The organism is Marinobacter azerbaijanicus (assembly GCF_030250645.1).
Lineage (GTDB): Bacteria > Pseudomonadota > Gammaproteobacteria > Pseudomonadales > Oleiphilaceae > Marinobacter > Marinobacter azerbaijanicus.
Genome location: NZ_JASSVS010000008.1, coordinates 1 through 57,671, shown reverse-complemented (window position 1 = coordinate 57,671; position 57,671 = coordinate 1). Strand labels below are relative to the sequence as shown.

Sequence of the window (57,671 nt, the reverse complement as noted above, 5' to 3'; positions counted from 1 at the left end):
AGAGCGGTACCAGACGGGGATCAAGGGCAATGTACTGCTTCAGCTGTTCCATTTCCCCGGAAAAAACAACCCGCAGCTTCAGCTGGTCGTCTTTGGCCTGGGTGGCGCCAGCCTCCACAACCGGGGAAAGCTTCTTGAGAGCGCCGTTCACCCGTGCATAATCCGTCAGGCTGGTCACACCATGCACCACGATGTCCACTTGCGGCGACTCGCCCACATCGCTACCTGCAACCGCATAGCGATCTGCAAACATCTCTGCCCAACGCCCGATAACCCTCGCGGCCAGATCTTCTTTGGTATCGGCGGTTACTGACTGCTCCGTACTGTCCAGCCCCATGCCATCGAACACCCATCCAGCACGCCACTGTGAGCCGGACCGGCTGACCCTCACCAATGAGATCAGATCATGCTCAAGGTCTTCAGAAGCCCTCTGGACACTGGAGGTGAACTGGCCCCAGATATCAGACAACAATTCCCGCTCCTGCTGAAAATCCTCCGGGGGCAGACTCACCGGCAGTCCGCGTCTGACAGCGGCATCCTGAAAAACCTCCCGCCACTCGTCATCCTCGGCAGCACTCTCCCCGTCAGCATGAACCAGGGTACGACGGCCTCTTTCCTCTACCGCAATCCATGCCAGTGTCAGCGGCCGGTTAGCACCCCATACCGGCGCATCAACGGAAGCAAGAGCGCGATTGACGCCCACCGCGCCAAACGACATGCGCAGGCGGTGATTGCCCTCATCCGAACGCAGGAACTGATATGACTGCAACAGGGATTCGGCATCGTCCAGCAATGCCTCAACGCCCTCGTTGCCAAGCACATCGCGGGTGCCCGATACACGGACAAAAACCTGGCTCAGTCCGTCGGCATAGCCCTGCTCCAGATCCGATGGCTGGGAACTCGCCACCGGCACCTCCACAGAATAGAGTCCGGTGACCGTGACAGCGGCCGCCGGCGCAGCCATCAGCGCCAGAAGACCGAATAACCGCACCGACCGACGGATTATTTGCGCTGCCTGCATCGAGATTTTTCCTGAGTCTGGCATGAAACACCCTGCAATTCGTCTGAATGGCGCATAGGATACACCAAGCCCCATGGTGTGAGTAGCTAACCGGGATTGCAGAAAGTCAATACAGCCTGCGAGCGCCCACACAACAGCAAACATGGCAATTGCATTTGGAGCGCCACTCCGCACCTGTTAAAATCCGGCGCCTGACCCACTGTCCAAACCAAACGGTTAAGCACACCATGAGCGAACAGAAGCCCTCCCTCACCTATCGTGACGCCGGCGTTGATATTGACGCAGGAAACGAACTCGTCAACCGAATCAAGAACACGGCTGCTCGCACCCGCCGCCCCGAAGTTCTCGGCGGCCTCGGAGGCTTTGGCGCCATGGTTGCCATACCCCCGGGCTACCATGAACCGGTTCTGGTGTCTGGCACAGACGGCGTGGGCACCAAACTCAGGCTCGCCATGCAGCTCCAGAAACACGACACCATTGGTATCGACCTTGTTGCCATGTGCGTCAACGACCTGGTCGTGGGCGGCGCGGAACCCCTCTTCTTTCTGGACTACTACGCCACCGGCAAACTGAACGTGGATGTGGCGGCCCAGGTGGTTGAGGGTATCGGCAAGGGCTGTGAACAGGCAGGCTGCTCCCTGGTGGGTGGAGAGACTGCCGAAATGCCCGGCATGTATGAAGGCGACGATTACGACCTGGCCGGCTTCTGTGTGGGTGTTGCCGAGCGCAGCGAGATCATCGACGGCAGCCGCGTGCAGGCCGGTGACGCTCTGCTGGCGCTGGGCTCTTCGGGCCCGCATTCCAATGGCTATTCACTGATCCGCAAGATTCTCGAGGTCAGCAATGCCAACCTGAGCCAGACCATCGGTGACATCACCCTTGGCGATGCCCTGATGGCCCCGACCCGCATATACGTGAAAAACCTGCTTCAGCTGGCCCGTGAAGTGGATGTTCATGCGCTTTCCCACATCACTGGCGGCGGCTTGCCAGAGAACATTCCCCGGGTCCTGCCTGACGGCCTGGTCGCCGCTATCGACACCGACAGCTGGAAGTTGCCGCCGATATTCCAGTGGCTGAAGGATGCCGGCGGAGTTGCCAGTGAGGAGATGTACCGCACCTTCAACTGCGGCGTGGGCATGATCGTCTGCGTGCCTCCCAATCAGCGTGAGCTGGCAATGGACACCCTGAACGCTCTGGGTGAAAAGGTCTGGCAGATTGGCGTGATTGAATCCGCAGACGACTCAGCCGCCTCGGCCTCTGTTCGCTATGCACCAGGGCTGTTGTCGGTATGAAGGCAGATTCAGTAACCGCACCCCGTATTCTGGTTCTGGCCTCGGGAAGTGGCACCAATCTCCAGGCCCTCATTGACGCCAGCCGGGAACGCGATTTTCCCGGCCAGATCGTGGCCGTAGGCTGCAACCGGCCCCAGGCTTTTGCCCTGGAGCGGGCTGCCCAGGCGAACATCGACACTTTTACCGTAGATCACACCCGCTACGGGTCCCGTGAGGAGTTCGACGGTGCGTTGATGGCAGAAATTCGCCGCCATAACCCGGACCTGATCGTCCTGGCTGGATTCATGCGAATCCTGACTACGGATTTTGTGCGGGCGCTCCGCGGCACCATGCTGAATGTTCACCCCTCGCTGCTGCCGAAGTATACCGGCCTGAATACCCACCAGCGCGCTCTGGAGGCAGGAGACAAGGTGCATGGCGTGTCCATTCATTTCGTCACCGAGGAACTGGATGGCGGCCCGGTCATTGCCCAGGCCGAAGTCAGCGTGGCACCGGACGATACCCCGGAGTCCCTGGCGGAGAAGGTCCAGCAGAAAGAGCATCTGCTTTACCCCATTGTTGTCCGCTGGTTCTGTGAAGGGCGAATTCAATTGGGCACAGACTATGTGGTTTTCGACGGCCAGCCCCTGAACAGACCTCTGGTGCTTCCTGACGACAGTTCCGCAGTCACCGCCTGAAGTAAACTTATCGTCATCTGTGGAAGCATTCAGGCGCGCTAGACTACCCAGGGACAGGAATCCCTGTATTGCGTAACCGGAGAAACCGTATGCCCATGAAACACAGCTCCTCAGCCCGGCTCGTCATGCTGGCCCTGCTGCTTTCTGGCGCAGCCCTGGCCCAGACTGCCGAGGAGACACAGACTACCGAGGAGACAGAGGAGATTCCCCTCCAACCCATGGAACTCAGCTACAACGCATCCATGGATAAGGGCATCTCGCTTAGCGGCAGCGCCCGCCGCATTCTGGAGCAGCAGGACGACGGCACCTGGCGATTTCGCACCGACGTGGACTCCTTTATTGCCGATATCGATGAATCCCTCATTTTTCGCTGGGAGAACAACCGGGTTATCCCTCTGCGTTACCGTTACAAATTGTCCGGCTTCCTGATCAGGGACAGGAAGGAAGCGATCAACTTTGACTGGGACAACATGGTGGTCAGCGGCCACCATGAGGGCGACAAGTTTTCCATGGAGCTGGAGAAAGGCACCCTTGACCCAATGGGCTACCAGCTTCAACTGAGCCAGGACATCAAGGCAGGCAAACGTGAAATGGAATACCGCGTGGTGGACAAGGGCGACTACGACACCGACCGCTTTGCCGTCGTTGATGAGGAAATCCTGAACGCCAACGGCGAGGAAATAAGAACCCTCAAGGCAGAGAAAGTCCGTGACAGCAGCAGCAAACGGCAATCGCTGATGTGGTTCGCACCGGAAAGGAACCACCTGCTGATCCGCTTCCTGCAAGTGGAGCCGGATGGCAGCGAGTATGAATTGACCATCAACGAGGCCACGATTGGCCATTGACCAGCACGCTTCTACGCCCTGGCAGCAGCCCAGACCGACTTCACTTCATCGGCAATGATGCGCAGCCCCTCGGCAACCCGCTCATCGTCCTGGGAATAGGTCACCCGCAGGCATTCGTGGCGATGACGCCAGTCATCCTCCGGCAGCCCCGGGAAGAAATAGTGACCGGACACCACCAGCACACCTCTCTCCTTCAACCTCTGATAAAGCTCCAAGCTGGAAATGGGCAAATCCGGAAACCACAGCCACAGGAACATGGCGCCCTCCGGCTTGTGGACATACCAGCGACAACTGTCTTCGCCCATGGCGTCACGGAATACGGCAACAGCCCGCTCCATCTTCGCCTTGTAGAAGGGGCAGACCACGTCACGGCTCAAGGACAGGATTTCCCCGGAACGCACCAGCGGTTCGGCAAGCATGGCACCAAAGCTGCCAGTGGCCAGATTCATGATGGCATTGATGCCTGACAACGCCTTGATCACTGGTGCTGCGGCGATAACGATACCAGTACGCACAGCCGGCAAACCGAACTTGGAAAGACTCAGGCACAGAATCACCTGCTCATTCCAGTGGGGCGTGGCGTCCACAAACAGCAGGTTCGGGAAGGGTGTGCCGTAGGCGCCATCCACGATCAGCGGAATATTGTGCTGTCGCGCCATGGCTTCCAGCCGGGCCAGCTCTTCGTCGGTTACAACATTGCCGGTGGGATTGGTGGGACGGGAAACGCAGATCGCGCCGGTCTCTCCAGTAACTTCAACCGCATCGAAGTCGACTCGATACTTGAATTCGTGGGCGTCAGTAAACGATATATCGGGTTGCACAGCGTGAAACAGGCCGGGTTCGATCCCTGCGTCGGCGTAACCGATGTATTCCGGCGCCAGTGGCAAAAGGATGTGCTTATGCACACCGTCACCATAGTCACCGCCGAACATGTTGAAGAGCATGAAAAAGGCAGCCTGACTGCCATTGGTTAGAGCGATGTTCTCCGGCTTCAGGCCCCAGCCATACTCCCGGTTCAGCAGCTCTGTCAGCGAGGCGATAAACTGCTTTTCGCCCTGAGGTGGATCGTAAATACCCACCAACCGGCGGGTGTCACCGTCGCTCCGGGCCATATCCCCCAGGATCTGCTGCACCCGCGCCTGGATCTCCGGAATGTGGCCGGGATTTCCGCCCCCCATCATGATCATGTCATCGCCGGATGCGAGGGCATTACCCAGGTCATCCATTAACGAGGTGATGCCCGCATCTGCGGTAAATTTTCGGCCGAACGAAGAGAGTTTCATGATGCGTGTCTGTATCGGTTAAATCGGGTTGTCATTCCAGTGTAGGACAGAGCCGGCATCGCCGCCGGTCAGTCGTTCAGGGAGATGCCAAGATTGCTCACACCATCATTAGCGGCATCCGCGCGGATGCGCTCGACAAACTGACTTGTGGGCGTACGCTGGCGCTTGAGGGCGAGCACCAGCTCACGCTGGAACACCTTGTCCTCTTTCATCAGCGGATGCTGCTCCAGCAGGCGGACCAGTTCGTCCTCTTCCAGATCTTCCCCTTCCGAGAGCTCAATAAAGTTCACCACCGTAGCCGTGGCCATCTGTGATGCTTCGGTCGCGCGATGCTTGCCCGGATTCAACCGGTTCAGCAACGCCTGCTCCAGCAGCTGGCAGAAATCGAAAGCGGGGTATACACCATAGGCATCGTAGGCATTCACATCCGGGGACAGGGCTTCCAGCTTTGCCAGCAGCTGGGGAATGGCCGCCTCGGAGGCGTCTTTTTGCAACATTTCCCAGCCCAGATCTAGCAGTTGTCGCATTTTTGCACCGGTTTTAAGTTCAACGGCGTCCGCAAAAAGGGCGTAATTGGGGAAGGAGCGCTCCGCCAGGGCCATCAGGAAGGTGAATTCCCGCCAGCCCTGCAGTTGTGATACCGCTTTCAGAAACTGATTGGCATTCACTTTGGATCTCTCCTGAGGGTGTTGCTTGCCGGGACCGTGTCTGTGGCCTGGGCGCTCATGCTCGCGGCAGGGTCACACCTGTCTGGCCCAGGTATTTTCCGCCCCGGTCCTTGTAACTGATGTCGCAGATCTCGTCGGACTCGAAAAAGAGCATCTGGGCAACGCCTTCGTTGGCGTAGATTTTGGCCGGCAGGTTGGTGGTGTTGGAAAACTCCAGGGTCACCTGCCCTTCCCACTCCGGCTCCAGCGGTGTGACGTTAACGATGATACCGCAACGGGCGTAAGTGGATTTGCCAAGGCAGATGGTCAGTACACTGCGGGGAATACGAAAGTATTCCACCGTGCGCGCCAGGGCGAAGGAGTTCGGCGGGATGATGCAGACGTCGCCGGTGTAGTTGACGAAGCTGTTGTCGTCGAAGTTCTTCGGGTCCACGGTGGCCGAGTGAACGTTGGTGAAGATCTTGAATTCGTTGCTGCAACGGACATCGTAGCCGTAGCTGGATGTTCCGTAGGATATTACGCGGCCTTTTTCGGTTTCGCGGACCTGATCATACTCGAAGGGCTCGATCATTCCGTGTTCCCGGGACATCCGGCGAATCCAGTGGTCGGATTTGATGCTCATGGGTGACGTCTCGTATCCATAAAAAAGAGAGGCGGTAGTTTACCTGTTCGATTTTTGTCTGTCGAAGCTTTGGGCTTTTGAATCCCACCTCTAGCTTGGGGGCTGCGGCTGCGAAGAGGGCGGGTTTGAAACACGCCCTCTTCGCAGCCGCGATCTGACAGTTTGCGTGGATCAGCCTGTCTACCGGGATCAGTGTTCGGTTACAGATACACTGGAAATGGAACCGGTGAGATTTCTCTCTCTCGTGGACAGTTCCGCGCCTACCCGCCGGGCGATGTCTTTGTAGCGTCTTGCCACTTCCGAGTCGGGTTCCGCCACGACTGAGGGCGTGCCACCGTCGGTCTGTTCGCGGATGGTCATGTGCAGCGGTAGCTGGCCCAGTAACGTGGTGTCGTATTCTTCAGCGATGCGTTCGCCGCCGCCGTGGCCGAACAGGGGTTCTTCGTGGCCGCAGTTGCTGCAGATGTGAACGCTCATGTTTTCCACGACGCCCAATACAGGGATTTCCACTTTGCGGAACATTTCGATGCCTTTCTTACCGTCCAGCAGGGCGATGTCCTGGGGCGTGGTAACGATGACCGCACCGGTAACCGGGACTTTCTGGGCGATGGTTAGCTGGATATCGCCGGTGCCCGGAGGCATGTCGAGGATAAGGTAGTCCAGTTCGTTCCACAGGGTCTGCTGGAGCAGTTGCATGACGGCGCCGCTGACCATGGGGCCGCGCCATACCATGGGGGTTTTGTCGGTGACGACGAAGGCCATGGAGTTGGCCTGCAGGCCATGGGCTTCCATGGGCACGAAGTATTTGTTTTCCCGGGTGTCCGGGCGCTTGCCTTCGGGCACGCCCAGCATCATGCCGATGCTGGGGCCGTAGATGTCGGCGTCGAGGATGCCCACGCGGGCGCCTTCGGCCTGCAGGGCCAGTGCCAGGTTGACGGCGGTGGTGGATTTGCCCACACCGCCCTTTCCGGAGGCAACCGCAATGATGTTTTTCACCCCGGGAACGGACTGGATATCTTTCTGGCCCTTATGGGAGTGGATGCGCTGTCCCACGTGGACATCGACGCTCTCCACGCCTTCAACGTCGTCTAGGGCGTTGGTGAGCAGTTCCTTCAGGGCGCCGGCGATCCCCTTTGAGGGATATGGCAACTCGATCATGACGGTTACCTTGCCATTGTCGTCCGTCGTCAGGGATTTCACCGCGCCCAGTTCATACAGATCCTTGCCCAGGTATGGGTCGCGGTACTGTTTTACCGCAGTTTCCAGTGCGTGCTGTGAAATCTGTGCCATGGGAGTCTCCGGATATAGCGCTGAAAGCAGGTGTTTCGGGTGAAAAAACTTTGCTTGGAAGGTATCATCTGTGCCCGTTTCTGGCCATAAGGAGTTTTGATCCTGAACAAGGCCTGCAAACGCGAACGCCCAACTCCTGACGAATGAAGGTTCGGACCACAACATGACGCAAGCGAGTTCAAAGCAACAGCGCGATATTCTGGTAACCAGCGCCCTGCCGTACGCCAATGGCCCCATCCATCTGGGCCATCTGCTGGAATACATTCAGACCGACATCTGGGTGCGCTATCAGAAAATGCGAGGCCAGAACTGCTACTACGTCTGTGCCGACGACGCTCACGGTACCGCCATCATGCTGCGGGCCGAGCGGGAAGGCATCTCGTCCGAAAACCTGATTGACCGCATACGACAGGAGCACCAGGAGGATTTCGGCGGCTTCCATATCCGCTTCGACAACTATTACACCACCCATTCCGAAGAAAACCGTCAGTTCTCGGAATACATCTACCGCCAGCTGCAGGAAAACGGCCACATTGCCACCCGCAAGATCACCCAGGCGTACGATCCGGAAAAGAACATGTTCCTGGCGGACCGGTTTATCAAGGGCACCTGCCCCAAATGTAAAACCGAAGACCAGTATGGGGACAATTGCGAGGCCTGCGGCGCCACCTATACCCCGGCAGAGCTGATCAACCCGCGCTCGGCGGTGTCCGGCGCCACGCCCATCGAAAAAGAATCCGAGCACTATTTTTTCCGCCTGCCGGCATTTGCGGATTTTCTCGCCAACTGGACCCGCAGTGGCACCCTGCAGCCCCAGGTAGCCAATAAACTGGCAGAGTGGCTGGATGCCGGCCTCCAGGAATGGGATATCAGCCGCGACGCGCCCTACTTCGGTTTCGAGATTCCGGACGCCCCGGGCAAGTACTTCTATGTCTGGCTCGATGCCCCTATCGGCTACCTGGCCAGCTTCAAAAACCTGTGCAACCGGGAAGGCATTGATTTCGAGCACTTCTGGAAAGCGGATTCCACTGCCGAGGTCTACCACTTCATCGGCAAGGACATCATCAACTTCCACGCCCTGTTCTGGCCATCCATGCTCCACAGCGCCGGTTTCCGTACGCCGAGTGCGGTCTGGGCCCATGGTTTCGTGACGGTGAACGGCAAGAAGATGTCCAAGTCCCGCGGCACCTTCATCATGGCCCGCACCTACCTGGATCATCTGAACCCGGAATACCTGCGCTACTACTTCGCCGCCAAACTTACCGGTAGCGTCGATGACATGGACCTGAACCTGGAAGACTTCGCCGCGCGAGTCAACTCGGACCTGGTCGGCAAGGTGGTGAACATTGCCAGCCGCAGTGCCGGGTTTATTACCAAGCGCTTTGATGGCCAGCTAGGCACCGTAACCGAGCACGACAAGCTGAAAGAGTTCATCGATGCCGGCGATGAAATCGCGGACTTTTACGAAGGCCGGGAATTCGGCCGTGCCATGCGGCGCATCATGGAGCTGGCGGATGTCGCCAACCAGTATGTAAACGATGAGCAACCCTGGGTGATTGCCAAGCAGGAAGGCCAGGATGACAACCTGCAGGCCATCTGCACCAATGCCATCAACATGTTCCATCTTCTGATGACCTACCTGGCACCGGTACTGCCGGAAACCGCGAAAGCCTCGGAGGCGTTCCTGAAGGCGCCGCTGGACTGGAACAAACGGGAAGAGCGGCTGGAGAACCACGGCATCAACAAGTTCAAGCCACTGATGAACCGCGTCGATATGACCCAGATCGAGAAGATGCTTGACGCCTCGAAGGAAGAATTGCCTGCAGCGACGGGACAGAAAGCGCCAGAAGCCAATCTTGAGCCCATCGCCGACGAGATAGAATTCGGGGATTTCGCGAAAGTGGATCTTCGGGTTGTTAAAATAGTCAAAGCTGAGCATGTGGAAGGCGCGGACAAGCTTCTTCGCCTGACCCTTGACGTGGGGCATGGCGAACGCAATGTGTTTGCTGGTATCAAGTCTGCGTACAAGCCAGAGGATCTGGAAGGGCGGCTGACGGTGATGGTTGCCAACCTCAAGCCAAGGAAAATGAAGTTCGGGATGTCCGAAGGTATGGTTCTGGCGGCAGGGCCGGGGGGCAAGGATATCTTTATCCTGTCTCCCGACTCCGGCGCTATCCCCGGCATGCGGATCATGTAACAGGATGGGGTTCCAGCAAGTGACGGAGCAGGGCTGATGACTGAGTATCTGCTGATCCTGGTCAGCACCATACTGGTGAACAATTTTGTGCTGGTGCAGTTCCTGGGGCTCTGCCCCTTCATGGGCGTGTCCGGAAAACTGGAAACCGCCATGGGTATGTCGCTTGCCACCACCTTTGTGCTCACCCTCGCGTCAGTGTGCAGCTATCTGGCTTATACCTATCTGCTGGAACCGCTTGACCTCGCATTTCTGAGAACGATTACCTTTATTCTGGTCATCGCTGTAGTGGTACAGTTCACGGAAATGGTGGTTCGCAAGACCAGCCCCCTGCTCTACCGGGTACTGGGCATCTTCCTGCCACTGATCACTACCAACTGCGCCGTTCTCGGCGTTGCACTGCTCAACATCAACAAAAACAACAACTTCGTGGAGTCTGTCCTTTACGGTTTTGGCGCCGCAGCGGGTTTTTCCCTGGTACTGGTGCTGTTCGCTGCCATGAGGGAACGTATTGCTGTAGCCGATGTGCCGGTTGCCTTCCGGGGCGCCGCCATTGGTATGGTAACGGCTGGGTTGATGTCACTGGCTTTCCTGGGTTTTACCGGCCTGGTCAGCGTCTGACGGAGCGTTTTTGTTATGTGGACGAGCATACTGATTGCCGTACTGGTTCTGCTCGCGCTGGCCGTGGTCTTTGGCGGCCTTCTGGGCTTTGCTGCCGAACGTTTCCGGGTTGAAGGTAATCCTCTGGTAGACCAGATCGATTCCCTGCTACCCCAGACCCAATGCGGTCAATGCGGCTATCCCGGCTGCCGCCCCTACGCTGAGTCCATTGCCAACGGCGGGCCCATCAACAAGTGTCCCCCTGGCGGTGAAACCACCATCAAGGCCCTGGCGGACCTGCTGGATGTGGAGCCCGAACCGCTGGATGCGGAACACGGTGTGGAACAGGCCAAGCGCGTCGCGGTTATCCGTGAAGATGAATGTATCGGATGCACCAAGTGCATCCAGGCGTGTCCGGTGGACGCCATCCTGGGTGCGGCAAAACATATGCACACGGTCATCGAGAGCGAGTGCACCGGTTGTGACCTCTGCGTGGAACCCTGCCCGGTGGATTGCATCGACATGGTAACCGTGGAGCCGGACATCCGCTCGTGGACCTGGACGCCGCCCGGTTCGGGCGTGATCGCCACCGATCGCCAGGGAGCCAGCGCCTGATGACACAGCTCTGGGACTTCTCCGGCGGCATCCATCCGGCCGAAAACAAGCACATTTCCACTGCCAGACCCATCACCAGGGCGGGTATTCCCGAGTTGCTGGTGTTGCCGCTACAGCAACACATCGGCGATCCGGCTGAGGCCTGCGTGGAAGTGGGGGAACGGGTTCTGAAGGGTCAGAAGATTGCCGACGTTACCGGCGGCATGGGTGTTCCCGTCCATGCCCCCACTTCCGGCACCATCGAATCCGTCAGCCTGCAACCGGTTCCTCACCCTTCCGGTATGAGCGACTGGTGCATTACCCTCCGGCCCGACGGCAAGGATGAGTGGACAACTCTCAGCCCTGTCGCCAACTTCCGCGAACTGGAGCGGGAAGCCGTTCTGGACCTGATCCGGGAAGCAGGTATATCAGGCATGGGGGGCGCAGGCTTCCCGACCAGCATCAAGCTGCGTCCGCCGAAAGACCGTAAAGTGAACACGCTGATTCTCAACGGTGCCGAATGCGAGCCCTATATCACCGCCGACGATATGTCGATGCGGGAAAAGGCAGACGAGATCCTCGCCGGCTTACGGATCATGGCATGGCTGCTGCGCCCGGAGCGCTGCGTAATTGCTGTGGAGGACAACAAACCGGAGGCCATTGCAGCGCTCAGGAAAGCCGCCGAGGGCACACAGACTGAAATTGCAGTCATCCCCACCAAGTACCCGTCCGGTGGCGAAAAACAGCTTATTCAGATCCTCACCGGTATGGAAGTGCCCAGCGGTGGCATACCGGCCGATATCGGCGTGATGTGTCAGAACGTGGGTACTGCTATCGCTGTAGGCAGAGCCGTTTTTAACGGTGAGCCTCTGATTTCTCGCGTCACCACCGTTACTGGCCAGGCGGTGGCCGATCCGGGCAATTTCGAGGTGTTGATTGGTACGCCAATTGACTACCTGCTGGCGCAGGCGCGACTGGACGAGAATGCGCTTCACCGTCTGGTATTGGGGGGGCCGATGATGGGCTACACCCTTGAGACTCCGGCCGTTCCGGTGGTGAAAACCAGCAACTGCGTGATTGCAGCCACCGCCGCGGAACTACCTGACCCCGCGCCAGAGCAACCCTGTATCCGTTGTGGGGCATGCGCCGAAGCATGCCCCATGGAGCTGCTGCCCCAGCAGCTGTTCTGGTACTCCAGAGCTGGTGAGCTCGACAAGGCCGAGCATCTGAACCTGTTTGACTGCATTGAGTGTGGCATCTGTTCCTATGTCTGCCCCAGCTCCATTCCCCTGGTGCAGTATTACCGTGCCGCCAAAGGCGAAATCCGGGTACAGCAGGCCGAACAGCTGAAGGCCGACCGCGCCCGTGAACGTTTTGAGGCCCGCCAGGCAAGACTGGAGCGGGAAAAGCAGGAGAAAGAACAGCGCCGAAAGGAGCGGGCAAAGGCAGCCGCCGAAGCTCAGGCGAAGAAACAGGCAGAAGCCGAAAAAGCCGAGTCCCAGGGCCAGCCTGCAGACGAACGCGCCGCCAGAGCAGCTCAGGTTCAGGAAGCCCTGGCCCGCAAAAAGGCCAAAGCACCACAGTCGGCGGAAGCAGACAGCAAGAGCCGTGATGAGACTGAAAGCCAGCCGGCACCGGATATAGAGGCGCTGGAAAAACAGCTCAGCCAGGCCACGGCCAAGCTCAACACCATGCAGAGCATGCTGGATGATGCAAAAGCGGAAAATGCTGACAACGTCGAGAAACTGGAGCGGGCCGTCACCAAGAACCACGACCGGGTGAAAAGGGCAGAAGAGGCTCTGGCCGAAGCCCGGCGATACGCAGAAGCCACCGAAGCCCAAACGACTGACACATGATGAACAGGCCCAAACGTTAATGGCACTTGCTCAACAGTCTTCTCCCCATGCCCGAAATGCCCGCTCCACGTCGCAGGTGATGCTGTGGGTGATACTGGCCGCCCTGCCCGGCCTGCTTGCACAAACCCTGTTCTTTGGCTGGGGCAACCTGATCAACGTGGTGTGGTGTATTGCCGTGGCTCTTGCCGCCGAAGCCGCTATCCTGAAGATTCGTAAGCGCCCAGTGGCCTTCTTCCTGAAAGACAACACTGCGGCGGTCACTGGCCTCCTGCTGGGACTCTCTCTACCGCAGTTCGCCCCCTGGTGGGTATCGGCCGTGGCGGTTATTGCGGCTATTGTCATGGCCAAACAGCTCTACGGCGGCCTGGGCTCCAATCCGTTCAACCCCGCAATGGTAGGCTATGCCCTGGTGCTGATTTCCTTCCCGGTGGCCATGACCACCAACTGGGCCCAGCCTGGCCTGCTGTGGGAAACCGCCCCGGGGTTCGGGGAAACCCTGAGCATGATCGCCTCCAGCCAGCAAACGGTGGTGGACGCTTACACCATGGCCACGCCTCTGGATGAGTACAAACACAAGATTGCTACCCATACCGCGGCAGAAGTGCTTGAGCACCCCACCTTTGGCGAAGGCGTCGCCCGGGGATGGGAATGGGTTAACGCTGCTTTTCTGGCCGGTGGCCTCGTTCTCATCGGCCTGAGGATCATTACCTGGCACATTCCTGTCAGTATGCTTGCTGGCCTGGTCGTCATGAGTCTTGCCTTCGGCAGTAATGCCGATCAATACGCGCCCCTGTCCATCCACCTGCTGGCAGGGGGTACCATGCTGGGGGCGTTTTTCATTGCCACCGACCCGGTATCTTCCGCTTCCAGTCATCAGGGCAAGCTGATCTACGGTGCCGGCATTGGTGTTCTGGTCTACCTGATTCGCACCTGGGGCGCCTACCCGGACGCGGTGGCTTTCAGTGTGCTGCTGATGAACTTTGCCGTGCCGTTTATCGATCACTACACGCCACCGCGCACCTATGGGCACCACAAGCCCCGGCGCGGCATTCCCGGCAAGTCTCAGGGGTAAGTCATGGCAGCACTCGCACAGTCCATCCGTCGCAACGCCATTGGCCTTGGCCTGTTTGCCATCATTACCGGCGGAACCATTGCGGTAACCCAGGTGATGACGGCCGAACGCATAGAGGAACAGGCCGCCCGCGCAGAGGCAAAGGCCCTGTTTGAAATCATTCCGGAGAGTGAGCATGACAACAATCTGCTCACTGACACCGTTGAGCTTCCCGCCAACAAACGGTTGGATTCCGGGGAGCCGGTCACCGCATGGGTCGCGCGCCGCAACGGTCGACCAACGGGCCTGATCATGCCGGTGGTGGCACCTGACGGTTACTCGGGCGACATTCACCTGCTGGTTGGTGTGAATCTGGAGGGCGAAATACTGGGCGTGAGAGTCACCAGTCATCGTGAGACGCCCGGTCTCGGGGACCGCATAGAAACCAAGAAATCCGACTGGATTCATTCGTTCACCGGCCGTTCTCTCGGGAACCCTGAACCAAAACGCTGGAACGTCAAGAAAAATGGCGGTGTGTTCGATCAGTTCACTGGTGCCACCATTTCCCCGAGGGCTGTCGTAAAGGCCGTACAGAAATCCCTAATCTATTTCCGCGAACACCGCAGTGACATTCGCGACATCCTGAACGAGCCGGCGTCACCCCGGAAAAACCCCCTTACCCCGGAAGAGATCGCCGGTCAGACACCAGAACGGGAGCATTCGTAATATGGCGACCAAACCCAGTTCAGAGATCATCCGTGACGGTTTGTGGACCAACAACCCGGCCCTGGTTCAGGTGCTGGGCCTGTGCCCCCTGCTAGCGGTAACCAGTACCGTGGTCAATGCCATTGGTCTCGGGCTCGCCACCCTGCTGGTACTCACAGGCTCAAACCTGGCGGTCTCGCTGATTCGAAACTTTGTCAGTGAGTCGGTACGCCTGCCGGCCTTTGTGATGATCATCGCTTCGTTCGTCACCTGCGCAGAACTGCTGATGCAGGCCTATACCTATGAGCTCTACCAGATATTGGGCATATTCATCCCGCTGATCGTGACCAATTGCGCCATTCTCGGCCGCGCTGACGCCTTTGCCTCCAAGAACCCACCCCTGCCTGCGGCACTGGACGGCGCCATGATGGGTATCGGGTTTCTGGTAGTGCTGGTTCTCCTTGGCGCCATGCGGGAACTGGTTGGTCAGGGCACCCTGTTTGTCGATATGGACTTGCTTCTGGGCCCCATGGCCGAAGACTGGGGCTTCCACCCACTGGAGCAGTATCCGGATGTGCTGTTCATGGTTCTGCCACCCGGTGCATTTGTCGGGCTCGGGCTTCTCATTGCCCTCAAGAACGGCATCGACAATCATATCAAGGCCCGCCGCAAGGCAGCCGAACCCGTGGTGGCCGGCAGCAAGCGAGTACGAGTGACAGGCCATGTTTCCTGATCAGCCCGTGACCACCTTTCAGATAGCGGATTGCCCATGAACAAGGAAAAACGTACCGAAATATTCACCCGTCTCCGGGACGCTAACCCCACACCGACAACCGAGCTGAACTACTCCAGCCCGTTCGAACTGCTGATCGCCGTGATCCTATCAGCCCAGGCAACCGACGTCGGTGTGAACAAGGCAACAGCAAAACTCTTCCCGGTCGCCAACACACCGGAGAAAATCCTTGCGCTGGGAGTGGACGGGCTGAAAGAGTACATCAAGACCATCGGGCTTTTTAACAGCAAGGCTGAGAACGTCATCAAGACCTGTCGGGCGCTGATTGAGAAGCATGGAGGCGAGGTTCCCGATAACCGGGAAGATCTGGAAGCGCTGCCGGGTGTGGGCCGGAAAACCGCCAATGTGGTGCTGAACACTGCCTTTGGGCAACCGGCCATGGCAGTGGATACGCACATTTTCCGAGTGTCCAACCGTACCGGTATTGCCCCGGGCAAGAATGTTCTGGAAGTGGAAAAGCGCCTGATGCGCGTGGTGCCGAAGGAGTTCCTGCTGGACGCCCACCACTGGCTGATCCTGCACGGACGCTATACCTGTACCGCGCGAAAGCCCAGGTGCGGCTCCTGTATTATCGAGGATCTTTGCGAATACAAATACAAAAGAGACTATATGGAGTGAAGCCGGGCCCCACTCATGGGGGCTCCGGCTTCTACCGGGCTGTTATCGCTGGCCCAGCATTTTCTCTTTCAGGTCTTTCTGGGCAGGCTCATCTGAAAGCCAGATACCAAACAGAGCCTTCTTGAATTCCAGGTCACCGATGGTGGCGCGCTCCTCGCCATTTTTCAGCACACGCACGCCCTCACCCGGAAGGTAGACCAGATCAAAGACGTCACCGTCATTGATCTCCTCGGAAAATACGTCGAGAAATGCGTCCACATCATCCTGGATTGCCGACAGGCCACCCCCTGTGGAGTTCTCAAAACCCTCCATGGTGGCAGACTTCATTTTGTCGCTGGTGATCATCCCGGAAATAATGTGAAGGGTAATGGCCTGGGGCTCGTCCGCATTGATAATGGCCTGGCCATCGTCAATGGTCTCCGGCACATACAGACCACCGATGTACAGATCCATAAACCACTTTGAGCGGGTACCCGCGCCGTTTAGTTTCAACTCGGTGTCCATCGCCGAGTAGGTATCCGGCAGGTCCACGCCCTCTATAGTCAGAGCGGAAGCCGGGGCTGACAGGGCTGCGGTCAGCAGCAGTGAGGCAAATCCTGTTGATAGAGCCTTTTTCATCGTCCTTTCCTTATTGATCATTATTATTGAATGTCTCGTGATTATTTGCCGGAGTTCGACACCCTTATCCCACCCCGGCCAGGCAAGTTTAACAGGGAGCAAACCACCCCTTACGCCGGCTGGTTCTCATTTGGCAACGCAAAAAAAAACCGGCGCGCGTAGCGGGCCGGTTTTTTTGCTGGGCAGAACCAGTTATTTGAAAAGCATGGTTCCGGACAGTCCTTCTTTCTCCAGAATTTCCCGCAGGCGGCGGAGCGCCTCCACCTGGATCTGGCGAACCCGCTCACGGGTCAGGCCAATCTCCTGCCCCACTTCTTCAAGAGTACTGATGGGGTAACCTCTCAGACCAAAACGACGGGAGAGCACTTCCTGTTGCTTGTCACTGAGCTGGTCAATCCACTTCTCAACACAGGAACACATGTTGTTATCCTGCAGAAGATCGGCCGGGTCTGATGCGCCTTCATCCGCAACGGTATCCAGCAGTGACTTCTCTCCGCCGCTACCGATAGGGGTGTCCATGGAGGCAACACGCTCATTCAAACCGAGCATCCGCTTCACATCAGAGACCGGCTTATCCACCATGGTTGCGATTTCTTCTGCCGAAGGCTCATGGTCCAGTTTCTGGGTGAGTTCTCTGGCCGCCCGCAGGTAGAGATTGAGCTCCTTGACCACATGAATGGGAAGACGAATGGTGCGGGTCTGATTCATGATGGCCCGCTCAATGGTCTGGCGAATCCACCAGGTGGCGTAAGTGGAAAAGCGGAATCCGCGTTCGGGATCAAACTTTTCCACGGCCCGGATCAGCCCCAGATTTCCTTCTTCGATTAGATCCAGCAACGTTAAACCACGGTTCACATAACGACGGGCAATCTTGACGACCAGACGAAGGTTACTCTCGATCATGCGTTTGCGACCGGACTCTTCGCCCTTGCGGGCAAGCCGCGCAAAATAGACTTCTTCTTCCGGTGTAAGTAGTGGAGAAAACCCGATTTCATTGAGATAGAGCTGGGTGGCATCCAGCTGTTTCTGGCTGGTGAAATAACGGCCCTGGGCCGGAATTCCGTCTTCTGTTTCGACCGCCTCGGTTTCGGCAGCTTCTTTTTCTACTTTGTCTTCTGCTAACAGTGGATCGTCGGCATCCTCGACGTCGGATACACGATCGATGATGAGTTCTTCATGTTCTGCTGACATAACTCTTGCCCCGCCTTTCAATCATCCTGGATATTCGCTCACGTATTCTTGTTATTGCGAGCGCCTGCTGTTTATTCGTTTTCTTGTTCAGGACATCTATTGCTAGCTGTGGCGATTATCACACCACCAATTCTTGTTTTGGTGTTGAGTGTCTATGATGCCGGCTTCAGGTTTTGTGTCGCAAGTCCGTCTCATCGGGATGGGAGGTAGTGCATGGGGTCGACAGGATTGCCATTTTTCCGGATTTCAAAATGCAACCTTGGCCGATCCGTGCCGCTGGTTCCCAGTTCAGCGATGACCTGTCCGGCTTTTACATCCTCCCCTTCCTGCACCAGAATCTTCCGGTTATGTGCGTAAGCACTCAAATAGTGCTCGTTGTGGTTCACTATAATCAGATTGCCGTAGCCAAGTAACCCGCTTCCGGCATAGACGACGTTACCACTTGCCGCCGCTCTTACAGAGTCTCCTTCTTTTCCAGCAATATCAATACCTTTATTGACTTTCCCGGATGTCGAATAACCTGCAATTACGGTGCCAACGTGTGGCCAGCGCCAGGCGATACTGGCAACTGTCTGCGTCTGTCCGGTTATCGGCGAAGACCTGTCCGGTGCCTTCGAAACCGACGGTCTGGATTCCGATTGCGGCTCCTGCTGACGGGAGACACTGGGGGCAGAACGCTGGGGCGACGAAGAGGCTGCTTTCCTGTTGCTGCTCCGATTGTCTCCGGATGATGTTACATTTCCGCGAACATCAAGCCTTAGCACCTGTCCCGCCTTCAGGTTATAGGGAGATGTCATGTTGTTCGCATCACCAAGTTCACGGTAATCCCGGCCATACCGCCAGGCGATGCTATAGAGGGTTTCGCCTGGCTTGACCACATGACGCCCCCAGTACACAGGCGGGTTATAGCGGTCGTCCTGGTAAATGGCCTGGGTATTACAGCCAGTCAGCAGTACTGGCATCAACAACAGGCAGGACAGAATAAAGGGGAAGGCAAGGTAGCGTGCGCGCTTTTTCGAGCACGAAAGGACAGGGGCACCGGAGGGGAGCCGCGGGAGGGCTGCCTTTGCAGCGGTAATAAACCCACGCACTGATCTAAAAAGAATAAAAATATGCCCGTTATTGAAAATTCGTATAAAAAATACGGCAGTTTATAAAGTGTTGTAAGTAACCTACTAATTTATTGCATATTTTGGACGGGAAGCCAAGTTACCTGCCTGTTGCTTTTGTTACCGCCAGAAACACCCTTGATGAGCAAAAAGTAACACTTTGTCCCGACACACCAGTGAACAGTGTCACAAATCCGACCGGGATGCGGCTTTCCTGACCTCAACCGTCAGGCAGTTCTATTACTGCCGGCCCACTCTACCAGCAATACCAGTAACAGCCCCACCGAAGCGCAGAGTAATGCCAGTAACAGCTGTGGATCCTGCCCCGTCATCTCAGCATAGCCCAACGGACTGATGCTCGCCTCGTTAAGCGGAACCAGCTCGCCAGCGCTGTTGGTCCGCCAGCTCAGGGTTTCTTTCCAGGGCCATACCTTGTTCAGAGCTCCCACCATAAACCCGGTAAGCAGGGCCAGAACCGGATCGTGAAAATGCCGGAATGCCCAGGTAATAAGCCGGGCAACAGACAGCAGCCCTACCAGGCAGCCGCTCATGAAAATCAACAGGGTGGAAATATCCAGTGCGCGTATGGCATCCAGCACCGGAACATACATACCCAGAATGACCAGTATGAAGCTGCCCGATATACCGGGAAGTATCATGGCGCAGATGGCCAGGGCACCGGCGCCAAAAAATACCAGAGAGGAGGGTGCAAGCTCACTGGCGGGTAATGTAGTGATCCACCAGGCAAATACGGTCCCGGCAAGTAACGGCAACAGTAGAGCTGGCCTGTAATGGCGGACCTGACGACCCACATGCCATACGGAAGCGACGATCAGGCCAAAGAAGAAGCTCCAGATAAGAATGGGATATTCCGCCAGGATAAAGCTGATGGCCGACGCCAGGGTGGCGATGCTGCCAATGATGCCCGCTAACAATGCCAGCAGGAAGGAGCCGTCACAGGCCTGCCAGAATGCCTTTAACTGGCCCCGGAACAGGTGCCGGTAAACCGCCTGGGGAGCCGCCCCGATTGCCTCCAGAAGCCTGAAATAGATGCCGGTAATGAAGGCAATGGTTCCCCCGGAAACACCCGGAACGATATCGGCAGCTCCCATGGCCATGCCCCGGAGGAATACAGCAAATGGATGGTGGTTCCGGGCCGGTTCTGTGGAGTCTTGTCGCTGGGGCTCTGAGATCACCGCACAACCCCGCCCAAAAGGGGCACAAAGCGCACCGGCTCGATCTCTGTGGTTTCAAACCGATCACCATGACGAACCATTTCCACCAGCATCTGGGTTCCCTCACCTATCGGGGCCACGATTACGCCACCATCCGCCAGCTGATCTTTCAGCTCGGAAGGAATTTCCCGCGGCGCAGCTGTCACGATGATACCGTCGAATGGGCCCTGATCTGGCCAGCCCATGCCACCGTCGGCATGCTTGAGCATGACATTGCGCAGACCGAGCTGGCGGAGCCGGTCCCGGGCCCTGTCCTGTAGCGGCCGGATTCGCTCAACACTGAACACCTGATCCACCAGCCGGGCCAGGATCGCTGTCTGATAACCGGACCCGGTCCCCAGCTCCAGTACTTTACGTGGCGCGTGGCGCAACAGGGATTCTGTCATTCGCGCCACAATGTAAGGCTGGGACAGAGTCTGGCTATAGCCAATGGGTAATGAGGTGTCTTCATAGGCCCGATGGGCCAGGGCTTCATCCAGAAAAATGTGGCGCGGAGTATCCGACATTGCCTGCAACACCTGCTCGTCTGCTATGCCGGCTTCCCTCAACCTCTGTATCAATCGCATTCGGGTTCTGCGGGAAGTCATTCCGATGCCGTCGATCTGTGCGACCATCAGCGCCCCTCCCGTTCCGACAGCAGACCGACCCACTCCCTCAGGGACGAGAGCACTTCGTGGCGGGTCATATCCACCTGGACCGGGGTAATGGACACATACTTCTCACGGACAGCGTTAAAATCGGTACCGGGGCCCGCATCACTGCCTTCGCCGGCAGCACCAATCCAGTAACGGGCCTTGCCGCGGGGACAGGTCATGGGTACCGCTCCCTCGGCACGATCACGATGCCCCAGGCGGGTTACACGGAAACCCGCGAGCTCTTCCCAGGGAACATCGGGGACATTCACATTGAGTATACAGCGAGGGCCCAGTTTCAGCGGGGCCTGGCTCTCCAGCAATACCCGAACAACCCTGGCAGCCGTTTCGTAGTGAAAGCGCCCTTCATTGACCAGTGACACTGCGATGGCAGGCAGGCCCAGATTCCTGCCCTCGGTGGCAGCGGCAACGGTTCCGGAGTAGATGATGTCATCCCCGAGGTTGGCGTGAGTATTGATTCCCGACACAACCCGATCAAACGGTTCGTCAAACAGACCGTTCACCCCAAGATGGACACAGTCCGTCGGGGTTCCATCAACGGAGCGGAAGCCGTTTGGGTGATCCTCCACCGTTAATGGGCGGTTGAGCGTTAATGCGTTGCTTGCGCCACTATGGTCGCGATCCGGCGCTACAACCTCCAGATCCCCCACTCCGACAAGCCCTTCATAAAGCGCCTGCAGACCGGGTGAATGAACGCCATCATCATTGGACAACAGAATTCGCACAATATTCTCCGCTAGCCTTGATTCCCCGCTTCCGCCTTTCCGTTCCGGAAAGTGGCGCCGGGTGTTTTATTGTCGGGGGTCTCGCGCCCCTTTTTTTAACCGGGAAGCATCAGTCCCTCCCGGCAACCCTCGTTGCATCCGTTATCTCGAACACATCGCTCACCAAGCTGGTTGCGTACTGCCCCGGTGCAAGCCAGAACTTCAGCAGCAGTTGATCGCCCCCCTGCCATTGCCAGTCGAGCGCTGCCGGCAACATTTTCAGCGGCCGGCGTTCCGGCTGCATGCGGGTAGTTGCAAACACCGCCGCCAGCTGGGGATGCTGGGCAATCACCGCCCGTTCAAGCTCGCCCTGGGCTGACACCGCAGCGGTTCCACCGTCTCCCCACAGGGGGCCTGTCACCATTATATCGTGACTATCGCTGGTGCCGGGTTCACCCTCCATCGGGTCCAGCCAGGTACCATTGCGCACCCGTAAGGCAAGCACTTCATTAAACAGCCACGAGCGAGCCGCCGAAAAGTACAATACGTTTTTACTGTCGCTACTGCCAGAGGTTGACCGCCCTCTTCCGCGCTTTTTGGCATTGCGGGCGCCACGACGATTCAGCCTTGACGGATCCATGGTCAGTGCCCGATCCAGGTTGGCTCCGCCATGGCCAAATCTCTGCGGCCCGAAATAGTTCGGACATCCCACATCCCGTAAACGGGTCAATGCCTGGTCAACGGCCGCCTGGTCGCCCGACACGTCCCTCAGCACCACCTCAAAGTAGTTGCCGCTGTGATCCCCCCGCCGCAACTTCCGGGCCTGACGATGGTGCGCCAGAACCCGCCAGTTTCCGGCCACTGCGCTCAGGAAGGTGGCGTCGTCATCCTCCTGGCCCGGTCGGTAAATACTGAACCATTGGCGGGTGACAGCATGGCGGTCCTTCAGACCACAAAAACCCACATCGAAATGGCGGCAACCGGAAAGGGTCGCCAGTTGACGTGCAACATAATCGGTATTGTCACCGTTTTTTTCGAGCCGCACACAGAGATGCTCACCACCGTTCGTCAGTGCTTCCGGTAATGGCAGGTCTTCATCAACCAGAAAATCCTCGGGGCAGGTCTTGAGCACGGCACTGGCCACTCGTCCTCCGCCGGAGGTCGGCCAGTCCGTGCGCCAGCCGGATTTCTCCGTTGTGGTGTCCGGGGTGTCAATCATGAGGCTGTCGCTTCGAGCAGACAGATGGCCTGGCAGGCGATGCCTTCACCCCGGCCGGTAAAGCCAAGCTTTTCGGATGTGGTTGCCTTGACGCTGACCCTGCTGGCCGGAATACCAAGGTCTTCCGCAATGTTAAGCCGCATGGCTTCAATGTGGGGCGCCATTTTCGGTGCCTGGGCAATAATGGTCGCATCCACATTGCCAACCCCAAAGCCCTCATCCGCGACGCGCCCTACAACCCTGCGCAGAAGATCCCGGCTATCAGCACCGGCCCATTCATCACTGGTATCCGGAAACAGATGACCGATGTCGCCAAGCGCTGCCGCTCCCAGCAACGCGTCTGCAAGGGCATGCAACAGTACATCTCCGTCAGAGTGGGCCCTGAGGCCCTGACTGAACGGAATAGGGACACCTCCAAGGGTTACCTGATCGCCCTCGCAAAACGCGTGGACATCGAAGCCTTGCCCGATTCGCATAGTGTTATTTCCTTTTCAAGATAAAGCCGGCAAGGGCCAGATCAGCGGGTACGGTAACCTTGATGTTATCCGGTCTCCCCTCCACGATACAGGGGTTCTGGCCGGCATATTCGATTGCAGAGGCCTCATCCGTTACCGGGTACCCTGCGTCAATAGCACTCTCAAGCGCCCGCTTCAAAGCCAGGAAACGGAACATCTGGGGGGTAAGCGCGCGCCAAAGGTCACGACGGTCTACCGTTGTTTCAACCTCGCGGCTCCCGGGCCCGGTCCGTTTGAGGGTATCGGCCACCGGCGTTGCCAACAGGCCTCCTACGGGGTGATCACCCAGCTCGGACAACAGACGCCTAAGATCATCGGGATGAAGGCAGGGACGGGCTGCGTCATGAACCAGCACCCAGTCATCATCATCGGCGCGTTCTGACAACGCATCCAGGGCGGCCAGTACTGATGCTGCACGCTCTGACCCACCGATACACGCACTGATACGGGGGTCCTTGCTGGCGTCCGTTTCCGGCCACCACCGGTCGTTGGCCCCTGTAGCCACCACACATCCGGAGAAAGCAGCGTTGTCCAGCAACCGGGAAAGCGTGATGTCGACAATAAAACGCTGGCCCAGCCGGAGGTACTGTTTGGGACAATCAGCCTGCATGCGCTGACCGGAGCCTGCGGCGGGAACAATCAGCCAGTAGCGGGGTTTACTCATGAACGTGGCCGGCTTTAACAGGTCGGACTTGTGGCTGATTACTGCTCAACCACCAGGAAGAAGGTTTCATCGTTACGGATCAATCCCAGATTCATTCGCGCCCGCTCCTCTACCGCGCCCTTCTCTCCCCGGAGATTGCGGACTTCGGCATAGAGACGCTCATTCCGTACTGCCAGCTCGGCGTTTTCCTCGCGCTGCTCTGCGATCGCCTTCTCCAGCCCCCACACCTGGGCAAAGCTGCCTTCCCCGACCCACAGGCGCACCTGCAGCAGGAGAATGAGAATAATCATGATGGACCAGAGCAACTTCATTGCGAATTCCGTTTACGACACACCAACCGAGTGTTGAGTATAGACCTTAGTGTAGATTAGCAACAAGTTCTGCTAACCGGTTGTACAAAAAGGCCATCGTGCCTCTCAATTTCAGAACCACGATGGCCTTTTGAGGCCTGTTACCTGCCAGCGTCCTGCCGGACAGGCAAACCTGATAACGGGACGGTCAGCCCTGGCCCTTGATCTCACTCAGGCCACGATAGGGCGCCTTGCCATCCAGTGCTTCCTCGATACGAAGCAGCTGGTTGTACTTGGCAACCCTATCGGAGCGGCACAGCGAACCGGTCTTGATCTGGCCTGCACAGGTGGCAACGGCCAGATCGGCAATGGTGGTGTCCTCGGTCTCACCGGAACGGTGGGAAATAACAGCCGTGTAGCCTGCATCCTGGGCCATTTTGATGGCATCCAGGGTTTCACTCAGGCTGCCGATCTGGTTGAACTTGATCAGGATGGAGTTGGCAATGCTCTTGTCGATCCCCTGCTTGAGGATTTTGGTATTGGTAACGAACAGGTCATCACCCACGAGTTGAACCTTGCTACCCAGCTTCTCGGTGAGCACTTTCCAGCCGTCCCAGTCACTCTCGTCCATACCGTCTTCAATGGACACAATGGGATAACGCTCGCACAGCCCTGCCAGGTAATCGGCAAAACCGGCGGAATCGAAGGACTTACCCTCACCGGACAGCTGGTACTGGCCATCCTTGTAGAACTCGGAAGACGCACAGTCCAGAGCGAGAGTCACATCGGTACCCAGCTTGTAACCGGCTTTCTCCACTGCTTCCTGAATCACTGCCAGAGCGCCTTCGTTGGAAGGCAGGTCCGGTGCGAAACCACCTTCGTCACCCACCGCTGTGTTCAGGCCTTTGGCGTTGAGAACCTTCTTCAGCGCGTGGAAAATCTCAGCACCGATACGCAGGGCCTCGGCAAACGACTTGGCCGCCACCGGCTGGATCATGAACTCCTGGATATCAACGTTATTGTCCGCGTGCTCGCCGCCGTTGAGGATATTCATCATCGGCACCGGCATGCTGTACTTGCCGGAAGTGCCGTTCAGGTCTGCAATGTGGGCATACAGCGGCTTGCCCAGTGACGCAGCGGCGGCCTTGGCGGCGGCCAGTGAAACCGCCAGAATCGCGTTGGCACCCAGGTTGGCTTTGTTCTCTGTGCCGTCCAGCTCCAGCATGATGTTGTCCAGAGCACGCTGGTCAGCCGCATCTTTACCAATCAAAGCGTCACGGATTTTGGTGTTCACCGCTTCAACAGCCTTCAGAACACCTTTGCCCAGATAGCGATTTGCATCTTTGTCCCTTAGCTCCAGGGCTTCACGGGAACCAGTGGAAGCACCGGAGGGCGCGCAGGCACTACCAATGGTTCCATCCTCAAGGATAACGTCTGCTTCAACCGTGGGATTTCCACGGGAATCCAGTACCTCACGGCCTTTAATGTTGGCAATCTTGGTCATTCTTCTCTGTCTCCAAGTTTGATTTCAAATTTGGGAGTAAGAGCGAGCGGGAACGGCCCTACGAAAAACGCTACAAGCACATCCATGTGCGCTTGGGCTCCGCCATCCATGGCTCCGCACATTTTCGTAGGGCCGTTCCCGCTCACTCCCATAGTCCTTCTGGAACGCAAAAACCGCCAATCAGGCGGTATCGAGAGGCTTAAAGCTTTTAACAAGATCATCCACAGCTTTGACTCGCTGAAGAAACTGCTCCAACTGACTCAGTCGCAACGCACACGGACCGTCGCACTTGGCTTTATCCGGATCGGGATGCGCTTCCAGGAACAGTCCGGCCAGGCCCTGAGACATACCCGCCAGGGCCAGATCGGTCACCTGCGCGCGCCGGCCGCCGGCTGAATCAGCACGCCCACCCGGCATCTGCAAAGAGTGGGTCACGTCGAACATCACCGGCACATTCATTGCCTTCATGATGCCGAAGCCCAACATATCGACGACAAGGTTGTTATAACCGAAGCTACTGCCCCGCTCACACAGGATCACCTTGTCGTTACCGGCCTCTTCGCACTTCTTGATGATGTGCTTCATTTCCTGGGGCGCCAGGAACTGGGCCTTCTTGATATTGATGACCGCACCGGTTTCCGCCATGGCAACGACCAGATCCGTCTGACGACTCAGGAAGGCCGGCAACTGGATAATGTCACAGACTTCTGCAGCTGGCGCCGCCTGTGCCGGTTCGTGCACGTCGGAAATGATGGGGACACCGAACTTGCTCTTGATGTCCGCCAGTATCTGCAAGCCTTTTTCAAGGCCAGGGCCGCGGAAGGAATGCACCGAAGAGCGGTTGGCCTTGTCGAAGGAGGCCTTGAACACATAGGGAATACCCAGCTTACTGGTAGCCTCAACGTACGCCTCGGCCACTTCCATGGCCATTTCCGGGGACTCCAGAACGTTCATGCCGCCAAAAAGCACGAACGGCCTTTCATTGGCAACCTGAATCCCCGCAACATTGACCGTACTCTGCGCCATGATCAGGATTCCTTTTTACGGGCCAGGGCTGCCTCGACAAAGCCCTTGAACAGCGGATGGCCGTCCCGGGGCGTGGAGGTGAATTCCGGATGGAACTGACAGGCCACGAACCAGGGATGGTCAGGCACTTCCACTACCTCCACCAGCTTGCCGTCTGTGGAGCGGCCGGAGATTCTCAGGCCGGCACCCTCCAGTTGTGGCAGGAAATGGTTGTTCACCTCAAAACGGTGACGGTGGCGTTCGCGGATAGTCTTACGGCCATAGCAGTTGGCTATAGTGGAGCCTTCAGCCACCACACAGTCCTGTGCGCCGAGGCGCATGGTGCCGCCAAGGTCAGATGCCTCGGTTCTCTCTTCTTTCTCACCGCTGGCATCCAGCCATTCGGTAATCAGGCCTACCACGGGCTCTGGCGTGTGCTCGCGGAATTCGGTGCTGTGGGCGTCCTTCAGGCCGGCAACGTTGCGGGCATATTCGATAACTGCAACCTGCATGCCCAGACAGATACCCAGGTAGGGGACCTTGTTTTCGCGGGCGTACTGGACGGTGCGAATCTTGCCTTCAACACCTCGCTCACCAAAGCCACCAGGAACCAGGATGGCGTCTGCGCTGTCCAGCGCACCAGTGCCATCACGTTCGATGTCTTCAGAATCAATATAGTTGATCCGGACCTTGGTGCGGGTCTTGATGCCGGCATGGAGCAGGGATTCGATCAGGGACTTGTAGGCATCCAGCAGCTCCATGTACTTACCGACCATGGCAACGGTGATCTCATGGTCCGGGTTCATCAGGGACTCGACCACCGCATCCCACTCGCTCAGGTCCGCCGGGCTGGCGTCGAGACCGAAACGCTCAATGACCAGCTGGTCGAGGCCGAATTCGTGCAGCATGCGAGGGATGGCATAGATCGATTTGGCATCCTGCAGCGGGATAACCGCCCGCTCTTCCACGTTGGTGAACAGCGCAATCTTGCGGCGGGAGCTGGCGTCCACTTCGTGCTCGGAACGACACAGCAGGATGTCCGGCTGCAGGCCGATGGAGCGCATTTCCTTGACGGAGTGCTGGGTCGGCTTGGTCTTGATCTCGCCGGCAGTAGCGATGTACGGAACCAGGGTCAGGTGCATGAAGAGCGCGCGCTGGGGACCTACTTCCACCTTCAGCTGGCGACAGGCTTCCAGGAAAGGCAGGGATTCGATGTCGCCCACAGTGCCGCCGATCTCGATCAGTGCCACGTCAGCGCCAGAAGCACCCTCAACCACACGACGCTTGATCTCATCGGTAATATGGGGGATCACCTGAACCGTGCCGCCGAGGTAGTCACCACGACGCTCCTTACGAATCACTTCCTCGTAAACGCGGCCTGTCGTGAAATTGTTCCGGCGCGACATCGGCGTGCGGATAAACCGCTCATAATGCCCCAGATCCAGATCTGTTTCCGCGCCATCTTCGGTGACAAAAACCTCACCGTGCTGGAACGGGCTCATGGTGCCGGGGTCCACGTTGATGTACGGGTCCAGCTTGAGAATAGTGACCTTCAGGCCGCGTGTCTCCAGGATCGCTGCCAGCGAGGCCGATGCGATACCTTTCCCCAAGGAGGACACGACACCGCCGGTGACGAAAATATAACGCGTCATGCAGATTCCGTGATTTGTCTGGTTCGGTGAAGGAGGGAGATTATCATCTCAAGATGGGACGCCAGACTACCAGAAAGGCCTCACCTTCTCAATTACATTCCCGCTCCACAACAATGCGCCAGCCACTGGCCGGGGCCTCGCCACAGTATTGGCCGGCGAGCCACAGGTCGCCAGCTCCGATCACTTCCTGATTTCCGTTCTCCGCCTCCAGAAGCAGCGGTAACCGGGCCCTTTCCCAGGGCGGAATGCCTTTCTCCTGCAACCAGTTCTTGAGGGATTTCGAGGGGCCCTTCGGGTCTGGCCGCAAGCGTTCACCCCCTACCCTCGTAGATATTCGTATAGCCGGCGCGGGCATTTCGGAGTTGCCTGCCGGCACCAGCTGCAGGCGCCACTCCCCCCACACCAGTTCCCGGCCCGGGATCAGGGGGGCATTGTCCGATGGCAGCGGTGGTCTGTCCGCAACCAGATAAAGGTAGCCCCGATACCGGCGAACCGTATATCCCTCACCACGCAGTTCGGGCTCCCGATCCTCAGGGGCATTCACCAGGTCCGCCATCACCCGGGACCAGTCGGAAATGGACGGTGGTACATGGTGGTAACGAATAATCCACCAACGAATCAGGTTTTTCTGTTCGGCAAATCCCAGCTGTCCCAGACGTTCAACGCTCAGCGCCTCCCGTTCATTGGCGCATTGCTGAAACCGGATCCGGGCCAGCGCTCCGGCCAGCTCATCCCCCTCGCGGCAGGAACGGGCAGTGTGTCCGATACGGCTGACAAGTGATGGCCAGCGCGCCTTGAGCCGCGGCATGATGGACTGACGGAGAAAATTGCGGTCGAAACGCTCATCGGTATTGCTGGGATCCTCCACCCAGTGGATACCCATTTCAGTGGCCCAGGACCGAAGCTCACTGCGACCGAAGCCCAGCAGGGGCCGATAAAGCCGCCCCTTCCCCAATGGCCTTGACTCAGGCATGCCACCCAGCCCCGCCACTCCGGTTCCTCTCAGCAACCGGAACAGTACCGTCTCCGCCTGATCATCACCATGGTGGGCCATCAGCAGCAGTTCCTCGGGTTCCAGGAGGTCCTCGAATACCTGATAACGGGCATGCCGCGCAGACTCTTCAATACCACCGGTATCGCTGCCGGCGCCCTGCCGACTATTGACGACCACGCGCCGGATGTCGAGGGGCACCCCGAGCTCACCACAGACCTGCTGGCAGAAACGCTCCGTCTGGTCAGCATTGGGCTGTAGCTGATGGTTCACATGAACTGCGGATAACCGGCCCGAACCGGCATGGAGGCGGGCAGCAACATGGAGAAGCAGAACGGAATCCATTCCGCCGCTGAGCGCGATGCGTAAGCGTGAACAGGGAGGCAGGTTCCTGACCGGGGCACAGAGAGCCTCCGGCCAGTCAGATGCGGAGCCGGAGTTACCGGCCCGTGTCATATCGGGTCAACCGCTCATAGCGGCGGGACACCAGTTCATCAAGCGGCAGTCGGCTGAGCTCCGAGATTCCCCTGGACAGGGTTTCCCGCAGGGATTCGGCCATCTTTTCAGGATTGCGATGGGCACCGCCCAGGGGCTCGGTAATCACGTTGTCCGCCAGACCAAGGTCCTTCAGGCGATCAGCAGTAACCCCCATGGCTTCTGCTGCCTGGGATGCATATTCCGCGCTCTTCCAAAGAATCGACGCACATCCTTCCGGCGAGATAACCGCATAGGTGGAATACTGCAGCATGTTGAGCTGGTCGCACACACCGATCGCCAGGGCGCCACCGGAGCCACCCTCGCCCACCACCGTGGAAATAATCGGTGTCTTCAGTCGCGACATCACTGCCAGGTTGAAGGCGATCGCCTCACTCTGACCGCGCTCCTCGGCGCCGATACCGGGATAGGCACCGGGCGTATCGATAAACGTAAGGACGGGCATGCGGAAGCGCTCAGCCATTTCCATCAGCCGCAAGGCCTTGCGGTAGCCCTCCGGGCGGGGCATGCCGAAATTCCGCTTCACCTTGTCACGCACTTCCCGACCCTTCTGGTGGCCGATTACCATCACCGGCTTCCCGTCCAGGCGAGCCGTGCCGCCAACAATGGCCTGGTCGTCGGCATAGCGACGGTCACCGTGCAACTCGTCAAAGTCGTCGAAGATCATGTTGACGTAGTCGAGGGTGTACGGCCGACGGGGATGCCGGGCCAGCCGGGCAACGTCCCAGGGCTGGAGGTCCGAGAAGATACTTTCAGTCAGGCTTACGCTCTTTTTGCGCAACCGGCTGATTTCGTCGGTGATATTGATGTCAGTGTCGTTGCCGACCATGCGAAGCTCTTCAATCTTGGCTTCAAGGTCCGCAATAGGCTGTTCGAAATCCAGATAGTTAGGGTTCATGATGTTCCATCATTTGCTTGCAAGGCGAGAATGTAAGTCGCCAAACCAGAATTTTGGACAAAGATAGCAGCGCCCGGGCCATGGCTAAAGCGGACCTTGGTATGAGTCCGCTTTCTGACAAAAACGTAATATTTCAACACGCCCGCCACAGCCGGGATGAACCTTGCCGGACATTATCAATCATAGACCAGTTCTACGGACTGGTCGCCCACCAGATATTTCAGCTCCAGCAGGAGGTCGTCATCCGGCTGAACGCGCCAGGACTCACCCAGCTCAATACGGGTACTGGCATCATCGCTGGTGTATTCAATCCACACCGGGCTACCCTCGCAACGGAAGGGTCTCAGGGTCGAGTCCAGCTTGTCCAGCAGGCCATTCTGGAGCTGGTCCGCACGAATGGCCAGTTTGAGTCCACGGCTGAACTGTTGGCGAGCCGTGCCAACGTCCATTACGGAGTTCACCCGCATTTTCATCTGGCCGGAATAGTCATCGTGGCTCACCTGCCCCTCCACCACAATGACCTGGTCGGACTGCAACAGCTCCCGGTTCTCGAAAAACGCTTCAGAGAACAGCGTTGCCTCGATACGGGCACTGCGATCATCCAGGGTGATAAACGCCATGGTGGAGCCGGTGCGGGTTTTCATGGAACGCTGTGCCACAACCAGGCCCGCGACCCTCTGGGGCTGCCTGGCCGGCTTGAGGTCGGCAATGGAGGAACGCACAAACCGGCGGACTTCCTTTTCGTATTCGTCGAAGGGGTGGCCGGTGAGGTAAAGCCCCAGGGTATCCTTCTCGCCTTTCAGACGCTCCTTTTTCGGCCATTCCCGCACATTCGCCACGTCGGAATACGGGTCGCCGTCTTCTCCGCCCATCAGCATGTCGCCAAACATGTCGGTCATACCCACGGTTTCGTTGCGGGACTGCTGGCCTGCCTGCTGGATAGCCTTGTCGATGCTTGCCATCAGTTGCGCACGCCCGGCTCCCAGCTTGTCCATGGCGCCACAGCGGATCAGCGCCTCCATGGCCCGCTTGTTCACCTTCTTCAGATCCACCCGGCGGCAGAAATCAAAAATGTCCTGATAGGGCTCACCGTTTGCGCGACCGGCCTGGATACTCTGTATCGGCCCCTCACCCAGACCCTTGATGGCGCCCAGTCCGTATACGATGGCGCCGTCATCGTTCACCGTGAAGGTATACTCGGAACGGCTGACATCCGGCACCAGCAATTCCAGCCCCATGCTGCGGCATTCCTCCACCAGCGTGACCACCTTGTCGGTGTTCTGCATATCCGCCGTCAGCACCGCCGCCATGAACTCGGCCGGGTAATGCGCCTTCAGCCAGAGCGTCTGGTAGGACACCAGGGCGTATGCGGCGGAGTGGGATTTGTTGAAGCCGTAGCCGGCAAACTTCTCAACCAGGTCGAAGATGTTTTCAGCCAACGTCTTGTCGATGCCGTTCTTTTCACAGCCGTCGAGAAAGAACTGCTTCTGCTTGGCCATTTCCTCGGGTTTTTTCTTGCCCATGGCCCGACGCAACATGTCGGCGTTGCCAAGACTGTAGCCCGCCATCACCTGGGCAATCTGCATGACCTGTTCCTGGTACAGGATAACCCCGTAGGTGGGCTCCAGAACCGGCTTCAGGCCATCGTACTGGTAGTCAGGGTGCGGGAACGACATGGGCTGGCGACCGTGCTTACGGTCGATAAAGTCATCCACCATGCCTGACTGCAGGGGGCCGGGACGGAACAGGGCTACCAAGGCGATCATGTCTTCCAGGGAATCCGGCTGCAGGCGACGGATCAGGTCCTTCATGCCCCGGGATTCCAGCTGGAAGACTGCCGTGGTTTCCGCGTTCTTGAGCATGTCGAACGACGGCACATCATCCAGCGGAATTTCATTGATATCCAGTGCCGGCTCACCCCGCTTTTCCCGGCGGGGATTGATCATCTTCAGAGCCCAGTCGATGATGGTGAGGGTGCGCAGGCCCAGGAAGTCGAACTTCACCAGCCCGGCATCCTCCACGTCGCCCTTGTCAAACTGGGTAACCAGGCTGCCGCCCTCGTCGTCGCAATACAGCGGCGAGAAATCAGTTATCTTGGTGGGCGCAATCACCACGCCACCGGCGTGCTTACCGGCGTTACGGCAAACACCCTCGAGCTTCAGGGCCATTTCCCAGATTTCCTGGGCTTCCTCGTCGTTTTCCAGGAACTCAACCAGTTGCGGCTCCTGCTCCAGTGCCTTCTCCAGGGTCATGCCTGGTTCAAAGGGAATCATCTTGGAGAGTTTGTCCGCCAGCCCGTAGGACTTGCCCTGAACCCGGGCCACGTCGCGAACAACCGCCTTGGCGGCCATGGTGCCGAAGGTAATAATCTGGGACACCGCTTCGCGACCATATTTCTCCGCCACATAGGCAATGACGCGGTCACGGCCTTCCATGCAGAAATCCACGTCGAAGTCAGGCATGGAGACCCGTTCCGGGTTCAGAAACCGCTCGAAGAGCAGGTCGTATTCCAGTGGGTCCAGATCGGTGATCAGCTGGGCATAGGCCACCAGTGAGCCGGCACCCGAACCCCGGCCCGGCCCCACCGGCACGCCGTTGTTCTTGGCCCACTTGATGAAGTCCATTACGATCAGGAAGTACCCCGGAAAGCCCATCTGGGTAATGATATCCAGCTCGAAGTTCAGCCGCGTGTAGTAGGCCTCGCGCTTCGTGTCGTATTCCGGGTCGTCCTTGCTCAGGGTTTTCGCCAGCCGTTCCTCCAGGCCCTCTTCCGACACCTTGCGGAAGTATTCATCCATGGTCATGCCGTCAGGGATGGGATAGTTCGGCAGGAAGTATTCACCCATCCGCACCTGAACCGAGCACCGGCGGGCGATTTCCACGGTATTTTCCACCGCCTCCGGAATGTCCGAGAACAGCTCGATCATTTCCTCAGCACTGCGCAGGTACTGCTGGTCACTGAAACGCCGGTCACGCCTCGGGTCATCAAGGGTGCGGCTTTCGCCGATACAGACCCGCGCCTCGTGGGCCTCGAAATCGTCGGCGTGCAGGAAGTGGACATCGTTGGTGGCCACCACCGGGCAGGAAAGGATTTCTGCAAGTTCCACACTCAGGTGCAGGCAGTCTTCGTCCCCCGGCCGACCAGTGCGCTGAAGCTCGAGGTAGAACGATTCGGGATAGAGCTTCATCCAGTATTCCGCGCGCTGGCGGGCGAGGTCCGCCTTGCCAGCCATCAACGCCTTGCCAACATCGCCCATTCTGGAACCAGACAGTGCGATCAGGCCCGCAGGGCGGCTTTCCAGCCATTTGCGTTGAATAATAGGCTTTCCGAATCGCTGCCCCTCGGTATACCCCAGGGACACAATTTCCGTCAGGTTCAGGTAACCGTCATTGTTGCGGGCCAGCAGGGTTATCCGGAAGGGGTTATCCGGCTCTTCCGGGTTCTCGATCCAAAGGTCGGCGCCAATGATGGGTTTTACCCCTGCGCCCATAGCCGCCTTGTAGAAACGCACCAGAGAACACATGTTGGACTGTTCGGTCAGGCCAACCGCTGGCATCCCCAGCTCCGCAACCCGGCCAATCAGGGGTTTCACCCGCACCAGGCCATCTACCATTGAGTATTCGGAGTGCACACGTAGGTGGACAAAAGTCTGTGACATAGCGTCGGGGTATTCCTGCTAGTTGATTCCGGATCAGGGTGGGATCAGCGCCCGATCAGTTCTTTGATGTCTTCTTCGGTCTGGGGGCCGAAACGGGCTTCCACCAGATCTCCGTCAGGGTTAATAACGAACGTTGCCGGCAGGGCTACCGGCGTTTTCCAGCCAAATTCGGGGCCGGGATCCTCGGCCAGCATGCCGTATTCGATCCCCATTCTCCTGCCCAGATCGATCAGTTCCTGGCCCTGGATATCATCAAAATTAACACCCAGGACCACAATGGCGCTGGCCCGGTCAAGGCTGTTGAGTTCCGGAATTTCCTCAAGGCAGGGTTTGCACCATTCTGCCCAGTAATTCACCAGCACCCAGTGGCCACGGAGACTCTCCCATTCCAGAACCGTTCCGTCCGGCTTTTCAAACCGGTGGCTGTCGCATCCCGCCAACATCAACAGGCCCAGTATAATACCGATCCTGTACAACCTGGCGGAACAACGCCCCAATGCAGTGCCACTGGCAGGGTATTGCACAGGGAGACCTCCTGTTAGACTACGGCGCTTGTGCATACTTGCGGTTTACCTGACCCGGAAAGATGGAGAACCATGACAGAACCGACCCGAATTTTCCACAACCCGCGCTGTTCAAAATCCCGGCAAACCCTTGAACTCCTTCGAGAACAGGGTGTTGAACCAGAAATTATACGCTACCTGGAAACGCCGCCAACAGAGCAGATACTGGAACACATCCTGGAGGCACTGGATATCGGCCCCCGGGAGCTGATGAGAACCGGGGAAAAGGAATACCAGGAACAGGGGCTGGACGACCCGGATCTTGACCGGGACACCCTGATCAAGGCCATGGTGGAGACGCCAAAGCTCATCGAACGCCCCATCGTCATCAAGGGCAACAAAGTGGCCCTGGGCCGTCCGCCCGAGAACGTCCTCAACATTCTTTGAACGGAGACAGGCGATGGCTTCCCAGCCCCCCTACATTCTGGTGCTCTACTACAGCCGCACCGGCCAGACCGCGGAGATGGCCACCCAGATTGCGCGGGGCGTGGCCCGGGTGTCAGGCATGGATGCAAGAATTCGCACAGTGCCCAGTGTATCGCCAGACACCGAGGCTTCGCTGCCGCCGGTCCCGGACGACGGGGCGCCTTACGCCAGCAAAGACGACCTGGCGAACTGTTCGGGGCTCGCTATTGGCAGTCCGACCCGCTTTGGAAACATGGCAGCGCCGCTGAAGTATTTCCTCGATAGCACCGGGGATCTGTGGCTGAATGGCACACTCACCGGCAAGCCGGCAGGCGCCTTCACGTCCACAGGGAGCCTTCACGGCGGCCAGGAAAGCACCCTGCTGACCATGATGGTGCCACTGCTGCATCACGGCATGGTGTTATGTGGAGTGCCTTATTCGGAAAACGCCCTCAATGAAACCACAGCCGGTGGCACACCCTATGGGCCGTCCCACTGGGCGGGCACCGGAGAGCCGCAGGCCGTGACCGGGCATGAAAAGGCCATTTGCCAGACATTTGGTGAACGCCTCGCCCGGCTGGCCGTAAAACTAAGTGTCTAACAGCCAATCACCAACAACGGAACCCTGAATGCTTCACAATCCGAAAGCACGCATCACGGCACGACTGACCATTGCACTCTATCTTGCAACCCTGGCGGCACTGCTTGTCACCACTTTCTATCCCGTGCAGACGGAGGGCGTATCCGTCACTCTCATGCTGAGCATCAAACTGATCCCGCTCCTGGCCTTTGCCGTGCCGGTTTTCCGGGGCCATAACCGGGGCTACATCTGGCTCAGCTTTGTGGTTATTTTCTACTTCACCCGTTACGTTGTCTCCGCCTGGCTCAGCGAGGGCGCCATTGCCCCAATGCTGCTTGCTGTGCTGACCTTCCTGCTGTTTACAGTGGCCATGGTCCACCTTAAGGTGAATCGCCCGCAGCCGGTTTCAGAAACCTGACAGGAAGCGCACCATGGCCGAAAGCTCCCATCCACCCGCGCCCCACAGAAGCACGCTGACCCTGAGGGACATCTGCACCGCGCTGGTCACCAGCGGCGAGATCACCCAGGAGGACGCAGAGAAGGTTCTGTCGGCGAACATCAGCACTTTGACCAGCGGCAGCGGGCCCGCCAGCCAGCGCCACCCGCTGGAACTGGTGGCCAAGGCAGGACTGGAGAGCCAGAAAACCGGGCGTACGCTGGACCTGGACAAGCTGACCCAGTGGCTGGCGGAATGGGCGGAACAGCCCTACTACCATATCGACCCTCTGAAGATAGACACGCCGGCCATAGCCCGGGTGATGTCCTACGCCTTTGCCCAGAGACACGGCATCCTTGCCGTGGAAATCGGCCGCGACGAAGTCCTGATCGCAAGCAGCGAGCCGTTCAAGAGTGACTGGGAGGGCAACCTGCAACAGGCAGTGGGTAAGGATATTCGCCGCGTGGTGGCCAACCCGGAGGACATTCGCCGTTACACGGTTGAGTTCTACCAGCTGGCCAGTTCCGTCAGCAAGGCCGGCGGCAACAGTTCGGCCAGCCCTTCAGGGGCCCAGAACTTCGAGCAGCTACTGGACCTGGGCGCCAGCGAACACCCCGACGCCAATGACCAGCATGTGGTCAAGATTGTCGACTGGCTGCTGCAATACGCCTTTGATCAGCGGGCGTCGGATATCCACATCGAGCCGAGGCGAAACGTCACCCAGGTGCGCTTCCGCATCGACGGTGTGCTGCACAACGTGTACGAGTTCCCGGACCAGGTAGGCGTGGCCGTCACCAGCCGCCTCAAGATCCTTGGCCGGCTGAATGTGGCGGAAAAGCGCCGCCCCCAGGATGGCCGCATCAAAACCCGCAAGCCGGACAACAGTGAAGTGGAACTGAGACTCGCCACCATGCCTACCGCCTTCGGTGAAAAAATGGTGATGCGGATCTTTGACCCGGAAGTACTGCTGAAATCCTACGAGCAACTGGGCTTTTCAAAAGAGGACCGGGAACGTTGGCAGGGCATTACCGAACGCCCCCACGGCATTGTCCTTGTCACCGGCCCCACGGGGTCCGGCAAGACCACCACCCTGTATTCCACCCTCAAGCAACTGGCCACGCCCGAGGTGAACATCTGCACCATCGAGGACCCGATCGAGATGGTGGAACCGGCTTTCAACCAGATGCAGGTGCAGACCAACATTGACCTGACCTTCGCCTCCGGCGTGCGGGCGCTCCTGCGACAGGACCCGGATATCATCATGATCGGCGAGATCCGCGACCTGGAAACCGCCGAGATGGCCGTGCAGGCTGCCCTTACGGGACACCTTGTATTGACCACGCTGCACACCAACGACGCACCCAGCGCCATTACCCGGCTGATGGAACTGGGCATCCCACCCTACCTGATTCGTGCCACAGTCCTGGGTGTCATGGCGCAGCGGCTGGCCAGGACACTGTGCCCCCATTGCAAGGAACCCGGGCCGGTGGATGAACAGGCCTGGCAAAGCCTCACGCGGCCCTGGAAGGCAACCACCCCCAAGCAGGTCTATCACCCGGTTGGTTGCCTGGAGTGCCGGAACACCGGTTACTATGGTCGGGCTGGAGTCTACGAAATCATGCAGCTATCCGGTAACCTGATCCGCCAGATTACCGAGCAGTGCGAACTGGAACAGCTGAGGGTCGATGCCTACAAGGGGGGCATGAAATCCCTACGGCTCAGTGGTGCCCAGAAAGTATCCGCCGGTTCCACTACCGTGGAAGAGATCCTGCGGGTTACCCCCGAGAGCCAGCGTTAAACCGCCCCCTCTTCATGAATCCGGGGAAACGGCGCACTGGTCCAGAAGCTGCTGCCAACGCCTGGTATGAGACTCAACCGCCCGGTCCAGCTGGCCCCAGAGGCTTGCGGAGTTTCTGCTATCAAGAATCCGCCGGTACCATGCCCGGAAAGCATCCGGCATGGTTTCTGCCTGCTGGGCCGCCAGCCTTTCGAGCGGCTCGATGAGGGCCGCTCTCGCCTTTTCGATACGTTCCAGATAGGGCTCGACAACATCGGCATAGCCATTGGTGTAGGTTGCCCTGAGGGCCTCCTGCAGCCTGGCATCCCCCTCTTCCGGGCACAACGGATCGTTTTCAATCCTCTCCACCAGCAGGGCAGTTGCATCGTCAATACGAGTGCTCAGCAGCCGGGCACTATTCATTAACTGACCCGCCCGGTGTTCGGCCTGCCAGCGCTGATGAACTTCGCCGACGTAATCCAGCGGCTCATCCCGATTGCCGGCCAGCAGGCCCGCCACTGTCTGATTCAGACGCATGACGCCGGAAGCCAGATCCGCAACCGGGTTTTCATCATGCTCGAGGGGGTAATGCCCCTGGGAAAGGGTAAAAAGCCGCTCCACTTCCTCAACCCCCCAGGTCGCGTTCCATATGACAATGGGGAGTGTTTCGGATTTGCTCTCAATGGCCTCTTCCAGTTCTTCCCTGACGCCATCCCTATCGATTTCAGCAATGCAGTCCTCAGCGGCCCGGACAAACCTTGTTTCATACCGCAATCGATTCAGAGGCTGCATCACCCTGCCCATGATGGAGTTTTTCTCACCAACCACGTATTGCAGCTCACAACCATACAGGGACAGGAAATCCAGCATGCCCATATCCAGGTCCGGCACCTCCAGAACACGCTCACGCCGGCGGGGAATCTGCTGGACTGGCTGAATGTCGGAAAGCTCGGGTTTCAGCTCCAGGGCATCTGCCACCTGCGCCACATAATCGTCCATCATGTCCTGCACGCCGGAGCCCGGCGCGCAGCCCACAAGGAACAGGCACAGCAATGGAGGGAACAGTCTTTGAAAATCAGGCACGGGGCCTCCTGCTCACGAGGTTTTGAGAGAAGAAGGCACAGAGGGTGGGTCAGCGTTTCAGCAGAAACCGGTCGACATCCGCAAAGTCCCTGGCCACGGGGCGCCCGGTTTCGGGTATATCACCCTCCCGGATCAGCCAGACCGTCTGCATGCCAACGCTTTCAGCCGCTTGCAGTTCGGCCTCCACATCGGACAGGAACAGCACAGTACGAGGTTCGACACCCAGCTCATTGATGATGTTACTGTAAGAGTCCGGCTCTTTCTTGCCGCCGATACGGGTGTCGAAGTAACCGGAGAAGAACGGTGTCAGGTCCCCGGCTTCACTGAACCCGAATATCAGCTTCTGTGCCTTCACAGATCCGGAAGAGTATACGAACAGACGCAGCCCCCGATCATGCCAGCGCTGAAGATACTCGGCGGCATCTTCATAGATATGTCCCTTGAAGGCGCCCTGCTGGTAACCCTGTTCCCAGACCATGCCCTGCAGGGTTTTCAGCGGTGTTTCCTTGCGGTCCTCACGAATCCAGGTATCCAGCACGCCGATCAGCCCCTCAATATCGTCCCTGTCTACCCCGGATGCCTCCGAAACGGCGTCCAGTTGCTCACGGATGTCGGTGCTGTCCGCCTCCCCTTCCCGCACAAAATCAGCCATGTGCTCCGCTGAGTAGGGGAACAGCACGTCATGAACGAAGGAGATCGAACTGGTAGTGCCCTCGATGTCAGTGAGGATAACGCGGATCATCCGGCGGCTCCTGCAAGGCGCTCATAGCGTGGCAGGCGGCTGGCAATATCCTCGCCGGTAAAATCCGCAACCCAGCCCTCGGGATTGGTAAACAGACGAATGCATGTGAATGCCGGCTCCGGCCCCATATCAAACCAGTGACGCGTGCCATCCGGTACGCTGATCAGGTCGTTCTTCTGACACAGAACGGCGTATACCTGGTCACCAAAGTGCAGGTAAAACAGGCCCTGACCCCGAACGAAAAAGCGCACTTCGTCTTCGCTGTGCACGTGCTCATCCAGAAACTTTTTGCGGAAGGCGTCTTTCTGGGGATTGTCCGGGTTGAGGCTTATGACATCTGCCGCCTGGAATCCACATTCGTCCTTGAGCGCACGGATCTCATCCGCATACGCCTCGAGGATGTCTTCCGATGATGCATCCGCGGGGAGATCCCGGGTGGTCCATTGCTCGAACCGCACGCCGTGCTCGGCGAGCAGGTTGGCAATCTTGCCGGCGTCTTCGGTGACCACGCGGGGGGCTTCGGGCGAACTCTGGTCAAAAATACTCAAGGTAGTCATCGGCGGACCCTCATGGTTTCAAGCTCACATTCAAAGAGAAATTCAAAAGCTTCAACATGGCGCAGGCAGTCTGACATGGTCCTGCCCCAGGTATAAAGGCCGTGCCCGCGGATCAGATAACCGGGCTGATCCGGATGCTGCCTGAACCAGTCGCCTGTCTGTTGTGCCAGCGCGGCGATGTCCTGAGTGTTGTCGAAAACAGGCACGGTAAGTTCTGCTTCATGGGTATCAATGCCTGAAAACGCTTTCTGCAGCTCGTAGCCCTGCAACGTCAGTGGTTTGCCGGCTGGCAGCAGGCGGCTGAGCACCGTTGCCTTGACCGAATGGGTATGCAGCACTGCGCCAACCTCAGGAAACGTCTGGTAAAGAACTGTATGCAGCCGGGTTTCAGCGGATGACCGGGCATTGCTCTGGACAGCATTTCCGTCCAGATCGACCACCATCACGTCACCAGCCACCAACTGACCTTTATGACGACCGGATACGGTGACGGCAATATGCTCATCATCAATCCGCGCCGAATAATTGCTGCTGGTCGCGGGAGACCAGCCCTGGCCGTAAAGAAATCGGCCGGCATCGATAATGGATTGCGCGGCAATGGCGTAGCGGGTTACGTCAAACAAAAGGCACCTCGAAACAGACACGCCGGTTCAGCGTTTGATGGTTTCCATTATAAGGATGGGTGGGCCACCCGCAAATGCTGACGGCTGGTGATCAGGTCCGCGACCACTGAAATGGCAATTTCAGCAGGGGTTTTGCTGGGAATATTGATACCGATCGGGGCTTTAAGCCTGTCCAGTTGTTCCTCGGTCACTCCAAGCGACTTCAGACGGGCACGACGCTCGGCTGATGTCCGGGCAGAGCCCATGGCACCGACGTAAGAGGCGCTGGAATTCAAAGCCGCCAGTAACGCCATGTCATCAACCCGTGGATCGTGCGCCAGGGCCAGTACACCAGCCCAAGGGTCATTGAAAGAACGACTGACGAGGTCATCCGGCAGCGCTTGAACCAGCGGAAGATCAGCGTGGCCCCAGCCTTGTGAAAAGGTCGGGCGCGGCTCGCACAGCGTGACCGAAAAATCCGCTGCTCCGGCGAACTCGGCGACATAACGGGCCACTTCCCCCGCGCCTACAAGCAGGAGGCGGAATTCAGGTATCAGCCCGTGGCGGACCACCTGTTCCTCAACCCTCACTCCGGAGTGCCGGATGTCCGCCTGCTCACACCCGGCCTGACCGGACGTCAGCGAGACTGTCCGGGCAACCGGGGTACGCGTTTGCAGAGCCTCCAGCACCGTTTCCACGTGGGGCAGGTCCCGCTGCGAGAACAGCGGCTCCACCAGCAGGCGTATACGGCCACCACAGGGCAAACGGAAATGATCCCGATCCTGGTCGGAAATGCCGTAATCAATGAGCTGGGGCGTATCGGGGCCGCCGGCAGCGCAGCGGTTGAGCAGATCCTCCTCCAGGCAACCACCGGATACCGAGCCGGACCAGTCGCCATCACTGCTGACAGCCAGCCAGGAACCAGCGGGCCTGGGGGAAGACCCCCAGGTTTCGGTGATGGTACACAACCAGACCCGTTTTCCGGCAAGCAGCCAGTTGCGGACGTCGTTAAGAACGGTTTCGTGGGCGCCTGTGCTCATCCGGTCGTTTACACCTGCGCTTTCAGTGGAAGACGGCGCTGGCGCTTGCCGGTAAGGGCAAACAGTGCGTTACCCAACGCCGGGATCACCGGTGGAACACCTGGCTCGCCGACACCGGTTGGCTCTTCGTTGCTGTCCACGATGTCGACCACCACTTCCGGCCGCTGGTCGTGCCGCATCAGCGGGTAATCATGGAAGTTGCTCTGCTGGACCTGCCCGTCTTTGAACGTGATGTCGCCATAAAGCGCCGCTGTGAGACCGAAGATCACACCGCCCTCAATCTGGTCGCGCACAATGTCCGGATTGACTACCTGACCACAGTCAACGGCACAGACCACCCTGTGTACCCGGATCTCTCCGCTATCAACACTGGCCTCCACTACCTGGGCCACGTAGGTGCCAAAACTGCGGAACAGGGCCAGGCCACGAGCCCGGCCTTGTGCTGCAGGCTCCTCCCACCGGGCAAGCCTGACGGCGCGTTCCAGCACCTCCAGGTGCCGGGGCTCATGGTCAATCAGCGATCGCCGGAACTGGTATGGGTCCTGTCCAAGCTCATGGGCCAGCTCATCCATGAAGGTTTCAACCGCGAAACCGTTATGGGAGAAGCCAACCGACCGCCACCAGGACACCGGGACACCGGGGTCGGTGTGAGTGTGGCGAATATCCAGATTAGGCACCCGGTACGGATACTCGATGGCGCCCTCTATAGCGGAATGGTCCTTTGGCGTCGCAATGCCCTCAGCCATCAACCCCACCCGTCCCAGGGTGTCGTAAAGAAATTTCGGCGCCCAGGGATACTGCGCAGGTGCCGCATTGCGTACGTACCAGTCCAGTATCTGGGGGCCAACGATCTGGTGGTGCCAGCCAGTCAACTGGCCGTCGCTGACACTGGCCTGCATACGATGCAGCATGGCCGGACGATAGAAGTCGTGGCGGGTGTCTTCCTCCCGCGACCAGATCAGCTTGACCGGCTTGCCGACCCTGAATGCGACCGCCGCGGCTTCCTCGATATAGTCGTTGGTCAAACGACGCCCGAACCCGCCACCCAGAAAGGTGGTATGGATGGTCACCTCGTCCGGCGAAAGGTCGGTTACCCTGGCTGCGGCAATACGGCCAAGGTCCGGCGCCTGGGTCGGCGCCCAGACTTCGATTCGGTTGTTCCGGTACCAGGCCGTGGCGTTCATCGGTTCAAGTGTGGCGTGGGCCAGGTAAGGCTGCTCGTAGGCGGCTTCAACCAGCCGTTCGGCATTTTCGGCCGCATTATCAAAGTCGCCTTCGCTGCGCTCACTCTCGCCCGGGTCTTCATCGGCTGCCTTGTGATATGAGGAAAATACCTGATCGGAGGACACATCCAGAGCCTCACTGTTATCCCATTCAACAGTCAGTCTGTCCTGTGCCTTACGGGCCCGCCAGTATTTGTCGGCGACCACCGCAATGCCGCGCTCAATTTCGAAAACATCCAGCACGCCGGCCATCTTGCGAACGTCGGTATCATCGAAGGACCGGACTCGGGCGCCATAGCGCGGCGGGCGTGTGACCACGGCATAAACCATGCCTTCCAGATCGACATCAATACCATAGATCGGAGAGCCGGTGGACTTGGCTTCGGCATCCAGGCGCCCACGGCTCTTGCCGATATACTTCCATTCTTTCCGGGGTTTGAGCCCAGGATCATCAGGCACTGACTGCTTTGCCGCCAGCTCGACCAGCCGGCCATAGGACAGGGTATCGGTTCCGTTCGGATGCACCACCCTGCCTTCAGCCGCCCGGCAATCCCCGGGGCTGACAGACCAGACACTCGCTGCAGCATTTACCAGCATGATCCGGGCCGAGGCCCCGGCTATCCGCAGTGGCTGCCAGCTTGTCGCCACGCTGGTGCTGCCGCCGGTCAGTTGCAGCTTATAGAGAGGATTGCGGTACTCAGGAGCCACCGGTGCAAACCTCGGCTGTATGGAAGCGGGCTCCACCTCCAGTTCTTCAGCAATCAGGGTGGTCAGGCCGGTGTAGGTGCCCTGCCCCATTTCTACCCGGGCCAGCGTGAAATAAACCCGGTCGTCGGCTGTTAGCTCAAGCCAGGCATCGGGCTTCCACTCTCCTCTTTTCTCGTCGTACCCGGTCTGTATTCCGGCACAACCCGGCAGCGACAGGGACAGCACCAGTCCGCCAGAGGTACCTGCAGTGACCTTGAGGAAGTCGCGTCGGTTCATGGACATATCACGCCTCCTCACGGCTGGAATGATCAGCCTGGTTTTCAACCACGGACTCAACGGCGGCAACTATCCGGGAGTAGGTGCCGCAACGGCACAGATTACCGCTCACCGCAGCGACGATGTCTTCCCTTGATGGCGACGGGTTGTGTTGCAGGAGATGGGCAGCACTCATGATCTGGCCCGACTGGCAGTATCCACACTGGGGCACACCATGCTCCACCCACGCCTTTTGCAGGGGATGCAGGTCACCATCCGATGACAGGCCTTCTATGGTGGTCACATCCCCACCATCAGCCATTTCCACCGGCGTAGAACAGGAACGCACCGGCTGCCCGTTCAAATGTATGGTGCAGGCACCGCACAGCCCCTTGCCACAGCCGAATTTGCTTCCCTTGAGCCCGAGTTCGTCGCGAATTACCCACAGCAGCGGGGTATCGCTTTCCACCTCAACGGTGTGCTTTATACCATTCACAGTCAGGCGCACGGCCATGAATACTCTCCCGTGTTCGCCGGGGCCTGGCCCCCGGCTGATTTATTATTCTGTTTGAGCCGGAACGGCCTTATTTAATGACGTCTTCACCGTCCTTGTCGGTCCAGATCTTTCTTTCACCTGTTTCCATCTTTCCCTTGGAATCCCAGACCTCGCGGTCCTGGGTTGCCTCGTCCACTTTGCCTTTGTCGTCCCAGATAACACGGTCCTTGCACCCTGCCAGGGCCGCTACCACGAAAAGTACCAACATCAGCTGTTTCACTCTTACCTCCGGACCGATTCGATCGGTTGTGACGGATGATTCTCAGGAACCGTGGATTTCACGGTTACGTTGCTTGTCACGATCGCCTTTGCGGACCATGACGTAGACGGCACCAGTGCCGCCGTGACGTTTCTGTGCCGAATGAAATGCCAGCACATCGTCCAGTTCCGGCAGCCATTTGGCGATATAGCTCTTGAGCTGGGCAATGCCATCCGGGTTACGCTCACCCTTGCCATGCAGAATCATGACGGATCGCAACCCGTAATGAACACAGTCCGTGACAAAGCCAAACACTTCCCTGCGCGCTTCTTCTACGGTCATTCGATGCAGGTCCAGGCGCGCTTCAATGGGGTACTGCCCCAGACGGAGCTTGCGAAATACCCCGTGCTGGACCCCCGGGCGCTGCCAGCACAGGACATCGTGGGCGGTCAGGGGCTCCACCATGTCTGCAGTCAGTGGATTGCGGTCCTTCAGCGGCTGGTCCATGGCTGACCGTTGCCGCTCGAGATGGCCGGGCGTGAGCTCCTTGGGGGTCTTTACATCGGCCTTGTTGGGCTTCCGGATGCGACGGACGTCCTTCATCTCCTCCAGAAAGCTAAGGCGCTCATCTTTGGTCGTCATGTCAGTATCATTTGCAGTCGGATTGATGGGACTTTACCACCGGCCTCCCCCATCATAAAGCGGGCCCATACAACCCGACCTGCAGTAGCAGGAGTAAATGCCTATCAGACAAAAATCTTAGCGCCCCCAGAGCCATAGTTGGTCTACACTTCAGGCACATAAAAACGACAACGGACAGCGTTTATGACCGCAGCACCCCAGGACAGCGAACGCCCCCAGAATACCCGAGCCATTATGACCTTTCTGCGGGAGCACTCGCCATTTTCAAACATGGACGACGCGCATCTGGCCCATTTTGCTGAACACGCCTCCCTGCGATTCTATGGGGACGGCGATGTTGTGCTTTCCCCGGAGGATGGCCCGGTAAAGCGCTTCTATATTGTCAAACAGGGCCGTATTCGCGGCGAAAGGGCCCGTGACAAGGATGGGGAGACGGAAACCACTTTCGAAATCAGTCAGGGGGAGTGCTTCCCGCTGGCCGCCCTGATCGGGGAGCGCCCTACCCGCACCCTTCACCGCGCCTCCGGGGATACCTTCTGCCTCAGTATCGAACACGATACGTTTGTGATGCTGTTTTCCCAGAGCGACCCTTTCCGCGATTTCTGCCTGCGCGGTGTCAGCAGCCTGCTCGATCAGGTAAACCAGCGAATCCAGACAAGCGCCATGGCCTCCATTGGCTCCAGCAATTCCCTGGACACCCCGCTGGAGCGATACGCCATTCGCAATCCCATTGTCTGCTCTCCAGACCTGCCAGTGCGCAAGGCCGTCGCACGTATGCACGAAAACAATGTCGGCAGCATCGTGATAACGGATGACGAGCGGCGTCCGACGGGCATCTTTACCCTCAGGGACCTGCGCACCATGGTGGCGGAAGAAAAAGGCCCTCTGGATACGCCAATCGGGCAGGTCATGACCAAAGAACCCTGCTGCCTGACGGCCCAGGCCGATGCGTTCGAGGCTGCAATGCTCATGGCGGAACACCATTTTGCGCACATCTGCGTGGTTGACGACGAAAACCATCTGATCGGCATGGTTTCGGAAAGAGATCTGTTCTCCCTGCAACGGGTGGATCTGGTGAATCTTGCGCGCACGATCGGCACAGCCAGTCATCTCCGGACCCTGGTCAGCCTGAGAACGGATGTCTCCAGGCTGGTGGACGCCATGCTTGCCCACGGAGCGGATTCCGGCCAGGTGGTAAAGATCATTACTACCCTGAACGATGTCACCGTGCGCCGGGTACTGGAACTCAACATCAAGAAGAATGACCCGGGCATACCTTTTACCTGGCTGACATTCGGCAGTGAAGGTCGACAGGAACAGACCCTGCTGACGGACCAGGACAATGGCATTCTTTTCCAGACACCCGACGGGATGACCGAGGATCAGGTGCGGGAGAAACTGCTGCCCTTCGCCGAAACCGTCAACAACGAGCTGGCAGAATGCGGCTTTACCCTGTGCAAAGGTAATATCATGGCCAGCAACCCCAAGCTCTGCCTCAGCGGCAGGGAATGGGATGACTGGTTTATCCGCTTCATTGATGCATCAACACCCCAGAACCTGGTGTACTCGTCCATATTCCTCGACATGAGGGCCGTATTCGGCCCCACGGAGCCACTGGATGCCCTGCTGGATAAGGTCCTCACTCGCATTCGCAAGAACGACCTGTTCCAGAAAATGCTTGCGGGCAACGCCATCACCCGCAAACCCCCGCTGACCATGTTCCGCAACTTCCGCTACGTCCAGGAGGGCAAGAAGAAAAAACTGGACCTGAAGCGTCAGGGGTTAGCCCCCTTCGTGGAGGCCGTCCGGGTATTTGCCCTGGCCAATGGCGTTGGCGAAGCCAATACGCTGGAGCGCATGAACAGGCTTGCAGAGAAAGGCATCTTCGACCCCAAGGATGCCAACGCCTGGCAGGAGGCCTACAGCCTGATTCAGGCCATCCGCATGAGAGCTCACCAGGAAATGCTGGAACGGGAAGAGCCCTTGTCCAACTACATCGATCCGGACGACCTGAACCCTCTGGACCGGCGGATTCTTCGCGAATCCTTCCGCCAGGCCCAGCGCCTCCAGCAGAAACTGGAAGTGACTTATCAACTCTGACCACCGGGCCGACTGTTATGCTGGAGCAGATCAAAGACTGGATTGAAAGGCTCAGGGCCGGAAGTACGGGCGGACCCGATCGCGAACACCTGCCAACTCCGAAAACCGCCGGGGACCAGCGCCTGTCCGATTGCAGGCTGATCGTACTCGACCTTGAAACCACCGGCCTCAACGCCTCCAAAGACGAAGTGATTGCCATCGGCGCTGTGGCCATCAACAACAATGCCATCGCCATGGACGATCAGTTCGACCTGATTCTCAGACGCCCTGAACTGGACATCAGCGAAACCGTCCTGATTCACGGCATCGGCCCGGAGGCTCTGACCCGGGGCCACGAGACCGAAGACGCCCTGCTGCATCTGCTCGAGTGGATGAACGGTGACCCCATCCTTGCCTACCACTCCGTGTTCGACCAGAAATTCCTTGAAAAAGCCCTGCGACAGACCCTGGGTTACACACAGCCCCATACCTGGATAGACGTGGCAGAGATGCTCCCGGCTTTCTTCCCGGATGCAAAAACCGGCGGACGCGGGCTAGACAACTGGGCAGACTTTTTCGGCCTGGAAGTCAGTGCCCGTCACCATGCGGCAGCCGATGCCATGGCCACCGCAGAACTCACTCTGGCGGTCATAAACAAGGCACGGAAAAACGACGTCACGACACTCAAAGACCTCAATGGAAAACTGAAGTACTACCGGCAATTGAAAAACATGCATCGGCATGGCTGACAACCTGAACTGTGTCGCGTTTGCGGACGTTTTGTGAGGCAAATAACTGAGAATTAGACCTTTTGCCAATATCTATATATCGCTTGACGGGTAAAGTCGGAGAGGACAACAAGTCGGAGAAGAACTATATGAATAATAATTTCTCTACAACCAACACTTCACAGAAAACCCACCCAACCTCCACAACAAAAAGACAGGAGTGATCCTATGTCAGGTCATGACTACGATGCTGTGAATTACTGGAAGGCGAACCTCCGCCTGATATTCGGGAGCCTGATCGTCTGGGCCCTGGTATCTTACGGGTTTGCGATATTGCTTCGCCCCATGCTCGCCGGAATTCCTATTGGCGGAACCGACCTCGGGTTCTGGTTCGCCCAACAGGGTTCGATTCTTACCTTCATCGCGCTGATCTTTCATTACGCATGGCGTATGAACAGGCTCGATGAAAAATTCGACGTGCATGAGGAGTAAGTTCGAATGGACCAGTTTATAATCAACCTGTTGTTCGTTGGCGGTTCATTCGCCCTCTATATCGGTATCGCCATCTGGGCGAAGGCCGGTAGCACAAGTGATTTCTACGTCGCGGGTGGCGGCGTTCACCCGATCACCAACGGTGCAGCTATCGGCGCTGACTGGATGTCTGCGGCATCCTTTATCTCCATGGCGGGCCTGATTGCCGCCGGCGGTTACGCCAACTCTACCTTCCTGATGGGCTGGACCGGTGGTTACGTGCTGCTGGCGATGCTGCTTGCCCCTTACCTGCGTAAATTCGGCAAGTTCACGGTTCCCGAGTTCATCGGTGATCGTTTCTACAGCAGAAATGCGCGGTTCGTGGCAGTGGCCTGCCTGATTGTGGCGTCGGTTACCTACGTTATCGGCCAGATGGCCGGTGCCGGTGTGGCCTTCTCACGCTTCCTGGAAGTAGATGCCACCATGGGTCTGATTATCGCTGCGGTCGTGATCTTCATCTACGCCGTACTCGGTGGCATGAAAGGCATCACCTATACCCAGGTGGCCCAGTACTGCGTTCTGATCATTGCCTACACCATTCCTGCGGTGTTCATCTCACTGCAACTGACTGGCAACCCGCTACCTCCGCTCGGCCTGTTCTCTACCCACGTAGAGTCTGGCGTACCGCTGCTGGAGAAGCTCGACCAGATCATTACCGAACTGGGTTTCCGGGATTACACGGCTGATGTGGACAACAAACTGAACATGGTTCTGTTCACCCTGTCACTGATGATCGGTACTGCTGGCCTCCCGCACGTTATCATCCGCTTCTTCACCGTACCCAAGGTTGCAGACGCACGCTGGTCCGCTGGCTGGGCGCTGGTCTTCATCGCCCTGCTGTACCTGACAGCGCCTGCCGTTGCTTCCATGGCCCGACTGAACCTGATGACCACCATCTACCCAGAGGGTGTCGACAGTCAGCCGATTGAGTATGATGAACGGCCACAGTGGGTTCGTGAATGGGAGGTTACCGGCCTGATCCAGTTCGAAGACAAGAACAACGACGGTCGCATCCAGTTCTACAACGAAGGCAATCCAGAGTTTGCTGAAGAAGCCGAAGCCCGTGGCTGGGAAGGCAACGAGTTCACCTACAACAACGACATCCTGGTACTGGCCAACCCCGAGATTGCAAACCTGCCAGGCTGGGTCATCGGCCTGATTGCAGCCGGCGGTCTTGCTGCGGCACTGTCGACAGCGGCTGGTCTGTTGCTGGCGATATCGTCCGCGGTGAGTCACGATCTGATCAAGGGTGGCTTCAATCCGAACATCTCGGAGAAAGGGGAGCTACTGGCAGCGCGTATCTCAATGGCCGTTGCCATTGTGCTGGCCACCTATCTGGGGGCCAACCCTCCAGGGTTCGCGGCACAGGTGGTAGCTCTGGCCTTCGGTATCGCGGCAGCCTCGCTGTTCCCTGCGCTGATGATGGGTATCTTCTTCAAGCGCATCAACAACGTTGGCGCCATCTCGGGCATGTTGGCTGGCCTGGGTGCAACCCTGGTCTACATCTTCATCTTCCTGGGCTGGTTCTTCATTCCTGGAACCAACAACCTGGCCAACACTCCGGATAACTGGCTGCTGGGTATTTCCCCGCTGTCGTTCGGTGCGGTTGGTGCAATCATCAACTTTGCGGTAGCCTTTGCGGTCTCTCATGCGACCGAAGAGCCGCCCGTTGAGATTCAGGAACTGGTCGAAAGCGTTCGTTACCCACGTGGTTCCGGCACCGCTACTGACCACTAAGCAACACGTCAGCCAAAGACAGATGAGAATCTGACAGGCTGAACCTGAACGGGCTTCCTCCTTGGGGAAGCCCGTTTTTTTTCAAGGAAACAATCTTATGTTCTGGACTTTTGTGGCGACAGTATTCTGTGGTCTCGGCGCTGCAGGCATCGCCCTCAGTATACGTGCCATCACCCGCAAGAAAGCGCCCAAGTGGATTATTCCCGCATTCGCCGGAGCCGGTATGCTGGGTTACCTGATTTACATGGAGTACACCTGGTTTGATCTCAAGCAGGCCCAGCTTCCAGAAGAAGCTGTTGTTGTCAGTACCGAGGAATATGGCGCCCCCTGGCGGCCGTGGGCCTACGTTGTACCCCAGATCGCCGCCTTCACCGTTCTGGATACCAACAGTATCACCAGGGATGACCCTGACCAGAACATCGTCCGCTTCAGCCTTTATCGCTTCGAACAGTCCTATACAGATGCGGTATCCCAGAAAATGTATCTGCTAAACTGTGACACCCGGGAGCTGGTCCCCCTCAAGGGCGAAAAGAGTCTGGATACCAGCGCACTCCGAACACTGCCCGAAGACGACCAGTTACTGGAGCTTGCCTGCAACCAGTAGATCCGTTTTCCAGGCCTGACGTCCGTTCATCGTATTTTGGGAAAGCCTGTTTATGCTCAGTGGCTGGCTGTTAGTCCTCATTTCGATCACTTACATCTCGCTGCTGTTTGCCATTGCCTGGGCTGGTGACCGCCATCCCGGGCTGTACCGCCGGCGCTGGGCGAGAACCCACATCTATGCCCTGTCCCTAGCCGTCTATTTCACATCCTGGACCTTCTATGGCGCTGTAGGACGGGCCACGCAGGAAGGACTGGGCTTCCTGCCCATCTATCTGGGTCCACTGCTGGTGTTTGTTTTCGGCGCTCCACTGCTGCGCCGCATAATCTTTATCAGCAAACGCAACAACACTACCTCCATTGCAGACTTCATTGCCTCGCGCTATGGCAAATCGCAATCCCTGGCGGCGATGGTCGCCGTCTTCGCCCTCATTGGCAGCGTCCCCTATATCGCGCTCCAGCTGAAAGCCATCTCCATGGGCTTCAACGTGCTTTCCGACGCCGGAAACACCCATACCGAGCTGAGCACAGCCGCCTGGACCGACTCAGCCTGGTATATAACTCTGGTGTTGGCCGTGTTTACTGTCCTCTTCGGTACCCGTCACCTCGAGTCCACGGAACACCACAGGGGCATGATTCAGGCCGTTGCCTTCGAGTCAGTGATCAAGATCGTTGCCTTCGTCGCCGTCGGCCTGTTTGTCAGCTACGGCCTCTATGGTGGTTTCGGCGATCTCTGGGCCAATGTCCGCGACGCCGGACTGGTAGGTACACTCACTACCGATGGTATCGAGGCGCCCGCCTTTATTACCCAGACTCTGGTAGCGATGCTTGCCATCATCTGCCTGCCGAGGCAATTTCACGTCATGGTGGTGGAGAACACGGACCACCGGGATTTCGAGACTGCCCGATGGGCCATGCCCATCTACCTGATCATCGCCAGTGCCTTTGTACTGCCTATTGCAGCGGCCGGGCTTCTGTCGCCGGAAGCCGGCTCATCAGACCCGGACGTCCTGATCCTCAACCTGCCCATCCTGGCAGGTGAACAATGGCTCGCCATCCTCGCCTTCCTGGGGGGCGGCTCGGCGGCCGCAGCGATGGTCATTGTCTGTTCCGTAGCTATTGCCACCATGGTCAGCAATGAGATCATCATGCCGGCACTGCTGAAATTCTTCCGGCCGGGCATGAACAAGCGTTCGGATCTCAGCTACCTGTTGCTGAGCATCCGACGGGTTGCCATCTTCGTGGTGATGCTCACCGCCTATGGCTTCTACCGGATGGCCGGCGAGGACTACAGCCTTACCGCTTTCGGGCTCCTGTCGTTCGCAGCAGCAGCTCAGTTTGGCCCAGCCCTCGTGGGAGGCATACTCTGGCGCCGAGGCAACCATACGGGTGCGGTGTGGGGGCTGGGGCTGGGCTTCCTCATGTGGTGCTACACACTGCTGCTACCGGCGCTGGCCTCAACTGGCTGGCTCACGGATACGCTCATCGAACAGGGCATCTGGGGAATCAACTGGACCAGACCTACCGCCCTGTTTGGCTCTGAACTGGACCAGATCAGCCACGGCATCATCTGGAGCCTGGGCATTAACACGGTCACCTACATTGTGCTTTCCATGCTCACTCGCCAGCGGGTACGGGAAAAAATCCAGATCGCCTCGTTTTTCCATGACCCCCAGCCAAGGGCCGAAACGCCCCAGCAGCAGAGCTGGCAGGGTGAGATTCTGACCTCTGACCTTCAGGCCATAGCCGACCGTTTCATGGGAGAAGAACGGGCGGAAGCCATTTTCCGCAATTACGAACGGCGCAACGCCATCCGCCTGCACCTCCATCGCCCTGCATCATCACACCTGATGAAGTTCATTGAGCGCCAGCTGGCCTCGGTCATAGGCGCATCAACGGCCAGAGTCGTACTTGAGTCGACGCTGACCGGCCGGGACATGCAGATTGAGGACGTTGTCAGTATCGTCGACGAGGCCTCCCAGGCCATGACATTCAGCCGGGAGCTCCTGCAGTCCGCCATCGAGAACATCAGCCTGGGCGTTTCGGTGGTAAATCATCAACAACAGCTGGTGGTATGGAATCAACGCTACCTGGAGCAGTTCAACTACCCTGCCGGTTTTGTTCGTGTTGGCCGGCCGGTGGAAGATCTGATGCGCTACAACCTGACCAATGCCAATCTGCCGGCAAGACGCATTGACGAGATTATTACGGACCGCTGCAACCGAATGAGGGAAGGCCTGCCCATGTCCTATGAGCGGCAGCGTCCGGATGGAACCGTACTGCGGATTGATGGCAGCCCGATTCCCGGCGGTGGCTATGTCACCACGTTCCAGGACATCACCGCCATGCGCCGCACCGAACAGGCGCTGAAGGAAACCAACATCTACCTGGAACAGAGGGTGAAGGAACGTACTCAGGAGCTGCAGGTCATCAACGAGCAGATGCTCAAGGCCAAGTCCGTTGCCGAGCAGGCCAACCAGAGCAAGACCCGCTTCCTCGCCTCGGCCAGCCATGATCTGCTGCAACCCCTGAATGCCGCGCGCCTGTTCACGTCGGCCCTCGCCGGCAAGGCCCGTGATCCGGAAATGACCGAGCTGGTGGAGCACATCGACAGCTCGCTGGGGGCAGCCGAAGAAATCATCAGCACCCTGCTGGACATCTCGAAACTGGATGCAGGTGCGCTGGAGCCGGATATTGGCGTATTCCCGGTCAATGAAATCATGCGACATCTGGCAACGGATTTCTCTGCCATTGCCAAGGATCAGGGCCTCGATCTGCACGTGGTACCCAGCAGTGCATGGGTAAGGTCCGATTCCAAACTGCTCAGACGGGTGATCCAGAATTTCCTGTCAAATGCCATCCGTTACACGCCCAGCGGAAAAATCCTGCTGGGATGTCGGCGGCTGAAGGGCTATATCCGCATTGAAGTCTGGGATACCGGCCCCGGCATCCCCGATGACCAGCTGGCCCATATCTTTGAGGAGTTCCGCCGCTTTCAGCAGGGCCGCGACAAGAAGGGACTGGGGCTGGGCCTGGCCATTGTCGATCGTATCTGCGGCATGCTCAATCACCCGGTAAACGTCCAGTCGGTTCAGGGGCTGGGCAGCGTGTTCAGCATCACCGTACCGATCGCCCCTGCCGGGCACAGTGAGCAGAGTACCTCCAGACCCGCGGCAACATCACGGCGCGTCTCCAGCCTGGGTGGACTGCATGTGCTGTGTATTGACAACGATCCGGCCATACTCCATGGCATGAGCGCGCTGCTGGACAACTGGCAGTGTGATGTCACCACTGCCGAAAGCCTGGAAGATGCCCGCTACAAACTGAACGGTACTGAACCCGATATCATACTGGCGGATTATCAGCTTGATGATAACCGCAACGGTCTGGATGCAATGGACTCATTGAGAGCAGAGGCAACCAATGATATACCTGGCATACTTATTACCGGCTACATGGCTCCGGAGGTCAGGGAGGATGCCATCAGAAGGGGCTACCAGATTCTCTATAAACCTGTGAAGCCAGCGGCCCTCAGAGCTGTGGTTAACAAGTTACTCAAGCAGAAGCGTCCATGACAGATTCCAAAAACAATGCTGTTGGCAGCACCTTCGCCAAACTCAGTTATTTGATTGTCGATGATTTCGAGAATTTCCGCCTGTCCATGAGGCAGATGCTGCGCAGCTGTGGCGCCGACAAGATCGAGCTTGTCCCCAATGCCTCAACGGCCGTTCAGTACTGCGCCTACAACCATGTTGATGTTGTGCTCTGCGACTACAATCTGGGAGAGGGAAAAAACGGCCAGCACATCCTTGAAGAGCTGCGGCACAAGAAACTCCTGAAGCGTTCATCCCTGTTCCTGATGGTCACCGCCGAAACGTCCAAGGAAATGGTGATGGGCGCCAGGGAATACCAGCCGGATGCCTATCTGACCAAACCCATTAACCGCGCCATGCTGGAAAAACGGCTCAGCGGCCTTATCGCGCAAAGGAACGCCCTGCTTCCCATCAACCGGGAAATCGACCGGGAAAACTATCCTGAAGCCATATCGCTGTGTCTGCAGGCGCTTCCCACAAAGCCACGCTACAAGACGTGGCTGATGAAAACCCTTGCAGACCTCTATTACCAGCTCGGCGATTTCAGCCATGCCCTGAAAATCTATGACGACGTGTTGGCGCAAAGGGACCTCTCATGGGCAAGGCTGGGACGCGGCAAAATATTGGTCGCCACCCAGAATTATGACGACGCCATTGTTACCCTCAAGGAACTGGTGACCAAACATCCTGACTACATGGAAGCCTATGATCTTCTGGCCGAAGCGCTGGAAAAGCTGGGGCGGCCTACCCAGGCCCAGCAGATTCTTGAGAAAGCCGCCGAGCATTCTCCCAATGCGCTATTAAGACAAAAGCACCTTGCAGCGCTGGCTGCTTCCAACCAGGACATGTCAACGGCTTCCGATGCCTGGCGCCAAACCGTCTCGCTGGGGACTCACTCGATTCACGACAGCTCGGAGCACTACCTGGCATTGGCGCAGTCGCTGTCGGATCTCAGTGAAGGTGATACCTCAGACGAGGGCTCAAGCCACGCCGACGAAGCTCTCACCATCCTGCGACGCATGGAAAAGCGCTTCGCTGACCAGGAAGATATCAAGGTCAGGAGTCGCATTGTTCAGGCTCGCGTGCATGCCGGTCAGGGCAAATTGAAGGAAGCTCATAAGGCCATCGAGAGCGTCGCCGACGCACTGGGCGATTCCGACCTTATGGACCCCGAGGTCGGCCTCGATTATGCCAAGACACTGTTCAGGCTGGGTCAGGATGATGACGCGAAAAGCCTTCTGACAGCTCTCGCCAGTCGCTACCATGATGATCCCACGTTACTGCAGAGGATCGAGAACCTGCTGGATGAACCGGTAGGTTTCCGGCAGAAGCTTCAGGCCCGGTCCCTGAACAGGGACGGGATCAAGGCGTTTGAGGCGGGGCAACTTGATGAGGCCGTTTCCACGTTTAGCCAGGCTCTTGAGATAGTCCCCTCCCACGCAGCACTCAATCTCAACCTGGTGCAGGTATTGATGAAGAAATACCAGGAGGCACCGGATGATCGGGAACTGCTGACGCGCTGTGAAAAGTACCTCGCCAAACTCTCGGGATTGCCGGAACAACACAGACAGTATCGTCGCCTGGTTTCCCTGCGTAAAAAACTGGAAGGAATGATGTCATGACCACCAAGAACCACGACACCGCTACCGAAATACGAGAGTCACAGAGTATCGACTTCTCGATGGTTCTGGCATCGGCCGTTCATGACATGAAGAACTCCCTGGGAATGCTGCTGAACTCTCTTGATGAGCTACGCCAGGAACAGGCCGGCTCCATTGGCGAGTCCTCACGCTTCAACACCCTTCAGTACGAAGCCGAGCGTATGCACAATGACCTGGTGCAGCTTCTGGGCATTTACCGCCTGGGCGAGAACAACCTGTCGGCGCACATTGAAGAACACTTTGTGCCAGACTTTCTGTCCGAGCATATGGCCCGGCACACGCCACTTCTCGACGGACTGGGAATCGAGCTGGATATCGAGGCCGATGAGATTAACGGTTTTTTTGATGAAGACCTGCTGACAGGCGTGCTGAACAACACCATCAATAACGCAATACGATACACCAAGAGCCGGATCAAACTCACTGCGTCAGAGCAGCAGGGGTTCCTGGTTATTGGTGTCGAGGATGATGGTGATGGCTATCCTGAGAGTATGCAGCACAGTGGCACACCGGGTTTCAAATCCCTTGATTTCAACAGCGGCAGTACCAGTCTGGGGTTATTCTTTGCCTCGTCTGTGGCCCAATTGCACAGTGAAGGAGACCGGACCGGATCTATTCGGCTTCATAACGGTGGCAGTCTGGGGGGTGGGGTGTTTGAGATCTGGTTGCCTTGAAACAGCGTGCGTTGCATGCCTTGTCACATGGGGCCGTTGTAGTGAACAGAAGATAATCGTATCCCAAATAAAAAACCCCCAACGGCGTAGCCGCTGGGGGTTTGTTATTTAGGAGCCTGACGATGACCTACTCTCACATGGGCAGAAGCCACACTACCATCGGCGCTGGTCTGTTTCACTGCTGAGTTC

The 57,671-nt window shown here is 58.0% G+C and carries 54 protein-coding genes (1 of these 54 running past the window's edge); 23 read left to right on the top strand and 31 right to left on the bottom strand.

Going from position 1 to position 57,671, the window contains the following annotated elements:
- Positions 1 to 1,021 carry the 5' portion of a DUF2066 domain-containing protein gene (locus QPM17_RS15490; RefSeq protein WP_285391756.1) on the bottom strand. The gene continues 272 nt to the left of window position 1, outside the view, so the window shows 1,021 of its 1,293 coding nt (coding positions 1-1,021); the start codon lies at positions 1,019 to 1,021; the stop codon falls past the left edge of the window.
- A 227-nt stretch (positions 1,022 to 1,248) separates the two neighbouring features.
- On the opposite strand from QPM17_RS15490, the gene purM reads away from it, so the two are divergent.
- From purM to QPM17_RS15475, 3 genes are all read left to right on the top strand, one after another.
- The gene (gene purM, locus QPM17_RS15485; RefSeq protein ID WP_285391755.1) at positions 1,249 to 2,313 is read left to right on the top strand and encodes a phosphoribosylformylglycinamidine cyclo-ligase; all 1,065 of its coding nucleotides are present in this window, start codon (positions 1,249 to 1,251) and stop codon (positions 2,311 to 2,313) included.
- Entirely contained in the window at positions 2,310 to 2,990 is a 681-nt protein-coding gene (purN, locus tag QPM17_RS15480) for a phosphoribosylglycinamide formyltransferase (RefSeq protein ID WP_285391754.1), read from the top strand. Before purM ends, purN begins: the two co-directional genes overlap by 4 nt.
- Before the next feature lie 89 nt (positions 2,991 to 3,079).
- On the top strand, positions 3,080 to 3,835 hold the full coding sequence (locus QPM17_RS15475) for a DUF3108 domain-containing protein (RefSeq protein ID WP_285391752.1): 756 nt from the start codon (positions 3,080 to 3,082) through the stop codon (positions 3,833 to 3,835).
- A gap of 11 nt (positions 3,836 to 3,846) precedes the next feature.
- Here QPM17_RS15475 and QPM17_RS15470 read toward each other — a convergent pair whose 3' ends face one another.
- The 4 genes from QPM17_RS15470 to apbC form a co-directional block, all read right to left on the bottom strand.
- Positions 3,847 to 5,118 carry a valine--pyruvate transaminase gene (locus tag QPM17_RS15470; RefSeq protein ID WP_285391751.1) on the bottom strand — a complete coding sequence of 424 codons (1,272 nt, stop codon included), beginning with the start codon at positions 5,116 to 5,118 and terminating at the stop codon, positions 3,847 to 3,849.
- Positions 5,119 to 5,186: 68 nt separating this feature from the next.
- On the bottom strand, positions 5,187 to 5,786 hold the full coding sequence (locus QPM17_RS15465) for a YjaG family protein (protein WP_285391750.1): 600 nt from the start codon (positions 5,784 to 5,786) through the stop codon (positions 5,187 to 5,189).
- A gap of 55 nt (positions 5,787 to 5,841) precedes the next feature.
- Entirely contained in the window at positions 5,842 to 6,408 is a 567-nt protein-coding gene (gene dcd / locus QPM17_RS15460) for a dCTP deaminase (protein WP_285391749.1), read from the bottom strand.
- Between the two features lie 189 nt (positions 6,409 to 6,597).
- Positions 6,598 to 7,698: an iron-sulfur cluster carrier protein ApbC gene (apbC, locus tag QPM17_RS15455; protein ID WP_285391748.1), complete on the bottom strand. Its 1,101-nt coding sequence runs from the start codon at positions 7,696 to 7,698 to the stop codon at positions 6,598 to 6,600.
- A gap of 163 nt (positions 7,699 to 7,861) precedes the next feature.
- On the opposite strand from apbC, the gene metG reads away from it, so the two are divergent.
- Genes metG through nth form a run of 8 tightly spaced genes read left to right on the top strand, consistent with a single transcriptional unit; the run spans position 7,862 to position 16,109 of the window.
- Complete coding sequence (metG, locus tag QPM17_RS15450; protein ID WP_285391746.1) at positions 7,862 to 9,895, top strand: methionine--tRNA ligase; 2,034 nt, start codon at positions 7,862 to 7,864, stop codon at positions 9,893 to 9,895.
- Positions 9,896 to 9,931: 36 nt separating this feature from the next.
- Positions 9,932 to 10,513 (top strand): electron transport complex subunit RsxA, encoded by a 582-nt coding sequence (gene rsxA, locus QPM17_RS15445; RefSeq protein ID WP_027831664.1) that lies wholly within the window; start codon positions 9,932 to 9,934, stop codon positions 10,511 to 10,513.
- A 15-nt stretch (positions 10,514 to 10,528) separates the two neighbouring features.
- Positions 10,529 to 11,107, top strand: coding sequence for an electron transport complex subunit RsxB (gene rsxB, locus QPM17_RS15440; RefSeq protein WP_285391745.1), 579 nt, complete (start codon positions 10,529 to 10,531; stop codon positions 11,105 to 11,107).
- Positions 11,107 to 12,942 carry an electron transport complex subunit RsxC gene (gene rsxC / locus QPM17_RS15435; protein WP_285391744.1) on the top strand — a complete coding sequence of 612 codons (1,836 nt, stop codon included), beginning with the start codon at positions 11,107 to 11,109 and terminating at the stop codon, positions 12,940 to 12,942. The genes rsxB and rsxC overlap by 1 nt, the downstream gene beginning before the upstream one ends.
- A gap of 19 nt (positions 12,943 to 12,961) precedes the next feature.
- Positions 12,962 to 14,014, top strand: a complete 1,053-nt coding sequence (rsxD, locus tag QPM17_RS15430; RefSeq protein ID WP_285391743.1) for an electron transport complex subunit RsxD — start codon at positions 12,962 to 12,964, stop codon at positions 14,012 to 14,014.
- Between the two features lie 3 nt (positions 14,015 to 14,017).
- Positions 14,018 to 14,719 carry an electron transport complex subunit RsxG gene (gene rsxG, locus QPM17_RS15425; RefSeq protein WP_285391742.1) on the top strand — a complete coding sequence of 234 codons (702 nt, stop codon included), beginning with the start codon at positions 14,018 to 14,020 and terminating at the stop codon, positions 14,717 to 14,719.
- Between the two features lies 1 nt (position 14,720).
- Complete coding sequence (locus QPM17_RS15420) at positions 14,721 to 15,431, top strand: electron transport complex subunit E (protein ID WP_285391741.1); 711 nt, start codon at positions 14,721 to 14,723, stop codon at positions 15,429 to 15,431.
- 36 nt (positions 15,432 to 15,467) lie between these two features.
- Positions 15,468 to 16,109, top strand: coding sequence for an endonuclease III (nth, locus tag QPM17_RS15415; protein WP_285391740.1), 642 nt, complete (start codon positions 15,468 to 15,470; stop codon positions 16,107 to 16,109).
- Positions 16,110 to 16,151: 42 nt separating this feature from the next.
- Here the strand turns inward: nth and QPM17_RS15410 are convergent, their stop codons facing one another.
- The 17 genes from QPM17_RS15410 to QPM17_RS15330 all read right to left on the bottom strand — a co-directional run bounded on the left by QPM17_RS15410 (position 16,152) and on the right by QPM17_RS15330 (position 35,035).
- Positions 16,152 to 16,727 carry a chalcone isomerase family protein gene (locus QPM17_RS15410; RefSeq protein WP_285391738.1) on the bottom strand — a complete coding sequence of 192 codons (576 nt, stop codon included), beginning with the start codon at positions 16,725 to 16,727 and terminating at the stop codon, positions 16,152 to 16,154.
- A 192-nt stretch (positions 16,728 to 16,919) separates the two neighbouring features.
- The gene (gene rpoS / locus QPM17_RS15405; protein WP_285391737.1) at positions 16,920 to 17,918 is read right to left on the bottom strand and encodes an RNA polymerase sigma factor RpoS; all 999 of its coding nucleotides are present in this window, start codon (positions 17,916 to 17,918) and stop codon (positions 16,920 to 16,922) included.
- A 191-nt stretch (positions 17,919 to 18,109) separates the two neighbouring features.
- Entirely contained in the window at positions 18,110 to 18,880 is a 771-nt protein-coding gene (locus QPM17_RS15400; RefSeq protein WP_285391736.1) for a peptidoglycan DD-metalloendopeptidase family protein, read from the bottom strand.
- A 374-nt stretch (positions 18,881 to 19,254) separates the two neighbouring features.
- Complete coding sequence (locus tag QPM17_RS15395; protein ID WP_340366971.1) at positions 19,255 to 20,145, bottom strand: DUF368 domain-containing protein; 891 nt, start codon at positions 20,143 to 20,145, stop codon at positions 19,255 to 19,257.
- A gap of 74 nt (positions 20,146 to 20,219) precedes the next feature.
- Positions 20,220 to 20,876, bottom strand: coding sequence for a protein-L-isoaspartate(D-aspartate) O-methyltransferase (locus QPM17_RS15390; protein WP_285391733.1), 657 nt, complete (start codon positions 20,874 to 20,876; stop codon positions 20,220 to 20,222).
- Complete coding sequence (surE, locus tag QPM17_RS15385; RefSeq protein WP_285391732.1) at positions 20,876 to 21,640, bottom strand: 5'/3'-nucleotidase SurE; 765 nt, start codon at positions 21,638 to 21,640, stop codon at positions 20,876 to 20,878. The genes QPM17_RS15390 and surE overlap by 1 nt, the downstream gene beginning before the upstream one ends.
- Before the next feature lie 109 nt (positions 21,641 to 21,749).
- Entirely contained in the window at positions 21,750 to 22,838 is a 1,089-nt protein-coding gene (gene truD, locus QPM17_RS15380; RefSeq protein WP_285391730.1) for a tRNA pseudouridine(13) synthase TruD, read from the bottom strand.
- The gene (gene ispF, locus QPM17_RS15375; protein ID WP_285391729.1) at positions 22,835 to 23,314 is read right to left on the bottom strand and encodes a 2-C-methyl-D-erythritol 2,4-cyclodiphosphate synthase; all 480 of its coding nucleotides are present in this window, start codon (positions 23,312 to 23,314) and stop codon (positions 22,835 to 22,837) included. Before ispF ends, truD begins: the two co-directional genes overlap by 4 nt.
- Before the next feature lie 4 nt (positions 23,315 to 23,318).
- Entirely contained in the window at positions 23,319 to 24,017 is a 699-nt protein-coding gene (gene ispD, locus QPM17_RS15370) for a 2-C-methyl-D-erythritol 4-phosphate cytidylyltransferase (RefSeq protein ID WP_285391728.1), read from the bottom strand.
- A 38-nt stretch (positions 24,018 to 24,055) separates the two neighbouring features.
- Complete coding sequence (locus QPM17_RS15365) at positions 24,056 to 24,328, bottom strand: septum formation initiator family protein (protein WP_285391727.1); 273 nt, start codon at positions 24,326 to 24,328, stop codon at positions 24,056 to 24,058.
- Between the two features lie 187 nt (positions 24,329 to 24,515).
- Positions 24,516 to 25,811 (bottom strand): phosphopyruvate hydratase, encoded by a 1,296-nt coding sequence (eno, locus tag QPM17_RS15360; protein ID WP_285391725.1) that lies wholly within the window; start codon positions 25,809 to 25,811, stop codon positions 24,516 to 24,518.
- A 180-nt stretch (positions 25,812 to 25,991) separates the two neighbouring features.
- Positions 25,992 to 26,837: a 3-deoxy-8-phosphooctulonate synthase gene (gene kdsA / locus QPM17_RS15355; protein ID WP_285391724.1), complete on the bottom strand. Its 846-nt coding sequence runs from the start codon at positions 26,835 to 26,837 to the stop codon at positions 25,992 to 25,994.
- Positions 26,838 to 26,839: 2 nt separating this feature from the next.
- Complete coding sequence (locus tag QPM17_RS15350; protein ID WP_285391723.1) at positions 26,840 to 28,468, bottom strand: CTP synthase; 1,629 nt, start codon at positions 28,466 to 28,468, stop codon at positions 26,840 to 26,842.
- An 88-nt stretch (positions 28,469 to 28,556) separates the two neighbouring features.
- Positions 28,557 to 29,915: a tRNA lysidine(34) synthetase TilS gene (gene tilS / locus QPM17_RS15345; protein ID WP_285391722.1), complete on the bottom strand. Its 1,359-nt coding sequence runs from the start codon at positions 29,913 to 29,915 to the stop codon at positions 28,557 to 28,559.
- A complete protein-coding gene (gene accA / locus QPM17_RS15340) occupies positions 29,899 to 30,852 on the bottom strand; it encodes an acetyl-CoA carboxylase carboxyl transferase subunit alpha (RefSeq protein WP_285391721.1) in 954 nt (317 codons plus the stop codon). The genes tilS and accA overlap by 17 nt, the downstream gene beginning before the upstream one ends.
- 176 nt (positions 30,853 to 31,028) lie before the next feature.
- Positions 31,029 to 34,511: a DNA polymerase III subunit alpha gene (dnaE, locus tag QPM17_RS15335; protein ID WP_285391720.1), complete on the bottom strand. Its 3,483-nt coding sequence runs from the start codon at positions 34,509 to 34,511 to the stop codon at positions 31,029 to 31,031.
- A gap of 44 nt (positions 34,512 to 34,555) precedes the next feature.
- Positions 34,556 to 35,035 (bottom strand): TlpA family protein disulfide reductase, encoded by a 480-nt coding sequence (locus tag QPM17_RS15330; protein ID WP_285391719.1) that lies wholly within the window; start codon positions 35,033 to 35,035, stop codon positions 34,556 to 34,558.
- A gap of 72 nt (positions 35,036 to 35,107) precedes the next feature.
- On the opposite strand from QPM17_RS15330, the gene arsC reads away from it, so the two are divergent.
- From arsC to tfpB, 4 genes are read left to right on the top strand one after another with little or no spacing between them, the layout of a single operon-like run.
- Positions 35,108 to 35,461, top strand: a complete 354-nt coding sequence (gene arsC, locus QPM17_RS15325) for an arsenate reductase (glutaredoxin) (RefSeq protein ID WP_285391718.1) — start codon at positions 35,108 to 35,110, stop codon at positions 35,459 to 35,461.
- Between the two features lie 13 nt (positions 35,462 to 35,474).
- Positions 35,475 to 36,080: an NAD(P)H:quinone oxidoreductase gene (gene wrbA, locus QPM17_RS15320; protein ID WP_285391716.1), complete on the top strand. Its 606-nt coding sequence runs from the start codon at positions 35,475 to 35,477 to the stop codon at positions 36,078 to 36,080.
- 28 nt (positions 36,081 to 36,108) lie between these two features.
- Positions 36,109 to 36,477 (top strand): DUF2069 domain-containing protein, encoded by a 369-nt coding sequence (locus QPM17_RS15315; RefSeq protein WP_285391715.1) that lies wholly within the window; start codon positions 36,109 to 36,111, stop codon positions 36,475 to 36,477.
- Between the two features lie 13 nt (positions 36,478 to 36,490).
- Complete coding sequence (gene tfpB / locus QPM17_RS15310) at positions 36,491 to 38,293, top strand: type IV pilus assembly ATPase TfpB (RefSeq protein WP_285391714.1); 1,803 nt, start codon at positions 36,491 to 36,493, stop codon at positions 38,291 to 38,293.
- A 12-nt stretch (positions 38,294 to 38,305) separates the two neighbouring features.
- Here the strand turns inward: tfpB and QPM17_RS15305 are convergent, their stop codons facing one another.
- From QPM17_RS15305 to smrA, 9 genes are all read right to left on the bottom strand, one after another.
- Entirely contained in the window at positions 38,306 to 39,355 is a 1,050-nt protein-coding gene (locus QPM17_RS15305) for a DUF3080 family protein (protein WP_285391712.1), read from the bottom strand.
- A gap of 49 nt (positions 39,356 to 39,404) precedes the next feature.
- Positions 39,405 to 40,097: an acireductone synthase gene (mtnC, locus tag QPM17_RS15300; protein ID WP_285391711.1), complete on the bottom strand. Its 693-nt coding sequence runs from the start codon at positions 40,095 to 40,097 to the stop codon at positions 39,405 to 39,407.
- Positions 40,094 to 40,654 (bottom strand): 1,2-dihydroxy-3-keto-5-methylthiopentene dioxygenase, encoded by a 561-nt coding sequence (locus tag QPM17_RS15295; protein ID WP_285391710.1) that lies wholly within the window; start codon positions 40,652 to 40,654, stop codon positions 40,094 to 40,096. Before QPM17_RS15295 ends, mtnC begins: the two co-directional genes overlap by 4 nt.
- On the bottom strand, positions 40,651 to 41,277 hold the full coding sequence (locus QPM17_RS15290) for a methylthioribulose 1-phosphate dehydratase (protein WP_285391709.1): 627 nt from the start codon (positions 41,275 to 41,277) through the stop codon (positions 40,651 to 40,653). The genes QPM17_RS15295 and QPM17_RS15290 overlap by 4 nt, the downstream gene beginning before the upstream one ends.
- 47 nt (positions 41,278 to 41,324) lie before the next feature.
- Complete coding sequence (locus tag QPM17_RS15285; RefSeq protein WP_285391708.1) at positions 41,325 to 42,296, bottom strand: XdhC family protein; 972 nt, start codon at positions 42,294 to 42,296, stop codon at positions 41,325 to 41,327.
- Positions 42,297 to 42,304: 8 nt separating this feature from the next.
- On the bottom strand, positions 42,305 to 44,509 hold the full coding sequence (locus QPM17_RS15280) for a xanthine dehydrogenase family protein molybdopterin-binding subunit (RefSeq protein WP_285391707.1): 2,205 nt from the start codon (positions 44,507 to 44,509) through the stop codon (positions 42,305 to 42,307).
- Position 44,510: 1 nt separating this feature from the next.
- Positions 44,511 to 44,996, bottom strand: a complete 486-nt coding sequence (locus QPM17_RS15275) for a (2Fe-2S)-binding protein (RefSeq protein ID WP_285391706.1) — start codon at positions 44,994 to 44,996, stop codon at positions 44,511 to 44,513.
- Positions 44,997 to 45,066: 70 nt separating this feature from the next.
- Positions 45,067 to 45,258 carry a hypothetical protein gene (locus QPM17_RS15270; protein ID WP_285391705.1) on the bottom strand — a complete coding sequence of 64 codons (192 nt, stop codon included), beginning with the start codon at positions 45,256 to 45,258 and terminating at the stop codon, positions 45,067 to 45,069.
- A 42-nt stretch (positions 45,259 to 45,300) separates the two neighbouring features.
- Positions 45,301 to 45,879 (bottom strand): DNA endonuclease SmrA, encoded by a 579-nt coding sequence (gene smrA / locus QPM17_RS15265; RefSeq protein ID WP_285391704.1) that lies wholly within the window; start codon positions 45,877 to 45,879, stop codon positions 45,301 to 45,303.
- Between the two features lie 183 nt (positions 45,880 to 46,062).
- Between smrA and QPM17_RS15260 the strand changes: the two genes are divergently transcribed.
- From QPM17_RS15260 to QPM17_RS15225, 8 genes are all read left to right on the top strand, one after another.
- Positions 46,063 to 47,979: a putative nucleotidyltransferase substrate binding domain-containing protein gene (locus QPM17_RS15260; protein ID WP_285391703.1), complete on the top strand. Its 1,917-nt coding sequence runs from the start codon at positions 46,063 to 46,065 to the stop codon at positions 47,977 to 47,979.
- A gap of 17 nt (positions 47,980 to 47,996) precedes the next feature.
- Positions 47,997 to 48,707, top strand: coding sequence for a 3'-5' exonuclease (locus tag QPM17_RS15255; RefSeq protein ID WP_285391702.1), 711 nt, complete (start codon positions 47,997 to 47,999; stop codon positions 48,705 to 48,707).
- A gap of 207 nt (positions 48,708 to 48,914) precedes the next feature.
- Entirely contained in the window at positions 48,915 to 49,178 is a 264-nt protein-coding gene (locus QPM17_RS15250; protein WP_250092768.1) for a DUF4212 domain-containing protein, read from the top strand.
- Between the two features lie 6 nt (positions 49,179 to 49,184).
- A complete protein-coding gene (locus QPM17_RS15245; RefSeq protein ID WP_285391701.1) occupies positions 49,185 to 50,954 on the top strand; it encodes a sodium:solute symporter family protein in 1,770 nt (589 codons plus the stop codon).
- A 97-nt stretch (positions 50,955 to 51,051) separates the two neighbouring features.
- A complete protein-coding gene (locus QPM17_RS15240) occupies positions 51,052 to 51,558 on the top strand; it encodes a hypothetical protein (protein WP_285391700.1) in 507 nt (168 codons plus the stop codon).
- Positions 51,559 to 51,610: 52 nt separating this feature from the next.
- A complete protein-coding gene (locus tag QPM17_RS15235) occupies positions 51,611 to 55,129 on the top strand; it encodes a hybrid sensor histidine kinase/response regulator (protein ID WP_285391699.1) in 3,519 nt (1,172 codons plus the stop codon).
- Complete coding sequence (locus QPM17_RS15230; RefSeq protein WP_285391698.1) at positions 55,126 to 56,769, top strand: tetratricopeptide repeat protein; 1,644 nt, start codon at positions 55,126 to 55,128, stop codon at positions 56,767 to 56,769. The genes QPM17_RS15235 and QPM17_RS15230 overlap by 4 nt, the downstream gene beginning before the upstream one ends.
- Positions 56,766 to 57,482 carry a sensor histidine kinase gene (locus QPM17_RS15225; protein ID WP_285391697.1) on the top strand — a complete coding sequence of 239 codons (717 nt, stop codon included), beginning with the start codon at positions 56,766 to 56,768 and terminating at the stop codon, positions 57,480 to 57,482. The genes QPM17_RS15230 and QPM17_RS15225 overlap by 4 nt, the downstream gene beginning before the upstream one ends.
- Positions 57,483 to 57,671 lie beyond the last annotated feature (189 nt).

Excerpts from the sequence above, each read along its gene's own strand:
- purN (WP_285391754.1), top strand. The coding sequence starts at position 2,310 with ATGAAGGCAGATTCAGTAACCGCACCCCGTATTCTGGTTCTGGCCTCG.
- rsxC (WP_285391744.1), top strand. The coding sequence starts at position 11,107 with ATGACACAGCTCTGGGACTTCTCCGGCGGCATCCATCCGGCCGAAAAC.
- ispF (WP_285391729.1), bottom strand. The coding sequence starts at position 23,314 with ATGCGAATCGGGCAAGGCTTCGATGTCCACGCGTTTTGCGAGGGCGAT.
- QPM17_RS15240 (WP_285391700.1), top strand. The coding sequence starts at position 51,052 with ATGTTCTGGACTTTTGTGGCGACAGTATTCTGTGGTCTCGGCGCTGCA.
- rpoS (WP_285391737.1), bottom strand. The coding sequence starts at position 17,918 with ATGTCAGCAGAACATGAAGAACTCATCATCGATCGTGTATCCGACGTC.
- dcd (WP_285391749.1), bottom strand. The coding sequence starts at position 6,408 with ATGAGCATCAAATCCGACCACTGGATTCGCCGGATGTCCCGGGAACAC.
- QPM17_RS15400 (WP_285391736.1), bottom strand. The coding sequence starts at position 18,880 with ATGCCAGTACTGCTGACTGGCTGTAATACCCAGGCCATTTACCAGGAC.
- QPM17_RS15285 (WP_285391708.1), bottom strand. The coding sequence starts at position 42,296 with ATGAGCACAGGCGCCCACGAAACCGTTCTTAACGACGTCCGCAACTGG.
- mtnC (WP_285391711.1), bottom strand. The coding sequence starts at position 40,097 with ATGATCCGCGTTATCCTCACTGACATCGAGGGCACTACCAGTTCGATC.
- dnaE (WP_285391720.1), bottom strand. The coding sequence starts at position 34,511 with ATGTCACAGACTTTTGTCCACCTACGTGTGCACTCCGAATACTCAATG.
- QPM17_RS15350 (WP_285391723.1), bottom strand. The coding sequence starts at position 28,468 with ATGACGCGTTATATTTTCGTCACCGGCGGTGTCGTGTCCTCCTTGGGG.
- accA (WP_285391721.1), bottom strand. The coding sequence starts at position 30,852 with ATGAACCCTAACTATCTGGATTTCGAACAGCCTATTGCGGACCTTGAA.
- QPM17_RS15225 (WP_285391697.1), top strand. The coding sequence starts at position 56,766 with ATGACCACCAAGAACCACGACACCGCTACCGAAATACGAGAGTCACAG.
- wrbA (WP_285391716.1), top strand. The coding sequence starts at position 35,475 with ATGGCTTCCCAGCCCCCCTACATTCTGGTGCTCTACTACAGCCGCACC.
- purM (WP_285391755.1), top strand. The coding sequence starts at position 1,249 with ATGAGCGAACAGAAGCCCTCCCTCACCTATCGTGACGCCGGCGTTGAT.
- QPM17_RS15260 (WP_285391703.1), top strand. The coding sequence starts at position 46,063 with ATGACCGCAGCACCCCAGGACAGCGAACGCCCCCAGAATACCCGAGCC.
- QPM17_RS15250 (WP_250092768.1), top strand. The coding sequence starts at position 48,915 with ATGTCAGGTCATGACTACGATGCTGTGAATTACTGGAAGGCGAACCTC.
- QPM17_RS15245 (WP_285391701.1), top strand. The coding sequence starts at position 49,185 with ATGGACCAGTTTATAATCAACCTGTTGTTCGTTGGCGGTTCATTCGCC.
- kdsA (WP_285391724.1), bottom strand. The coding sequence starts at position 26,837 with ATGGCGCAGAGTACGGTCAATGTTGCGGGGATTCAGGTTGCCAATGAA.
- smrA (WP_285391704.1), bottom strand. The coding sequence starts at position 45,879 with ATGACGACCAAAGATGAGCGCCTTAGCTTTCTGGAGGAGATGAAGGAC.
- QPM17_RS15275 (WP_285391706.1), bottom strand. The coding sequence starts at position 44,996 with ATGGCCGTGCGCCTGACTGTGAATGGTATAAAGCACACCGTTGAGGTG.
- rsxB (WP_285391745.1), top strand. The coding sequence starts at position 10,529 with ATGTGGACGAGCATACTGATTGCCGTACTGGTTCTGCTCGCGCTGGCC.
- apbC (WP_285391748.1), bottom strand. The coding sequence starts at position 7,698 with ATGGCACAGATTTCACAGCACGCACTGGAAACTGCGGTAAAACAGTAC.
- QPM17_RS15280 (WP_285391707.1), bottom strand. The coding sequence starts at position 44,509 with ATGTCCATGAACCGACGCGACTTCCTCAAGGTCACTGCAGGTACCTCT.
- QPM17_RS15235 (WP_285391699.1), top strand. The coding sequence starts at position 51,611 with ATGCTCAGTGGCTGGCTGTTAGTCCTCATTTCGATCACTTACATCTCG.
- arsC (WP_285391718.1), top strand. The coding sequence starts at position 35,108 with ATGACAGAACCGACCCGAATTTTCCACAACCCGCGCTGTTCAAAATCC.
- truD (WP_285391730.1), bottom strand. The coding sequence starts at position 22,838 with ATGATTGACACCCCGGACACCACAACGGAGAAATCCGGCTGGCGCACG.
- QPM17_RS15475 (WP_285391752.1), top strand. The coding sequence starts at position 3,080 with ATGCCCATGAAACACAGCTCCTCAGCCCGGCTCGTCATGCTGGCCCTG.
- QPM17_RS15315 (WP_285391715.1), top strand. The coding sequence starts at position 36,109 with ATGCTTCACAATCCGAAAGCACGCATCACGGCACGACTGACCATTGCA.
- rsxD (WP_285391743.1), top strand. The coding sequence starts at position 12,962 with ATGGCACTTGCTCAACAGTCTTCTCCCCATGCCCGAAATGCCCGCTCC.
- QPM17_RS15255 (WP_285391702.1), top strand. The coding sequence starts at position 47,997 with ATGCTGGAGCAGATCAAAGACTGGATTGAAAGGCTCAGGGCCGGAAGT.
- ispD (WP_285391728.1), bottom strand. The coding sequence starts at position 24,017 with ATGAGTAAACCCCGCTACTGGCTGATTGTTCCCGCCGCAGGCTCCGGT.
- QPM17_RS15230 (WP_285391698.1), top strand. The coding sequence starts at position 55,126 with ATGACAGATTCCAAAAACAATGCTGTTGGCAGCACCTTCGCCAAACTC.
- rsxG (WP_285391742.1), top strand. The coding sequence starts at position 14,018 with ATGGCAGCACTCGCACAGTCCATCCGTCGCAACGCCATTGGCCTTGGC.
- QPM17_RS15410 (WP_285391738.1), bottom strand. The coding sequence starts at position 16,727 with ATGAAAAAGGCTCTATCAACAGGATTTGCCTCACTGCTGCTGACCGCA.
- QPM17_RS15390 (WP_285391733.1), bottom strand. The coding sequence starts at position 20,876 with ATGGTCGCACAGATCGACGGCATCGGAATGACTTCCCGCAGAACCCGA.
- QPM17_RS15420 (WP_285391741.1), top strand. The coding sequence starts at position 14,721 with ATGGCGACCAAACCCAGTTCAGAGATCATCCGTGACGGTTTGTGGACC.
- rsxA (WP_027831664.1), top strand. The coding sequence starts at position 9,932 with ATGACTGAGTATCTGCTGATCCTGGTCAGCACCATACTGGTGAACAAT.
- eno (WP_285391725.1), bottom strand. The coding sequence starts at position 25,811 with ATGACCAAGATTGCCAACATTAAAGGCCGTGAGGTACTGGATTCCCGT.
- QPM17_RS15365 (WP_285391727.1), bottom strand. The coding sequence starts at position 24,328 with ATGAAGTTGCTCTGGTCCATCATGATTATTCTCATTCTCCTGCTGCAG.
- nth (WP_285391740.1), top strand. The coding sequence starts at position 15,468 with ATGAACAAGGAAAAACGTACCGAAATATTCACCCGTCTCCGGGACGCT.
- metG (WP_285391746.1), top strand. The coding sequence starts at position 7,862 with ATGACGCAAGCGAGTTCAAAGCAACAGCGCGATATTCTGGTAACCAGC.
- QPM17_RS15470 (WP_285391751.1), bottom strand. The coding sequence starts at position 5,118 with ATGAAACTCTCTTCGTTCGGCCGAAAATTTACCGCAGATGCGGGCATC.
- tfpB (WP_285391714.1), top strand. The coding sequence starts at position 36,491 with ATGGCCGAAAGCTCCCATCCACCCGCGCCCCACAGAAGCACGCTGACC.
- QPM17_RS15395 (WP_340366971.1), bottom strand. The coding sequence starts at position 20,145 with ATGGCCATGGGAGCTGCCGATATCGTTCCGGGTGTTTCCGGGGGAACC.
- tilS (WP_285391722.1), bottom strand. The coding sequence starts at position 29,915 with ATGACACGGGCCGGTAACTCCGGCTCCGCATCTGACTGGCCGGAGGCT.
- QPM17_RS15295 (WP_285391710.1), bottom strand. The coding sequence starts at position 40,654 with ATGACTACCTTGAGTATTTTTGACCAGAGTTCGCCCGAAGCCCCCCGC.